This window comes from endosymbiont of Lamellibrachia barhami (assembly GCF_011947365.2).
In the GTDB taxonomy this organism is placed as follows: Bacteria; Pseudomonadota; Gammaproteobacteria; order Chromatiales; family Chromatiaceae; genus QGON01.
Window position 1 is genome coordinate 534,907 of the sequence record NZ_JAAVSH020000001.1, and the last position, 57,671, is coordinate 592,577.

The 57,671-nt window shown below is 54.7% G+C and carries 55 protein-coding genes (1 of these 55 running past the window's edge); 32 read left to right on the top strand and 23 right to left on the bottom strand.

Annotated elements, in window-relative coordinates:
• The 10 genes from G9Q73_RS02270 to G9Q73_RS02315 all read right to left on the bottom strand — a co-directional run bounded on the left by G9Q73_RS02270 (position 1) and on the right by G9Q73_RS02315 (position 9,453).
• The gene (locus tag G9Q73_RS02270; protein ID WP_177418308.1) at positions 1-378 is read right to left on the bottom strand and encodes a lipoate--protein ligase family protein; all 378 of its coding nucleotides are present in this window, start codon (positions 376-378) and stop codon (positions 1-3) included.
• A 4-nt stretch (positions 379-382) separates the two neighbouring features.
• A complete protein-coding gene (locus G9Q73_RS02275) occupies positions 383-658 on the bottom strand; it encodes a YbeD family protein (protein WP_177421208.1) in 276 nt (91 codons plus the stop codon).
• Complete coding sequence (locus G9Q73_RS02280) at positions 658-1,812, bottom strand: D-alanyl-D-alanine carboxypeptidase family protein (protein ID WP_177418309.1); 1,155 nt, start codon at positions 1,810-1,812, stop codon at positions 658-660. The genes G9Q73_RS02275 and G9Q73_RS02280 overlap by 1 nt, the downstream gene beginning before the upstream one ends.
• Positions 1,813-1,993: 181 nt before the next feature.
• Positions 1,994-2,824 carry a septal ring lytic transglycosylase RlpA family protein gene (locus tag G9Q73_RS02285; protein ID WP_177418310.1) on the bottom strand — a complete coding sequence of 277 codons (831 nt, stop codon included), beginning with the start codon at positions 2,822-2,824 and terminating at the stop codon, positions 1,994-1,996.
• Between the two features lie 22 nt (positions 2,825-2,846).
• Entirely contained in the window at positions 2,847-3,863 is a 1,017-nt protein-coding gene (mltB, locus tag G9Q73_RS02290) for a lytic murein transglycosylase B (RefSeq protein ID WP_177418311.1), read from the bottom strand.
• 3 nt (positions 3,864-3,866) lie between these two features.
• Complete coding sequence (gene rodA / locus G9Q73_RS02295; protein WP_177418312.1) at positions 3,867-4,994, bottom strand: rod shape-determining protein RodA; 1,128 nt, start codon at positions 4,992-4,994, stop codon at positions 3,867-3,869.
• A gap of 13 nt (positions 4,995-5,007) precedes the next feature.
• Positions 5,008-6,816, bottom strand: coding sequence for a penicillin-binding protein 2 (mrdA, locus tag G9Q73_RS02300; protein WP_177418313.1), 1,809 nt, complete (start codon positions 6,814-6,816; stop codon positions 5,008-5,010).
• 56 nt (positions 6,817-6,872) lie between these two features.
• Positions 6,873-7,361, bottom strand: coding sequence for a rod shape-determining protein MreD (gene mreD, locus G9Q73_RS02305; protein WP_177418314.1), 489 nt, complete (start codon positions 7,359-7,361; stop codon positions 6,873-6,875).
• Positions 7,358-8,281, bottom strand: coding sequence for a rod shape-determining protein MreC (gene mreC, locus G9Q73_RS02310; RefSeq protein ID WP_369408932.1), 924 nt, complete (start codon positions 8,279-8,281; stop codon positions 7,358-7,360). The genes mreD and mreC overlap by 4 nt, the downstream gene beginning before the upstream one ends.
• A gap of 122 nt (positions 8,282-8,403) precedes the next feature.
• A complete protein-coding gene (locus tag G9Q73_RS02315) occupies positions 8,404-9,453 on the bottom strand; it encodes a rod shape-determining protein (RefSeq protein WP_281397541.1) in 1,050 nt (349 codons plus the stop codon).
• Positions 9,454-9,735: 282 nt separating this feature from the next.
• On the opposite strand from G9Q73_RS02315, the gene G9Q73_RS02320 reads away from it, so the two are divergent.
• The 16 genes from G9Q73_RS02320 (at position 9,736) to G9Q73_RS02395 (ending at position 32,038) form a co-directional block, all read left to right on the top strand.
• Positions 9,736-9,903, top strand: coding sequence for a DUF3330 domain-containing protein (locus tag G9Q73_RS02320; RefSeq protein ID WP_246344926.1), 168 nt, complete (start codon positions 9,736-9,738; stop codon positions 9,901-9,903).
• A gap of 467 nt (positions 9,904-10,370) precedes the next feature.
• Entirely contained in the window at positions 10,371-15,044 is a 4,674-nt protein-coding gene (locus G9Q73_RS02325) for a PAS domain S-box protein (RefSeq protein ID WP_177418316.1), read from the top strand.
• A 41-nt stretch (positions 15,045-15,085) separates the two neighbouring features.
• Positions 15,086-15,550, top strand: a complete 465-nt coding sequence (locus tag G9Q73_RS02330; protein ID WP_177418317.1) for a phosphate ABC transporter substrate-binding protein — start codon at positions 15,086-15,088, stop codon at positions 15,548-15,550.
• Positions 15,547-16,872 carry a hypothetical protein gene (locus G9Q73_RS02335; RefSeq protein WP_177418318.1) on the top strand — a complete coding sequence of 442 codons (1,326 nt, stop codon included), beginning with the start codon at positions 15,547-15,549 and terminating at the stop codon, positions 16,870-16,872. The genes G9Q73_RS02330 and G9Q73_RS02335 overlap by 4 nt, the downstream gene beginning before the upstream one ends.
• Positions 16,873-16,883: 11 nt before the next feature.
• Positions 16,884-20,321, top strand: coding sequence for a PAS domain S-box protein (locus G9Q73_RS02340; RefSeq protein WP_177418319.1), 3,438 nt, complete (start codon positions 16,884-16,886; stop codon positions 20,319-20,321).
• Between the two features lie 190 nt (positions 20,322-20,511).
• The gene (locus G9Q73_RS02345) at positions 20,512-21,873 is read left to right on the top strand and encodes a multiheme c-type cytochrome (protein ID WP_177418320.1); all 1,362 of its coding nucleotides are present in this window, start codon (positions 20,512-20,514) and stop codon (positions 21,871-21,873) included.
• Positions 21,874-21,888: 15 nt separating this feature from the next.
• Positions 21,889-25,053 carry a hybrid sensor histidine kinase/response regulator gene (locus G9Q73_RS02350; RefSeq protein ID WP_177418321.1) on the top strand — a complete coding sequence of 1,055 codons (3,165 nt, stop codon included), beginning with the start codon at positions 21,889-21,891 and terminating at the stop codon, positions 25,051-25,053.
• Positions 25,054-25,353: 300 nt separating this feature from the next.
• Positions 25,354-26,208, top strand: a complete 855-nt coding sequence (locus G9Q73_RS02355; protein ID WP_177418322.1) for an HDOD domain-containing protein — start codon at positions 25,354-25,356, stop codon at positions 26,206-26,208.
• Positions 26,209-26,442: 234 nt separating this feature from the next.
• Complete coding sequence (locus G9Q73_RS02360; RefSeq protein ID WP_177418323.1) at positions 26,443-27,111, top strand: DUF2202 domain-containing protein; 669 nt, start codon at positions 26,443-26,445, stop codon at positions 27,109-27,111.
• A 234-nt stretch (positions 27,112-27,345) separates the two neighbouring features.
• Positions 27,346-27,975, top strand: coding sequence for a cytochrome b/b6 domain-containing protein (locus G9Q73_RS02365; RefSeq protein WP_177418324.1), 630 nt, complete (start codon positions 27,346-27,348; stop codon positions 27,973-27,975).
• Positions 27,972-28,376 carry a DUF1924 domain-containing protein gene (locus G9Q73_RS02370; RefSeq protein ID WP_177418325.1) on the top strand — a complete coding sequence of 135 codons (405 nt, stop codon included), beginning with the start codon at positions 27,972-27,974 and terminating at the stop codon, positions 28,374-28,376. The genes G9Q73_RS02365 and G9Q73_RS02370 overlap by 4 nt, the downstream gene beginning before the upstream one ends.
• 90 nt (positions 28,377-28,466) lie before the next feature.
• Positions 28,467-29,030, top strand: a complete 564-nt coding sequence (locus G9Q73_RS02375) for a diheme cytochrome c (RefSeq protein ID WP_246344928.1) — start codon at positions 28,467-28,469, stop codon at positions 29,028-29,030.
• A gap of 11 nt (positions 29,031-29,041) precedes the next feature.
• Positions 29,042-29,344 (top strand): PepSY domain-containing protein, encoded by a 303-nt coding sequence (locus tag G9Q73_RS02380; protein WP_177418326.1) that lies wholly within the window; start codon positions 29,042-29,044, stop codon positions 29,342-29,344.
• 3 nt (positions 29,345-29,347) lie between these two features.
• Positions 29,348-30,016: a response regulator transcription factor gene (locus tag G9Q73_RS02385; RefSeq protein ID WP_177418327.1), complete on the top strand. Its 669-nt coding sequence runs from the start codon at positions 29,348-29,350 to the stop codon at positions 30,014-30,016.
• Positions 30,013-31,344, top strand: coding sequence for a sensor histidine kinase (locus G9Q73_RS02390; protein WP_177418328.1), 1,332 nt, complete (start codon positions 30,013-30,015; stop codon positions 31,342-31,344). The genes G9Q73_RS02385 and G9Q73_RS02390 overlap by 4 nt, the downstream gene beginning before the upstream one ends.
• Positions 31,345-31,627: 283 nt before the next feature.
• Complete coding sequence (locus tag G9Q73_RS02395) at positions 31,628-32,038, top strand: hypothetical protein (RefSeq protein ID WP_177418329.1); 411 nt, start codon at positions 31,628-31,630, stop codon at positions 32,036-32,038.
• A 54-nt stretch (positions 32,039-32,092) separates the two neighbouring features.
• Here G9Q73_RS02395 and G9Q73_RS02400 read toward each other — a convergent pair whose 3' ends face one another.
• The gene (locus G9Q73_RS02400) at positions 32,093-34,582 is read right to left on the bottom strand and encodes a hybrid sensor histidine kinase/response regulator (protein WP_177418330.1); all 2,490 of its coding nucleotides are present in this window, start codon (positions 34,580-34,582) and stop codon (positions 32,093-32,095) included.
• A gap of 6 nt (positions 34,583-34,588) precedes the next feature.
• Positions 34,589-34,738 carry a hypothetical protein gene (locus tag G9Q73_RS19320; protein ID WP_246344930.1) on the bottom strand — a complete coding sequence of 50 codons (150 nt, stop codon included), beginning with the start codon at positions 34,736-34,738 and terminating at the stop codon, positions 34,589-34,591.
• Positions 34,739-34,834: 96 nt separating this feature from the next.
• On the opposite strand from G9Q73_RS19320, the gene G9Q73_RS20650 reads away from it, so the two are divergent.
• The 8 genes from G9Q73_RS20650 to G9Q73_RS02430 all read left to right on the top strand — a co-directional run bounded on the left by G9Q73_RS20650 (position 34,835) and on the right by G9Q73_RS02430 (position 39,599).
• Positions 34,835-35,047, top strand: coding sequence for a D-alanyl-D-alanine carboxypeptidase family protein (locus G9Q73_RS20650; protein WP_281397542.1), 213 nt, complete (start codon positions 34,835-34,837; stop codon positions 35,045-35,047).
• Positions 34,986-35,252: a D-alanyl-D-alanine carboxypeptidase family protein gene (locus G9Q73_RS19930; protein ID WP_281397543.1), complete on the top strand. Its 267-nt coding sequence runs from the start codon at positions 34,986-34,988 to the stop codon at positions 35,250-35,252. The genes G9Q73_RS20650 and G9Q73_RS19930 overlap by 62 nt, the downstream gene beginning before the upstream one ends.
• Positions 35,253-35,373: 121 nt before the next feature.
• Positions 35,374-35,766 (top strand): hypothetical protein, encoded by a 393-nt coding sequence (locus tag G9Q73_RS19330; protein WP_246345463.1) that lies wholly within the window; start codon positions 35,374-35,376, stop codon positions 35,764-35,766.
• A 105-nt stretch (positions 35,767-35,871) separates the two neighbouring features.
• Complete coding sequence (locus tag G9Q73_RS02410; RefSeq protein ID WP_177418331.1) at positions 35,872-36,147, top strand: YbeD family protein; 276 nt, start codon at positions 35,872-35,874, stop codon at positions 36,145-36,147.
• Positions 36,148-36,150: 3 nt separating this feature from the next.
• Positions 36,151-36,795 carry a lipoyl(octanoyl) transferase LipB gene (lipB, locus tag G9Q73_RS02415; protein ID WP_177418332.1) on the top strand — a complete coding sequence of 215 codons (645 nt, stop codon included), beginning with the start codon at positions 36,151-36,153 and terminating at the stop codon, positions 36,793-36,795.
• Positions 36,795-37,772: a lipoyl synthase gene (gene lipA / locus G9Q73_RS02420; protein WP_177418333.1), complete on the top strand. Its 978-nt coding sequence runs from the start codon at positions 36,795-36,797 to the stop codon at positions 37,770-37,772. Before lipB ends, lipA begins: the two co-directional genes overlap by 1 nt.
• A gap of 10 nt (positions 37,773-37,782) precedes the next feature.
• The gene (locus tag G9Q73_RS02425) at positions 37,783-38,535 is read left to right on the top strand and encodes a YdcF family protein (RefSeq protein ID WP_177418334.1); all 753 of its coding nucleotides are present in this window, start codon (positions 37,783-37,785) and stop codon (positions 38,533-38,535) included.
• A 524-nt stretch (positions 38,536-39,059) separates the two neighbouring features.
• Positions 39,060-39,599 carry a PEP-CTERM sorting domain-containing protein gene (locus G9Q73_RS02430; RefSeq protein ID WP_177418335.1) on the top strand — a complete coding sequence of 180 codons (540 nt, stop codon included), beginning with the start codon at positions 39,060-39,062 and terminating at the stop codon, positions 39,597-39,599.
• A 504-nt stretch (positions 39,600-40,103) separates the two neighbouring features.
• Here the strand turns inward: G9Q73_RS02430 and G9Q73_RS02435 are convergent.
• The 9 genes from G9Q73_RS02435 to trxA all read right to left on the bottom strand — a co-directional run bounded on the left by G9Q73_RS02435 (position 40,104) and on the right by trxA (position 49,181).
• Positions 40,104-41,066 (bottom strand): CHAD domain-containing protein, encoded by a 963-nt coding sequence (locus tag G9Q73_RS02435; RefSeq protein WP_177418336.1) that lies wholly within the window; start codon positions 41,064-41,066, stop codon positions 40,104-40,106.
• 234 nt (positions 41,067-41,300) lie between these two features.
• Complete coding sequence (locus G9Q73_RS02440) at positions 41,301-42,374, bottom strand: CNNM domain-containing protein (RefSeq protein ID WP_177418337.1); 1,074 nt, start codon at positions 42,372-42,374, stop codon at positions 41,301-41,303.
• A 72-nt stretch (positions 42,375-42,446) separates the two neighbouring features.
• A complete protein-coding gene (locus tag G9Q73_RS02445; RefSeq protein ID WP_177418338.1) occupies positions 42,447-43,472 on the bottom strand; it encodes a M14 family metallopeptidase in 1,026 nt (341 codons plus the stop codon).
• Between the two features lie 117 nt (positions 43,473-43,589).
• Complete coding sequence (locus G9Q73_RS02450) at positions 43,590-43,919, bottom strand: glutamate--cysteine ligase family protein (RefSeq protein ID WP_177418339.1); 330 nt, start codon at positions 43,917-43,919, stop codon at positions 43,590-43,592.
• A 798-nt stretch (positions 43,920-44,717) separates the two neighbouring features.
• The gene (locus G9Q73_RS19935; RefSeq protein ID WP_281397545.1) at positions 44,718-44,843 is read right to left on the bottom strand and encodes a hypothetical protein; all 126 of its coding nucleotides are present in this window, start codon (positions 44,841-44,843) and stop codon (positions 44,718-44,720) included.
• A gap of 117 nt (positions 44,844-44,960) precedes the next feature.
• On the bottom strand, positions 44,961-46,379 hold the full coding sequence (locus G9Q73_RS02455) for a glutamate-cysteine ligase family protein (protein WP_177418340.1): 1,419 nt from the start codon (positions 46,377-46,379) through the stop codon (positions 44,961-44,963).
• Between the two features lie 8 nt (positions 46,380-46,387).
• Positions 46,388-47,047 carry an N-acetylmuramate alpha-1-phosphate uridylyltransferase MurU gene (gene murU / locus G9Q73_RS02460; RefSeq protein WP_177418341.1) on the bottom strand — a complete coding sequence of 220 codons (660 nt, stop codon included), beginning with the start codon at positions 47,045-47,047 and terminating at the stop codon, positions 46,388-46,390.
• Positions 47,048-47,421: 374 nt separating this feature from the next.
• Positions 47,422-48,681: a transcription termination factor Rho gene (gene rho / locus G9Q73_RS02465; RefSeq protein ID WP_177418342.1), complete on the bottom strand. Its 1,260-nt coding sequence runs from the start codon at positions 48,679-48,681 to the stop codon at positions 47,422-47,424.
• A 173-nt stretch (positions 48,682-48,854) separates the two neighbouring features.
• Positions 48,855-49,181, bottom strand: coding sequence for a thioredoxin TrxA (gene trxA, locus G9Q73_RS02470; RefSeq protein WP_177418343.1), 327 nt, complete (start codon positions 49,179-49,181; stop codon positions 48,855-48,857).
• A 207-nt stretch (positions 49,182-49,388) separates the two neighbouring features.
• On the opposite strand from trxA, the gene rhlB reads away from it, so the two are divergent.
• The 3 genes from rhlB to G9Q73_RS02485 are packed head-to-tail and all read left to right on the top strand — an operon-like array spanning position 49,389 to position 51,706.
• Positions 49,389-50,738, top strand: a complete 1,350-nt coding sequence (rhlB, locus tag G9Q73_RS02475; protein ID WP_177418344.1) for an ATP-dependent RNA helicase RhlB — start codon at positions 49,389-49,391, stop codon at positions 50,736-50,738.
• A gap of 5 nt (positions 50,739-50,743) precedes the next feature.
• Positions 50,744-51,106, top strand: coding sequence for a YkgJ family cysteine cluster protein (locus tag G9Q73_RS02480; protein WP_177418345.1), 363 nt, complete (start codon positions 50,744-50,746; stop codon positions 51,104-51,106).
• Entirely contained in the window at positions 51,107-51,706 is a 600-nt protein-coding gene (locus G9Q73_RS02485; protein WP_177418346.1) for a DUF938 domain-containing protein, read from the top strand.
• On the opposite strand, the gene yrfG is transcribed toward G9Q73_RS02485, so the two are convergent.
• Positions 51,703-52,368: a GMP/IMP nucleotidase gene (gene yrfG, locus G9Q73_RS02490; RefSeq protein ID WP_177418347.1), complete on the bottom strand. Its 666-nt coding sequence runs from the start codon at positions 52,366-52,368 to the stop codon at positions 51,703-51,705. The genes G9Q73_RS02485 and yrfG overlap by 4 nt on opposite strands.
• Positions 52,369-52,504: 136 nt before the next feature.
• Here yrfG and nudE point away from each other — a divergent pair, with 136 nt between their 5' ends.
• The 3 genes from nudE (at position 52,505) to G9Q73_RS02505 (ending at position 55,050) form a co-directional block, all read left to right on the top strand.
• Complete coding sequence (gene nudE / locus G9Q73_RS02495) at positions 52,505-53,047, top strand: ADP compounds hydrolase NudE (RefSeq protein WP_177421212.1); 543 nt, start codon at positions 52,505-52,507, stop codon at positions 53,045-53,047.
• Positions 53,048-53,845: a 3'(2'),5'-bisphosphate nucleotidase CysQ gene (cysQ, locus tag G9Q73_RS02500; protein WP_177418348.1), complete on the top strand. Its 798-nt coding sequence runs from the start codon at positions 53,048-53,050 to the stop codon at positions 53,843-53,845.
• A 167-nt stretch (positions 53,846-54,012) separates the two neighbouring features.
• A complete protein-coding gene (locus G9Q73_RS02505; RefSeq protein WP_177418349.1) occupies positions 54,013-55,050 on the top strand; it encodes a thioredoxin family protein in 1,038 nt (345 codons plus the stop codon).
• Between the two features lie 180 nt (positions 55,051-55,230).
• Here the strand turns inward: G9Q73_RS02505 and G9Q73_RS02510 are convergent, their stop codons facing one another.
• Entirely contained in the window at positions 55,231-55,617 is a 387-nt protein-coding gene (locus tag G9Q73_RS02510; protein WP_177418350.1) for a thioredoxin, read from the bottom strand.
• A gap of 182 nt (positions 55,618-55,799) precedes the next feature.
• Between G9Q73_RS02510 and G9Q73_RS02515 the strand changes: the two genes are divergently transcribed.
• Positions 55,800-56,927: a GGDEF domain-containing protein gene (locus G9Q73_RS02515; RefSeq protein ID WP_177418351.1), complete on the top strand. Its 1,128-nt coding sequence runs from the start codon at positions 55,800-55,802 to the stop codon at positions 56,925-56,927.
• Positions 56,928-57,101: 174 nt separating this feature from the next.
• Positions 57,102-57,671 carry the 5' portion of a hypothetical protein gene (locus tag G9Q73_RS02520; RefSeq protein WP_177418352.1) on the top strand. The gene runs 150 nt beyond the window's last position, so the window shows 570 of its 720 coding nt (coding positions 1-570); the start codon lies at positions 57,102-57,104; its stop codon lies beyond the right edge, outside the window.

Here is a 57,671-nt window from a genome sequence, read left to right on the forward strand (position 1 = left end):
TTATCGAGTATTGCTGGTCAGATTTACACGTATTGCTCCCAGGGGCGGCCAACAGATCGATAGCACTCTGTTCCAGGAGTGATACCAGGGCGCGTACCCGATCTTTGCGCCCCGCAAGTCAGGCATCAGGCAGACGATCATTTGTGAGGGCTTAGTGATAGGTGACTTAGCCGCCGGTCGCACGATGGCCAGGATGGTACCGGGTCGAAACAGGTGTTCCGGTTTGCCAGCCTGGCCGAGGTGAATACCGGCGTTGTTGCAGTAGCCAGGTTCATCACGGCTTTTTGCATCCCGGCGGTCTGTATAGTCCTGCATTGCCTGCCAGGTGGTTGCGTAGGGCTGCAGGCCAAGCTGGCGGATCAGGAGGGATTTGCTCACAGTTCTATAGCGCCATCACGACCTTTTCATGGGCGGTGAGGTCGAGGTAGATCGCATCCAGTTGAGCCTTGCTGCTGGCCTGTATGGTGACGGTGACTGAAACCCACTTGCCTCCCTTGCTGGAGCGTGATTTGACCGCGCCCTCATGCAGGTTGGGGACGTGGCTCCTGATCATCTCCACCACCAGCAGATCGAAGCCGGGTTCCGCCCTACCCATAGCCTTGATGGAAAAGTCACAGGGGAACTCCAGCAGCGTCTCTGACTCATGTGCGTCTTTCATCATTCCAGCCATAACAGGGCGCTGTCTTTGGCGCGTTGCCAGAGGCTGCCCTCCGGGATCTCGTCAAGTGCAATCAGTGGAACATTGGCAACCTCTTTGTCATCCAACGTGATGCTGACCCGCCCAAGCTCCGCCCCCTTGTGGATCGGCGCCATGATCTTCGGATTCACCTCCATACGGGCACTCAGGTTCTTGTACTGCTTGCGGGGAATAGTGACCTTCAGGTCGCTGCCCAGTCCCAAGGGCAATGATTCGCGATCGCCTTTCCAGATGCGTACCCGGTTGAGAACATCCCCTGTGCCATAAAGTTTGTGTGTCTCATAGAAGCGGAAGCCGTAGTTGAGCAGGGACTGACTTTCACTGGCTCGGATCTTTATACTGTTGGTACCCATTACCACGGAGACCAGACGCATCTCTTCGCGTTTGGCCGATGCAACGAGACAATACCCGGCGGCTTTCGTGTAGCCGGTTTTCATGCCGTCCACGCTCTTATCCCGCCACAGCAGTTTGTTGCGGTTATGCTGCTTGATCTTGTTGAAGAGAAAGGATTTCTCTTGATACCACTCGTAGTACTCCGGAAACTCCCTGATCGTGGCAATGGCAACCTTGGCGATGTCCTCAGGGGTGGTGTAGTGATCCTCGTCCGGCAGGCCCGTGCTATTGGTAAAATGGCTGTCGAGCATGCCCAGGCGTTGGGCGTGATTGTTCATCACTTCGGCGAAGGTGGACTCACTGCCGGCGATGTGTTCCGCCAGCGCCACGCAGGCATCGTTGCCGGACTGGATGATCATGCCCTTGATCAAGTCCTCGAGTCTGACCCGCTTGCCCACTTCAATGAACATCTTTGAACCGCCGGTGCGCCAGGCCTTTTCGCTGATCAATACTTCCTCGTCCAGGCGGATATTGCCCTCCTTGAGTTCGCGGAAAACCGCATAGGCGGTCATGATCTTGGTCAGGCTGGCGGGTTCGAGTCGCTGCCCTGGGTTTTTGTTCGCCAATATCTTGCCGGAGTCGAAGTCGATCAGCAGATAGCCGCTGGCAGTGAGTTTCGGCGGGGTTGGGATCGGCTGCTTGGCAAGTGCGGCAGTGGCGGGGAGGAACCAGCAGAGGATCAGGATATAGAGCAGGGAGAGTCTTGAAAACTTCGCAGACATGGGATTACCGGGTTTGTGAATTGGGAGGGGTCGGAGTCAAATTTGATGGGTATCGCGGTGGTGAAACCTTGTTGCTTCAATCAAATTTGACTTCGACCCCTATGGAAAATTCTGGCCAATAAATTGATCCGCTATTTTATAGACTGCGGAACAGGACGCAAACCACTGTGGGTGGATGCATCTACTGGATCACGACATGGGTATTGCTGATGCCCAGCCCATCGAGACGCCTGCTCAGGCTGTCGGTGCCATCCACACCGGAAATCGGGCCGACCTGAACCCGGTAGACCAGTTGATCGGCGCTTCTGCCCTCCAGTACCCGCACATTGGTGTTGAGATCGCTTTGCAGACGGGACTGCAGCCGGTCTGCGTTATCCCGGCTGCCAAAGGCGCCGACCTGGAGATAGAGACGGGTTGCCTCTGTTGCCACGGATTCGACCGATGACGCCGGTGAAGGTTCCGGTTCGCCTGGAGTGAGTGCACGCACCTCCACCAGACCGGTGCCACTGCCAATGATGCCGAGCTTGTGGGCTACGGTGTAGGAGAGATCGATCAGCCGGTTGTCGTGAAAAGGACCCCGGTCGTTGATTTTAAGCACGACACTGCGGTTGTTACGCAGATTGGTGACACGGGCATAGGTTGGTAGCGGCAGGGTTTTGTGGGCGGCGGTCATGCCGTACATATTGTAGGTTTCGCCGCTGCTGGTGCGTCGGCCGTGGAATTTTTTGCCGTACCAGGAGGCGATGCCCCGTTCCTGGTAGCCCTTGCTGCTCTGCTTCGTGTAGTAACGCTTGCCGCGTACGACATAGGAGCTGGGGTTGCCGTAGCGGCTGCGGCTTTCGAATTTCGGTATCGCGTCGGGGATGCTGTCGATGTCCACCGGCGGGGCAGCCGACGGGCCGCTGTCGACGATATCCTGCTCGATGATGGAGGGGCCGATGGAACAGCCGGCCAGCGCTGTGAGCAGGCTGAGGGCAGCGAGGTTGATGGTCGTGTGCTTAGCGCTCCTCATGATTCAATACCCATCCTGTCGTCTAAGTTGCTGGCGGGGGTGCGCCCATGGCAGCCTGACGGGCCGCCTTGATCTCCTGACTGAGCTGGTAGACTGCCATCGCATAGAGATTGCTGTGATTGTAGCGGGTAATGATGTAAAAGTTATGCAGCCCGAACCAATATTCGTCCCCGTGTTTGCCTTTTAGCAGGATCAGGCTCGACAGCGCCTCCGGTTCCGGCAGGATCAGACCGTCCGGCCGCAGGCCGGATGCCATCAGTTCAGAGACCGGTATGCTGGGTTTCATCCCCGCCTGAACATATTTCTCATGGCGCTCTTCGCTCCTGGCCTGCTGGGTGATCATCTCACCCCGTCGCCAGCCGTGGCGTTTGAAATAGTTGGCCACGCTGCCGATCACGTCGGCATCGCTGTTGTGCAGATCGCGCTTGCCGTCTCCGTCGAAGTCCACTGCGTAATGCCGGTAGCTGCTGGAGATGAACTGGGGTTTGCCCATTGCGCCTGCGTAAGAGCCTTTGGCGGTTGCCGGGTTGATATCCTCCTCCCGGCTGAGCAGAAGAAACTCCACCAGTTCACTGCGAAAAAACTTGGCGCGTTTGGGATAACCGAATGCGAGGGTGGTGAGGGAGTCAAGCACCCGGTAGCGGCCGGTGTGCGCGCCGTAACGGGTCTCCACACCGATGATGGCAACCATGATCTCCGGCGGTACCCCATAGGTCTTTTCTGCCCGTTCAAGTAGCGCCTCGTGTTCTTTCCAGAATTTCACCCCGCCATCGATGCGGCCTTTTTTCAGGAAGATGGGACGATATTCGCGCCACTCCTTCGATTCCGCTGGACGGGTGATCGCCTTGATGATGTCTTCCCGAAAGTGGGTTCCGGCGAGCAGGTTCTCCAGTTTCTCAGCGGAAAAGCCGTGTTTCTGTGCCATCTCGGCAGCAAACGCCTTAAACGTTTCGCGAGGGATGCGGTCGGCGCCTTGGGCGCTGGAGACAGCGAGAGTAAGCAGCAGGCTGGTACAGAGTATTCTGAATGTCTGTTTCATGTGTCAGGTCGGCAAAAGTTTGCGATGAGTGTGGATGGACATGAGGATACCGAACCCGGCGAGAATGGTCACCAGTGAAGTCCCTCCATAGCTGATCAGTGGCAGCGGCACACCCACCACAGGAAGCACGCCGGATACCATGCCGATGTTGACGAAGAGATAGACGAAAAAGACCAGGGTCAATGCGCCGCTCAGCAATCGGCTGAAGGTGTCCTGTGCCTGGGTGGCGATATAGAGTCCCCGCAGGATAATGAAAAAATAGAGGGCCAGCAAGGCGGCTACACCGATCAGTCCGAACTCCTCGGAGATGACGGCGAAGACGAAATCTGTGTGGCGTTCCGGCAGGAACTCCAGGTGGGACTGGGTGCCGTTGAGCCAGCCCTTACCTGTCAGTCCGCCGGAACCTATGGCGATCTTCGACTGGATAATATGGTAACCCGCGCCCAGTGGGTCGTTCTCCGGGTTGATGAAGGTAAGCACCCGCCGTTTCTGATAGTCGTGCATGAAAAACCAGATCACCGGTCCAAGCGCCGCCATGGAGGCAGCAAAGAGGCTGATCAACTGCCAGCCGATGCCGGCGAGGAAGAGAATGCAGATGCCGGCGCTCGCTACCAGCAGGGCGGTGCCCAGGTCGGGCTGCTTGGCGATCAGCAGGACAGGGATCAGGGTCATGATAGCGGCGGCCAGCAGGCGTCGCCGTTTCGGCGGCAGGCGTTTCTCCGCCAGATACCAGGCGATCATCATGGGCAGGGCCAGCTTCATCATCTCAGAGGGTTGAAAGCGGAAGAAGCCGAGATCGAGCCAGCGTTGCGCCCCCTTGCCGGTCTGACCGAAGAGGATGACCGCTACCAGCATCAGTACGCCGGCGATATAGAGCCAGGGCGACCAGCGGCGCAGATGGGTGATGTGTAACTGGGCCAAAATAATCATGACACCGAAAGCTATGCCCAGACGGATTAGCTGGCGTTGGATCAGTGCCCACTCCTGATCCCCCGCGCTGTAGAGGATCAGCAGCCCCACGCCACTGAGCAGCATCAGTCCGGTAAGCAGCGGCAGGTCAAGGTGAAGCCAGGCCAGCAGGCCGGTAGGCCGGGCGGGTTGTGACTCATGGGTAAAGGATATGCCGGTCATGGTATGTACTCCATCAATACAACCTTGTTGGAGTGCTAGCCTCCTTGAGCAGGTAGCGATCCAGTACCTTGCGGGCGATGGGGGCGGCCACAGAGCCGCCGTGGCCACCGTTTTCGACGATCACCGCTATCGCAATCCTGGGTTCCTCCACCGGCGCGAAGGCGATGAACAGGGCATGGTCGCGTTTGCGTTTCTCCACCGTCTTTTCATCGTACTCTTCATCCTGCTTGACGGTGAAGACCTGTGCGGTACCGGTCTTGCCTGCGATGCTGTAGTGGTCTGAGCGAATGCGCCGGGCGGTGCCGCGCATGCCTTCGACCACCTGCTGCATTGCGTGGATGACCTGCTCCCAGTGCTCTGGGTCCACCTGTGTGAGTTGGGTGCTCTCCATTTGGGTTACTTGCCTGGTGCCATCCGGCAGATCGATGCTTTCGACCATCCGCGGGCGGATGCGTTGGCCGCGGTTGGCCAGGGTTGCGGTGGCGCTGGCGAGCTGCAGCGGTGTGGTGAGGAAGTAACCTTGCCCGATGCCGGTGATCAGCGTCTCGCCGGGGTACCAGGGTTCCCGCCGGGCTTTGCGTTTCCATTCGCGGCTGGGCAACAGCCCGGATCGTTCGCCTGTCAGGTCGATGCCGCTTCTGCTGCCAAAGCCGATTGTGGTGAGAAAATCGTGCAGGCGGTCGATGCCGAGAGTTCTGGCAAGTTCATAGTAGTAGACGTCGCAGGACTGGATAATGGCATCCTCCATCGCCATCTGGCCATGGCCGGTTTTTTTCCAGTCCCGGTACTTATGCTCGTGCCCGGGCAGCTGGTAGAAACCGGGGCAATAGGTCTGCTGATTGAAACTGACGACGCCGGTCTCCAGCCCCGCCAGACCGATGAAGGGTTTGATGGTTGACCCAGGCGGATATTGGCCGCGGATGGCCCGGTTGAAAAGGGGTTTGTCCAGTGAATCACGTAACGCCGTATAGGCCTTGCTGCTGATGCCCTCGACAAAAAGATTGGGGTCGTAGCCGGGTTTGCTGACCAGCGCCAGTACCCCGCCGGTACGGGTGTCGATAGCGGCCACGGCGCCGCTGTAGTCTTTCAGTGCCTCCAGGGCGGTCGCCTGTAGATCCATGTCGAGAAACAGGTGCAGGTTCTCACCGGGCTGCGGCGGCTGGGTTTCCAGTACCCGCAGTACCCGCCCCTTGGCATTGACCTCCACCTGCTGCAGGCCGACGCTGCCGTGTAACTGGGTTTCATAGGTCCTCTCCACACCGTTTTTTCCGATGTGGGTGGTGCCGCTGTAGTTCGAAGTGTCGATCTGCTGCAGTTCCTGCTTATTGATGCGGCCCACATAACCCAATACGTGCGCGGTCTGCTCTTGCAGCGGGTAATCCCGTAACAGTTTGGCCTGAACATCGACCCCCGGAAATCTATGCTGATTCACCGCAAATCGTGCTACCTCCTCATCACTCAGTCGAACACGGATGGGGATGCTGTCGAAACGCCGCCGTTGCTGACGCAGTCGCTTGAAGCGTTTTCGGTCATCCTCGTTGATGGGAATGATCTCCGACAGTGCCTGGATCGTGGTCTCGATGTCCGGTGTCTTCTCCGGGGTGATATCGAGACTGTAGGCCGGCAGATTCTGCGCCAGGATGGTGCCATGACTGTCGTAGATCAGTCCGCGGGTGGGTGGACGGGGTTCCAGTTTGACCCGGTTATCCTGGGAGAGTGTGGTGAAATGCTCATGGTTCAATACCTGCAGGTAGAGCAACCTGGTGAGCAGCAACAACAGCGTCAGTGTGACGATTATTGCAGCCACAATGATCCGTCCCATGAAGAATTGGCTTTCGAAGAGGTGGTTCTTTATCGATAACTGGTGCACGGGCAGGGTCAGCGGACGCGGAAACGGCGGCGGATATCGCGCAGGATGATGTAGATCCAGGGCCAGAGCAACATGCCCACCACCGGCGTCGCCCAGTACCAGAGAGTGGGCGCCGGATAACCCGCGGCCCCTGTGGCCCAGATTGCCAGCAGGCGCTCCACCAGCAGTAGCACAAAGATTGTGAATATCTGCTGGCGCAGAGGCAGCACCCGCACCCGACGGTGCAGTTTGAGGGTCAGATAGGCGACAAGGGCGAGTCCAAAGGCGTGTTGCCCCAGCAGGGTGCCGGTGAGGACATCGAGGAGAATGCCGGTGAACCAGCCGACACCTACGCCGTAACGTTCCGGCAGTGCCATGCACCAGTAGATCAGGATCAGCGTGACCCACTGTGGACGGTAATTGATCGCCCATTCAGGCAGGGGACTCACCGTAAGGACAAAACCGAGGGCGAGGGTGAGGTAGACGATATAACTCCGTCTCGGCTGCTGGGCGATCATTGCCTTACCTCATCAGGATCAGCAGTGGATTCGGGACTCACTGCGGCTTCCTGCAATAGGTCATCGGGATTCAGTGTCCAGACCAGCAGTACCTCCCGGATACGATCCAGATGGGCGGTTGGGCGGGCGGATACCGTGGCGAAATGTTGTCCAGGTTCGTGACGGACATCGGTGATTTCAGCGACCGGATAACCCGGAGGAAAGCGTCCGCCCAACCCGGAGGTGACCAGCAGGTCTCCCGGCCGGATGTCGGCATTGTTCGGCAGATGGGGCAGTTCGAGTTGGTTGATCAGCCCGGTACCCAAGGCGATGGTGCGCAAGCCATTGCGATTGACCTGTACCGGCAGGGCGTGCCGGGCATCGGTGATCAACAGCACAGTGGAGGTAATGGGATCGGTATGGATGACCTGGCCAACCACAGCATGGGCGTCCACCACCGGCTGGCCGTTGAAAGTGCCGGAGGTGTCGCCTTTGTCGATGATCACCTGCTGGCTGAATGGGTTCTGCTCCACTGCAATCAGTTCGGCAATCAATACCCGTTCGCCGATCTTGAAGGTGGAGTCTAGCAGCCCACGCAGCCGCATGTTTTCCGCCTCCAGGGCCTCGAATTTCAATAGTCTGCCACGCAGCTCCAGATTCTCCCGGGAGAGGCGCTCCCGATCCGTCTGGATCTGCACCCGGGTCGAGAAGGCATTACCCATCTCCTCCACCAGGGAGGCAGGAAGGGTGGCGAGATACTGTATCGGATAGAGGGCGACCGCGAGCGCCGAGCGCAGGGTCTCCAAATGGTTCTGCCGATGGTCCAGTACCATCAGGACAATGGAGAGGATCGCCGCGCCGAGCAGGCGGGAGGTGATCGATGGTCCCTGTGTGAAGATCGGTTTGATGGCTGGTAAACCCTTTTCCAGATTTGCCCCAATACTCGGTCAGAGCATAGGAGATGCGCCCCGCCGCGATCATACCGTGGGTTTCGCGGCGGGGCGCATCTCCTGTGGATGACATGGCCTGACTGGCTCCCCGCCGGGGGTGGGCGGGAAACGATTTATTCGAAGGAGAAGAGGTCCCCGCCACGTTCATCGATCAGTTCAAGGGCGCGTCCACCGCCACGGGCAACGCAGGTCAGTGGATCTTCCGCGACTATGACCGGCAGGCCGGTCTCTTCCTGCAGCAACCGGTCGATATCCTTCAACAGTGCCCCGCCGCCGGTGAGCACTATGCCCCGTTCCGCCACATCTGAACCCAGCTCGGGAGGTGTCTGCTCCAGAGCGGTGCGAACGGCGCCGACAATCCCCGCGAGGGGCTCCTGCAGCGCTTCAAGGATCTCGTTGCTGTTGAGGGTGAAGCTGCGAGGGATGCCCTCAGCCAGATTGCGTCCCTTGACCTCAATCTCTCTCACATCGTTGCCGGGATAGGCAGAGCCGATCGCAATCTTGATCCTCTCGGCGGTGGCATCGCCGATGAGGGTGCCGTAGTTGCGCCGTACATAGCTGATGATCGCCTCGTCGAAACGGTCGCCGCCGACCCTCACCGAGTTGGCGTAGACGATGCCGTTGAGAGAGATGACCGCGACCTCTGAGGTGCCGCCGCCGATATCCAGTACCATGGAGCCGCGCGCCTCATCCACCGGCAGGCCTGCCCCGATCGCTGCGGACATGGGTTCTTCGATAAGATAGACCTCACGCGCCCCCGCTCCCGCTGCCGACTCCTTGATCGCCCGCCGTTCCACTTGAGTCGAACCGCAGGGCACACAGACCAGAACCCGCGGGCTGGGCCGGATGATGCGGCTTTCATGCACCTTGTGAATGAAGTACTGCAGCATCTTCTCTGTGACGGTAAAGTCGGCGATCACACCCTCTTTCATGGGGCGAATGGCGGTGATGTTGGACGGAGTGCGCCCCAGCATCTTTTTCGCGTCCTCGCCGACCGCAACTACGGATTTTGCCCCTCCGGGGCCGCGGTCCTGCCGGATGGCCACAACGGAGGGTTCATTGAGCACGATACCCTGGCCGCGAGCGTAGATCAGCGTGTTGGCAGTACCCAGATCGATGGAGAGATCGTTGGAAAACATTCCACGTATGCGTCGGAACAGCATAAATATTCTTCGTATGGCAGTGGGTTATGAGAAATCGGGCTATCGGAGGCGACAGGGTGGCAGGATGCCTGACCCTGATCCGAATAACCAGAAGAAACCGTCAAAACGGGTAATTTAACAATGGCGGGGGTATTGAGCAAGAAAACCGGGTCGCAAAATTCACTTGGGAGGGAAAAGTTACAGTTGCTGGAAACGGTCTATACTTACCATAAATCCCAAGTAAAAAGCTGGGGTATTAGGTGAGTTTATGCCGAAAATCATTTGCAGGAGGTTATTATGACAATGCCGAAACCAACTGAAGTAGAGAAACTGAGCCAGGATGTCTGCATGCGGGAGATCCCTCTGTCGGAGATGGGGGTGTCGGAAGCAGACGATTACATCCTGAACTATTGTGGTACAGAGTTTTATGCAAAACAGGCAGAAAATGAGGCGAAAAAGCAGAAAAAGTAGTGATTCGAACAGATAAGTATTTATCTGTCCGCTTTTTGCTGTGTGAGCGACTTCTATCAGGCCGGGTTTTCCACCCGGCTCCGTTCGTGCCCGGCTTGCAGGTTTTCTTCTCCAAACGATATCCACTCCAAAATGGCATATCTTGAGTAAAAAACCATCGTCCCGGATGGTTTCTCCTCTGGACGGGCATGTCCCTTGTCCTGAACTCATCGAGACAGAAGATCATTGATCGCAACCAAGTTGCGGCTGATCTCTATTGGTCACAACCCCCCCGCTGTGGCCTGCGCAGAATTCCCTGATGGCATTAAAGTTCCACCAGCCAATGCCGATACCCAACCCATGCATATTCGCTTTTTCAGCCTGTTATCGCGCCAATTTCATAGCAGATCATGGGTTTTTCCTTGCAGACTGGGTACCCACGGCGTGTTTGAGAACCCGTAGCAGATCCCCGCACGCAAAGGAACAATATGCAGTTGTCCGAAAAGACCCCGTCCATTCCACCCACCGATCCGCTGCTGGCCGGCAAGCGGCTCAAGCAGTTGCGGCTGCGCGTGGTGCTGGGAATGCTGGTTACCAGCATTCTGATTGGTACGGTCTCCACACTGCTGCTCTATCGGTCTCAGGCCGAACAGCTGGAAACAGCGATACTGTTCGAAGTGGCACTGCAGAAGACCGCTATCAAATCAGAGATCTCCCGGCTAAAAAATCTTGCAGCACAGATCACCAGCCGCAGCCGCATCCGTCAGGAATTGGAAAAATACCGAAATGGCCTGATCGGACTGGATGCACTGAGTGCCTTTACCCGTCCCAAGCTTATGGATGCCCTGCGTATGGCGCCGGACATGGTTGGCATCAGTCGTCTGGGTAACGATGGCAGGTTGTTGATAGAGGTTGGAGAAGCCATTCCGGAATCACTCAGGCCTGTGGGTTTTCGCGCTGACGCCATCCATCTCGGGAAACCTGGGCTAGTCGACGGTCGGCAGCGGCTGGTTGTCAGCGCGCCCATCATCAACCCAAAAGGCGACAAAGTCGGGATCGATCTGGTGGTGTTCGATACACATCATATCAGCGAAACCATTCAGGACTTTACCCGGCGCCAGCAGAGTCGTGGCAGTGTACAGATTGGTATCCCGGGTCCTGCGGGTGTGGAATATTATTTCGCCTCCGGTGATGCTGGGATATCAGACATCAGAGACTTTCTTGATCAGGAAATGCACGAGGCCCTGGGCGGGATCATAGAAGAGCTGCATACCGTTGAGACTGCCGACGGGGAGAGCATCATCGTTCACCAGAAGATCGGCAATTCCGCCTGGGTCTTGCTGTTTTTTGATCAGGCGAATGATTTTTATGCGCCCGCGCAAACACATGCCGCCTATGTCGGCTTCTCTGTGTCGATTCTGGTGTTGATCGGTATCTTCCTGACCCTGCGCCTGGTACGCCCTCTGGTGGACCACGTCTCGCTTGAAAACGATCGAAACAGAAAGCTGTTGGACAAGGTGCAAGTCAGCGAAGAACGTCTGCAATCAATTCTGGATAACACCTCTTCAGTTATCTATCTGAAAGATTGCGATGGCAAATACCTGCTGATCAACCGACGATTTGAAGAGCTGTTCCACTTATCCCGCGAGGAAATCTTCGGCAAGACCGATTATGAAATATTCCCCAAAGAGGCTGCCGATGCCTTCAGGACCGTTGATAATAAGGTACTTGAGACAGAGGAACTTCTGGAACTTGATGAACAGGCGCCGCACGATGATGGTATTCATGATTACCTCTCGATCAAGTTTCCCCTGCATGACGTAACAGGCAAAATCTACGGCCTATGCGGAATCTCCACAGACATTACAGCGCGTAAACGACTTGAGCAGCGTGAACAACTTCGCCTGAAGATCCTGGAAAAGATGGCGCAGGACGAGCCACTGAAACCCGTGCTGGAAACGCTGGTACAACTGGTTGAGTCAGAAATGCAGGGTGCTCTGTGCTCTGTCCTTCTGCTGGACGAATCAGGACAGCACCTGCTCAATGGCGCCGCCCCCAATCTGCCGGATTTCTACAATGAGGCAATTCACGGCACCAAAATCGGCAGTGGTGTCGGCTCCTGCGGGACAGCCGCTTACGAAAACCGCCAGGTGATTGTTGAGGATATCCAGCAGCATCCCTATTGGCAGTCTTATGCCGAACTGGCAGCACGGGCCAATCTGGCGGCCTGTTGGTCAGAGCCCATTCGTGATCGCCAGGGCAAAATATTGGGCACTTTTGCACTCTACTACCATGAGCCGAGGGCGCCACAGGCCTCTGAGATCGAGCTCATCACCCAGCTCGCACACCTGGCGGGTATCGCAATCGAACACCATGCCAACGAGAAGGCGCTACGTGCCAGTGAAGAAGGCCTGCGCGCCGAAAGAGATTTTGTCGATGCGGTGGTGGAAGCGGCCGGCTCGATAATCGTCGTCATGGAGCGGGATGGAAAAATCGTCCGTTTCAATCATGCCGCAGAGGAGATTACCGGGTTTTCATTTGCAGAGTTGCAGGGTCAGCCAATTTGGGAATACCTGATTCCCGAAGAGATCCGTGAGGACGTTGAAGGTGTCTTCAATAATCTTACCACCGGTAATATCGTCGGCAGCTACGAAAATGAATGGCTGATGAAAGATGGTTCACGCCGCCTGTTTCATTGGCGTAATACCGTACTGCAAGACACAGATGGCAAGGTCACTTTTGTAGTCTCACAGGGCTACGACATTACCGATATACGTAAAACCCAGCGGGCACTTGCCCTGCATAAGGACAAACTTGAGCATCTGGTGAAAGAGCGTACCGCCGAGCTGGAAGAGATTACCGCTTATAACCGCACACTATTTGAAACCACGCCCATTGGTCTGGTCCTGTGCGACATGGATGGCAGACTGGTGGATGTCAACCCTGCCTACCTGAGAATCATCGGCTATGACGAAAGCGAGGCCAAAACGCTTTCGTATTGGGATATCACCCCGCATGACTTTGAGCAAGAGGAAGCCTTGCAGCTTCAGGCATTGCAGGAGAGCGGACGCTACGGTCCCTATGAAAAGGAGTACCTGCACAAGAGTGGAAAACGCGTTCCGGTACGCCTCAATGGTCAGCTGATCGAGCAGCATGGCAGGCAATACATCTGGTCTTCAGTGGAAGATATTTCACAACGCAAGCGAATGGAAAATGCCCTGCGCGAGAGTGAGGCAAACCTGGTGCAGGCGCAGACCATCGCGCATCTGGGCAGCTGGCATCTGGATATCCTTAACGACCAGCTGAACTGGTCAAAGGAGACCTACCATATCTTTGGCATGGAAGTGGATTCTCCGGTCAGTCTGGGTAATTTTGTCGCCGCCCTTCATCGTGAGGATACCGACCGGGTACTGGATGCATGGGATGCCGCACAGTTGGGTGCCCCCTACGATATCGAACACCGTATTATTGTGGACGGCAAAGAAAAATGGGTAAGGGAGCGGGCAGAGATCCACTTAAATGACCAGGGAGAGGCGATCTCCGCGCTAGGCACAGTGCAGGACATCAGCAGTCTCAAGCTGGCAGAACACGCCACCCAGACGGCGCTGGCTGAGGCCCAGCGCCTGGCAAGGGTTCGCAGTGATTTCGTGGCAAACATGAGTCACGAGATTCGTACCCCACTGAATGGGGTGCTGGGTCTGGCGAAGATGGGTGAGCGGGGAGTTACCGCTGAGAAAGCACAGGAGATATTTGCACGGATCAATCTCTCTGGCCGGCACCTTTTGCAGGTGGTCAACGACATTCTTGATTTCTCCAAGATAGAGGCGGGCAAGCTGGTGATTGAAAACCGCCCCCTCGACTTGATTGCCTCAGTGGATAGAGCGGCCAGTCTGGTAAAGAGCCAAGTGCAGGATAAGGGATTGTCGTTTCATCTCGATTTTGCCGATGGATTGCCACTATGGGTGAAAAGCGATGCGCTGCGACTGGAGCAGATCCTGCTCAATCTGTTGTCCAATGCCGTCAAGTTTACGCAGCAGGGCGAGATCAGGCTGACTGTCGAGGCACAGAATCAAACCCTGTTGTTTCGGGTAAGCGACACAGGAGTCGGGATGGCCGAAAGCCAGCTGGCCCAGTTGTTCCAGCCTTTTGAGCAGGCTGACAGTTCCACTACCCGCCGTTTTGGTGGAACCGGCCTGGGCCTGTCGATCAGTATCAATTTGGCCAGGATGATGGGGGGCGATATCCAGGTAAAAAGCCGTTTGGGCAGTGGCAGTGAATTTATTCTGCATCTGCCTCTGGAACCTGCCACAGCTGTGCCTGATGCAGCAGCGCAGGCAATTCCAGCAAGTGGCCAACGTCTGCGGGGGATACGCCTGCTGGCCGCAGAGGATATCGAGGTCAACCGGCTGATATTGGCCGATCTGTTCGATCAGGAGGGTGCTCAGGTCGTATTTGCCGAACACGGACAGCAGGCGCTGGATCTGCTGCAGGAACAGGGAGAAAATGCCTTTGATGTCGTGCTGATGGATATTCAGATGCCGGTCATGGGCGGCTATGAGGCAACGCAGCGGATACGCGAACTGTCGGCGAAATTACCCGTAATCGGACTGACCGCACATGCGCTGGCTGAAGAAAAGGCCCGCTGCCTGGCATGCGGGATGGTCGGCCATGTGGCGAAACCCATAGATGCAGATGAATTAGTCAAAACCATTCAACAGCATGTTTCGAGCAGTGTTGCAGATTTGCTTTCTCATACCACAGCGGAGTATCCGTTGTTGAGTGAGAATCTCTCTGACCAACCCACTCACCAGGATGGGGATCCCCCGGTCGATTGGGAGGCGCTACGCAAACGCTATCGCGGGCGTGAAGACTTCATCACGAAACTGGTGAAAACTGCGCTCAACAGCTGTAAGGAAACGCCGGATAAACTGCGTCAGGCGATGCATGCTCACGACAGCACTCAATTGAGTTTTCTCGCCCACGGCCTGAAAGGTATCGCAGGCAACCTGGAAGCAGACAGAATGTATCAGCTGGCTACACAGGTCGAGATCAATGCGAAACAGGGTGGCACTGCAACAGATCCCGTTGCCGGCGAACTGGCGGCAGCTCTGGAAAAGGTGTTGGCTGCACTTGTCGAACAAGTCGACGTGACAGCTATATAAGCCCAGTGTCATGACAATACATCAATGGTTAGAATAGAAAAATGAGCGGAATCCATCTGCCTTTATCTCTCTGCTCGCGACTTGTCGGGATCGCCTTAACCGGCGTGCTGGTTCTCTCCCTGTTTGTTTCCGTTGCTGCAGCCGAGGGGCTTCTGGTTGTGGTGCAGCAGGATTCGCAAGTCACCACCCTGACCCGGGAGGAGGCGGCCAACCTCTTTTTGGGCCTGGGATCGACCAACTCCCGGCTGATCCCCTTTGATCGGAGTGAACAGCCGCTGCGTGAGCGCTTTTATCGTGAAGTCACCGGCTTGTCGGCTGCCAGTGTGCGTGCTCACTGGGCCAAGCAGGTATTCACCGGTCGTGGCCGCCCTCCCGCTCGTATATCGAAAACGGACGTAACACAGGTGCTCAACGATAAACCGGGCGCCGTTACCTATGTTGCAATCGACCAGCTGCCTGCTCACAGTAGGGCATTGCTGTCCACGGAACAGGGAGAGCAGGAATGAACCGACAATTTGCACCCGCTGGGCATAAGTTTCGTTTGAGCAGAGAAGTTGCTCAACTCAGCTTTACACCGCAAGGGCATAAGTTTCGTTTGAGCAGACGAGCTGCTCAACTCAGCTTTACATGGAGCAAGTTATTACTCGCAGCAATCCTGTTGACTTTGAGTCGCTCCGGTTTTGCGATTGAAACCTATGTTGGAGGTTTCGGTACGGCAAGTCTCTCCTGTTTCAGCAGCGATACGGCCGACTACGTCATCAATGATCAGCCTGAGGGACCAGGCCGGACCAGACATTGTGATGCCGGAATCGATTCCACGTTGGGCGTACAACTCGATCTGGGTTTGAGCGAATCGGTTGATTTCGCTCTGCAAATCGTTGCCGACCGCAACGTAGAGCGCAACTTCAAGCCAGATGTTACTTTGGCCCAGTTGCGTTGGCGACCCACCGACGCTTTGACTCTGCGACTCGGACGCATGCCTGCCAGCGCCTTTCTGCATGCCGAAAACCGCCAGGTGCGCTACGCAATGCCTTGGGTGCGACCTCCGCTGGAGGTCTATGGCCTGCTGCCGGCCTTTTCCCAGGATGGGTTGGAGATCATAAACGAGGGCAGTTTCGGCCGCTGGCAGACAGAGTGGCACGGGGGTATCACCCGAATCGCCTTTGATGTGGCGGCATCCAACAGCAGGGAAACTTTTCCTATCGAGGCGGATGGCGCTTTCCTGAACCTGATGCTGCAGGATCGCAATACGCAGCTCAAACTCGGCTATGGCTACAGTAAAACAAGCTTTGCAAGCGCTGATGTCGAGGCGCTTTTCGGTGCGCTGAGCGCTCTGGTATTGCCGGACGGTGCGCAACTGGCCGATGATCTGGCTATCGATCAGGCCGCAACACATCTGTTTGGTCTCGGTATGAGTCATGAGCAGAACGACTGGCTGGTCATGGCTGAATTCGGTTTCCGCTCCATCGAAGGCTTCTTCCGCGATCAGTATGGCGCTTATGTCACCCTGGGCAGACGGTTCGGCCCCTGGATGCCCTATTCAACCCTCGCCCGGCGCTGGACCCGTGGCCCGGACAGCGACAGTCGCGCCGGATTCCTGCAGCCACAGGTAGACGCGGTATTGGCCTCCAGCCGCTATGATACAAGCAGCCTGGCGCTGGGACTGTCACGGGAAATCACCGAACAGACCACACTCAAGTTCCAGGCCGACTGGATTCAGCCGGATAAAAACAGCTGGGGCCTCTATTACAACCACGCACCGGACTACGATTATGCCAATCCTGATAGCGACTGGCTGTTTACCCTGAGTCTGGATTTCATCTTCTGAGGTAATAAACCTTGTTCCATCACCGCTCAACTTCTCTGCGCTTCCAGATGATAGCCGGTATCGTCCTGGTGCTATTGGTCCTGGTCATGGTGGAGACTGTCAGCATGCGGCGCGCAATGGAGTCGGAGGCCGTGGAACATCTGCGTGATGAGCTGTGGAAGACCTCTAAATTGCTGAACCTGGTTGTGGTCCCGCATACCACACCCGAGGGCATGAAGACCCTGCGCGCTTATCTGAAAGAGCTGGTTACGGGCGATGGAGAGGGAATCGTCTATCTTGCCCTGCTGGACGAGAATAACAGCGTCCTGCTGCAGACGCGTGATACGCCTGACCCCATGCCCCCCGTCTGGGACCAATCCGGGCCGCTGCCCGACGCGCCCGTTGTGCATGCGGTTCAGCCCATCCTGTTGAGTGGGAATAGGATCGGTGTACTGCATTTTGGTTTGGATATCTCGTCAATCAGAGAAACGCATGCCAAGATTCAGAGGGAACAGTTGCTGTTGCAGGCGGGAGGGCTGGGGATTGCCCTGATCCTGCTGATTTTCTTCGAGAGGCGTATCAATACCCGGCTTAGGCGGTTGATGCTGGCCAGTCAGGCCCTTGCAGTAGGAAACTACTCGGAGAGAGCGCCCGAGTCCGGCCCGAAAGAGCTGGCCCAGCTCGCGCGCGATTTCAACAGCATGGCGGATGCCGTGGCCGAACGCACTGCGGCGTTACAGGAGAATGAGAGTAAATATCGTGGGATATTTACCGAATCAGTAGCTGCAATATATGTTTTCGACAGGGACAAAAACTTCATCGACACAAACGAGGCAGGCATTGAATTATTGGGGTACTCCAGAAACGAACTGCTTAACATGAGTATTCCAGAAGTTGACGCAGATTCTGGTGCTGTTCAGCCCGCCCAGGAACACCTCCTTGCCGGGGGAAGGATTGTCAATTTCGAGCACAGACTGGTGCGTAAAGATGGGCGCATCATTACTGTACTAAACAACTCCAGGCCAGTGATTGATTCAGACGGTGAGGTTACTGGCATGCAAAGCACGCTGATTGACGTTACCGAGCGCAATAAAATTGAGCACTCGCTTCAGGATCGTGAGCGGGAACTCGACACAATCATTGAAAACATTCCCAACATGCTTTTTGTCAAGGATGCGAAAGAACTTCGGTTTGTCCGTTTCAATCAGGCAGGTGAAACACTGCTTGGGATGCCTCGCAAGGATCTTATCGGCAAGAATGACTATGATTTTTTTCCGCAGGAACAAGCCGATTTCTTCACCGAAAAGGACCGGGAGGTGTTGGAATCGGGAAAGCAGTTGGATATATCCGAAGAGCCTATTGAAACACCCAAAGGAACACGGATTCTGCACACCCGCAAGACTGTCATTCGAGGTAAAAATGGCGAAGCCAAATTCTTACTCGGAATCTCGGAAGACATCACAGAGCGTAAGCGAACGGAACAGGAGTTGGAGAACCACCGTCTGCATCTGGAAGAGCTGGTGGCCGAACGCTCAGACAGTCTGGCACGCGCCGAGGCAATTGCCCATGTGGGCAGCTGGCATGTGGATATGGCCAGTAGTCAACTGACCTGGTCCAGCGAGACCTATCACATCTTCGGGGTTCCCGTCGGCGCACAGGTGAGCCTGGCGGACTTTGTCGGTTTTGTTCATCCGGATGATAGTGATCGCACCATGGCCGCGTGGCGTGATGCTTTGAAAGGCGCCCCCTACGACATCGAGCATCGCATTCTCGTGGAAGGCAAAGCCAAGTGGGTGCGAGAACGTGCCGAAATGGTCTTTGATGCTCAAGGTCAGGCCATAACCGCCCACGGCGCCGTGCAGGACATCACCGAGCACAAGGCTGCCGAACAGGCGATGACTGATGCGAAAGAGAGGGCTGAAGCGGCTGCAGGGGCGAAATCGGAGTTTCTCGCCAACATGAGTCACGAGATCCGCACGCCACTGAATGCCGTACTGGGGTTGGCCAGAATGGGGCAGCGCGATAGTAAGGAGTCAGAGAACAGGGATAGATTCCATCATATCCTCAACTCCGGGCAGCACCTGCTGGGCATCCTCAACGACATCCTCGATCTCTCCAAACTGGAGTCCGGCAAGGTCAAAGTGGAGAACCAACCCTTCAAGCTGGTCGCAACCGTGAAGGATGCTGTCAGTCTGGTGGCGAGCCAAGCCGGAGAGAAGGGGTTGGCATTCTCCCTCCATCTTGACCCTGCGCTTCCAGCCTGGGTGGCGGGCGATTCACTGCGATTGCGCCAGATACTGCTGAACCTGTTGAGCAATGCGCTCAAATTCACCAAGGAGGGCAGGGTGCAGTTGCAGGTTGCCTGCCAGGGTGAACTGACCGGTTTCAGTGTGATTGACACAGGTATCGGCATGAACAGTGAGCAGATCTCGCGCCTGTTTACACCTTTCGATCAGGGCGACACATCCACCACGCGACGTTTTGGCGGCACTGGTCTGGGACTCGCCATCAGCAATAATCTGGCTAACCTGATGGACGGGCATATCAGCGTAAAAAGTGAGCCGAACAGGGGCAGTACCTTCACCCTCTGCCTTCCATTGGAGGAGACGGCTCCCGATACTGAGCGTGAGATCCAGAATCCGGGGATAACAGGTTCCCGTCTCAAGGGTGTTCATGTGCTGGCGGCGGAAGATGTGGAGATGAACAGGCTCATCCTCAAGGATACGCTTGAACACGAAGGTGCCCATGTGGTTTTCGCCGAAAACGGCTATCAGGCGTTGGAACGCTTGAAGGAGCTGGGAGTCACCGCGTTTGATATCGTGTTGATGGACGTGCAAATGCCTGTGATGGACGGTTACGAGGCGACTCGACGTATCCATAAGCTCACCTCTGCGCTACCGGTGATCGGGCTTACCGCCCACGCGCTGGGAGAGGAGCGGCAGCACTGTCTTGCCACCGGCATGGTGGAGCATGTGACCAAACCCTTCGATGCCGATGAACTGATTGCCGCGATACTGCGACAGTTGAAGCAGCCGAGACCAGCTATGGTATCGGAGGCGCCTTCAACACCTGCACAAGAGGCTGGGCCTAAACCGGTAACCAAGTCTGCGGCGGAAACACCGCCAGATTCCCTGCCTGGCATCGACTTGGTCGACGGCTTGCAGAGATTGCGCGGCAGATGGTCCTCCTATAAAAAGGTACTCCTGATGTTTCGACAGCAGCACAGTGCCAGCGCGGACAAGATGGCGTCGTTGCTGGAGCAGGGGGATATTGAAGAGGCCAGGCTGCTGGCTCACCGGCTCAAGGGTACTTGCGGCAATGTTGGCGCCAAACGGCTCTCTGAGCAGGCTGCGGCCATAGAAGCGGCTTGCAATGCGAATGACCCGGAGAAGACGGCGGCGGCTCAAATGGCTGCATTTAATGCCGGTTTGAAAGAAATCATGGATGGTCTGGCGATGTTGGATGAGTGATAGGAGAAGCCCCAGCTGGCCAGATACCCTGCCAACAGCTTCGGCGGCAGTTCTATCGGTGCAGACGTCCGCTCGCAAAAAGGGAAATATGGAAACGGATCGGTTTGAATGCTCCAGTTTCAGGTACATGTAGGGTGCGGCAGGGATAAGTCTGCTGCACATTGAGAAATCGAATTACTATACTTTAATTATGTTTCAAGGTAACAAAAAAACAGTTCTCCAAATAGTGCTACTGGTGCTGTTGGTTTTAATTTCTGCCTTTGCTTATATGCACTACGATGTTTCAGAAGAGATGCGTTATGTCACTTCTGAAAAATGTCAGGAGTGCCACAGTAATGAATACAATTCATGGCGTGAAAATACGCTTCACCCCTACATGTTTCTTCCAGTCAGTTCTCCTGATGCCAAAATTTTAGGTGACTTTGACAGCGGAGACCCTGCTGTCACCTTTAAAAAAGAGGATATTGAGTTTGTACTCGGCAGCAAATGGGAGCAGGTTTACGCCCGTATGATTGACGGTGAATATTACCCGTTTCCAGCCAAGTGGTATGTCATGCAGAATCGCTGGGTTCCTTATAAAGTCAATGACTGGCATGAGACACCTATGTCATATAAATGCAATGGCTGTCACACTACGGGTTTTGACCCGAACACCCTTGAGTTTGCAGAATTCGGCATTGGTTGCGAGGCCTGCCATGGCCCCGGAAGCCGCCATGTCCAGCATGAAACCACTGAGCATACAAAACCCTGCAATATCTGTCATGAGGGTGAGAGTTCTGAAAATGAGAGCGAGGAGGCTGGAGATATCATTCGCTCTGTATCTCCTTCAGTCTGCGGTCAATGCCATAACCGCGGCACGACTGCGAGCGGAGATGTTATCAAGGGAACTCAGTTCAATTTCCCTACAGGATTTAAACCCGGTGATGACCTGAGCAAAACCACTTTTGATCCATCTACCCCTGACAACGATATAAAGGGAAAAAACTGGTGGGGCAACGGACTCTCTAAAAATCGTCATCAGGAATTCAGCGATTGGAATAAATCCAAACATTCCAAAGCCCTGACTAAACTACTGGAAAGCCACCAGGGTCAAGAGAGTAAACGTGGCCCACTAACCAAAGAGTGCTTGCAATGCCACTCCACTGATTATCGTCATGCCAGTGAGGGTGATAAACCTGATCTGAACAGTGCCCGCTTTGGTATTACCTGTGTTTCCTGTCATGAGCCGCATGGTCATGACAAAAAACAGCCCGGCTTCGGAGATGGAGCAACAGTGTGTGGAAGTTGTCATGTAATGCAAATGGCACAAAATGAAGAACGCCATTTTCCCTGTCCTTCTGAACAGGTTGGCTGCCCCAGTTGTCATATGCCCCGTATCGTAAAAACCGGTGGTTTCTTCAGTTTGCGCAGCCACGCTTTTAAAGTCGTCAAACCCAAATCATCAAAAGGAAACAAGATGCCCAACTCCTGCCAGAATGCAGGATGTCATTCAGACAGAACCCTGGACTGGGCAATTAATGCCTATGATGATTTTTATGGCAAAGAAAAATAAACAACCCATGAACACATGATAAACGTCCCATTTTACCGACGACTCGAATTTCGTATTGTCGCGCTGTTCTCAACAGTACTCTTCTTCGGTTTACTGATAGGTCTTTTCGGCGCCCGCTATGTTGCAGAGCAGGACTTTCGTGAGTTGTTAATCCGTCAGTTCCAGACTGCCGGCAACATGGCTGAAAATTCATTTACTCAAATTGGTCAAATGGGTCTGAATGGCGCCAATCACTTTTTATTGCACCCAGGCCTGCATGCTGCTGTCGATGCGCAGGACTCTGTCTCTATCACAACTGAGATGGATGCGCTGGAAAAAGAAACCAGTGCCGATATCGCCGTATTACTGGATCCTCGCGGGCGGGTGATCTACCACTCGGAAGATCCGCAACAGATTGGTAAATCCCGCATGTCTCATCTCATAGTGCGTGAGGCGATTCTTGATGGGGAAGCCAGTACCTCCATCCTGCAGGAGCTGGATAACTTTATCATCTATTCCTCGGGTCGATTATTATCGGATATCGATAAAGGTCATCTCAAGGCTGTTATTCTGATTGGTTATGCGATCAATGACCCACTTATAAAAAATCTTAGTAAAGATGCGGGTGTGGGTCTGACCATGGTCAGGCGTAGGGCTATCATGGCCTCAACCTTTAATCGTGAAGACCGACGCTTAAAGACCATTCCCATGCAGTGGACCGATTATCAGTCCATGCTCCAGCGTCCTGATTCTATCGGTAAATTGTTGTTTAATGATGTTTCTTATTTCACCTATGCGCGCAGACTGAATTTGATGGACCCGATTCAGGAGGGTTCAATCCTGTTTACCATTCCTGCACAACAGTTGGATGAGATCAAGGATGGACTTTTACGCGATTTCGAGCTGCTGTTTGCACTACTGTTTTTTCTTATTGCCCTTTTTGGCTGGCGATTTTCTCAACAACTACTAGAACCTCTGCATCGACTGTTTCTGTTTACCAATGAGACTCCAGAACAGAAAAATAAAGAACCGCTAAAGATAAAAACCAAAGATGAGGTGGGCGCATTGGCGTACCACTTTAATGACTTGATCAACGATATTAAAAAGAAAAACCGGGAACTGGAAAATCGCGTGGAAGAACGCACGCGCGAGTTGCAAGAGGCTAAAGAGAGAGCTGAGAAGGCCAATCGTTCACTGCAAAATGCCCACGCACAGCTGGAACAGCGGGTGGAACAGCGAACCAGTGAACTACAACAGAGTGAAGAACGTACACGAGCCATTATCGACAGTGCCGCTGACGGCATCATTGTGATCGATGGAAAAGGTATTGTAGAGACTTTCAGCCCCTCTGCGGAGACTATATTTGGTTATGGTGCATCTGAGGTTACCGGCAACAACATCAATATGCTGATGCCCGAATCTATGCGCTCAGAACATGACAGCTACCTGGCCAGTTATCTCCCAGGAAGGGAATCAAAGGTTATAAGCAACAGAGTCGAGGTAACAGGTCTGCGTAAGAACGGTGATACCTTCCCAATGGAGCTGTCGGTCAGCGAACTGCTGGTGGGTGACAAGAAAATGTTTGTTGGCATCACACGCGACACCACTGAGCGAAAACAGGCCGAACAGGCGATGGCAGAAGCGAAAGAGGCCGCCGAAGCATCTGCACAGGCTAGAAGCGACTTCCTTGCCAATATGAGTCATGAAATTCGCACTCCGATGAATGCGATCATTGGAATGTCAAAACTGGCATTGGGAACTGATCTTAATCCAAAGCAGCATAACTTTATTGAAAAGGTACACTACTCAGCCGAATTGCTGCTTGGCATCATCAACGATATTCTCAATATTTCCAAGATAGAAGCCGGGAAGCTGGAAATAGAAAAAGTCAATTTTCAATTACAATCTGTACTGGGAAATGTTTCAAATCTTATCGGGATAGAGGAAGCTGAACAGAATCTGGAGTTAATCATAGAAGTCGCAGATGATGTCCCGGATGAACTCATTGGTGATCCGTTACGTCTTGGGCAAGTTTTGATTAATTTGGGTAACAACGCTGTTAAATTTACTCAACAGGGACGTATATCCATTAATGTCAAACTGGAGAACCATGAGGACAGGCAACTTACACTGCATTTTTGTGTCAGTGACACCGGTATCGGTATTTCAACAGAACAGCAGAAAAAATTGTTTCAATCTTTTAGCCAGGCAGACAGTTCAACCAGTCGCCGATACGGAGGTACAGGGCTTGGATTGACTATCAGTAAAAAGTTGACTGAATTGATGGGAGGTAAGATCTGGGTGGTGAGTAAACCAGACAAAGGTTCAGATTTTCACTTTACAGTGCAACTGGAAGCCGGTGACCCTGAACAATTAAAGGAAATATACCTGGATGCAAAGGACAAACTGATCGGTGACTTTTCCGGTGCCAGGGTTTTACTGGTAGAGGACAATGAGATCAATCAAGAGTTAATAAAAGAGTTGCTCAGTGACAGGGGTTTTATAATCACCTCTGTTTGGAATGGTAAAGAGGCTGTTGAAATTTTACAGAAGGAGCATTTCGATGGTGTCTTGATGGACATACAGATGCCAGTTATGGATGGCTATACTGCTACTCGAATTATACGTGAACAGGATAAATTCAAAGAACTTCCCATCATTGCCATGACTGCCAACATCATGGAGAGTGACAGAATCAAGGCTAAGGCGGTGGGGATGGATGCACACATAGGCAAGCCGCTGAATGTGAATGAGTTATTCACTGTTCTGGCAAAATTGATATCTCCCAATAAACCAACAAAAGTGAAAGTTGCTTCTGCCAAAAAAGAGCCTGAAACAAACTACCCCTTCCACAAACTGACAGGCATTGATACAGACAAAGGTTTGGAAATTGCAAGAAACAGACCTGAGTTCTATATAAAACTATTGACCCTGTTTCGTGATAGCCAGCATAACTTCCACAATGATTTCCTCATGGAACAGCAGAGTGATGATCCGAATGGGGCCATGCGTGCAGCTCATAGCTTAAAAGGTTCCGCTGCAAATATTGGCGCAACCACCCTTGGTGATGCAGCTCTGGCGCTGGAAATGGCTTGTCATGAACATAATTCAGAAGATGAGATCTCTGAGAGATTGAAGAAGGTAACTGCTGAACTTGATCCTCTCATTGCCGGGCTGAATGATCTCCTCAACAATTCCTGAGTGATCATTGAATATCATCTGATACAGTCTTAGGGCCTGAACGCTCGTCTGCTTTATCCAAAGTTTTGGCAGAATTCTAATCCTAATCCCCATCCCATTGCTGTCCTTCTCGGTTCCTGATCTCTGTATTCCAGGACATACAGGCATAGCTTCTGGGTGGTCTCAAATCAAAACGTCGAAGAGTCTAAAGATATCGGTCAGTGGGCCGACAATGATATTGAGCGTACGTCAGAGTGCCGCCAATCCTTCGTATACCACGACATTGTATTGAAAACATGAAAATGTGGAGAAGTTATACACATGCCCCCCATTATCGACACTGAAGAGCTACGCAAAGCTCGCATAATCATAAAAGGACTTTCAATACCCACACCACCCAGCCTGCTGCTGGAGATCAGCGACGAACTGAGCCGTTTATGGCCGGACGACAATAAAGTGGCTGAATTGATCCGCAAAGATATTGGATTGGCATCCAATATACTGAAGACAATCAACTCATCTGCATTCAACCTCAGGGCCGAAATCATGTCGATTGAGCATGCGATCCGACTCATGGGCCTGAAACAACTGAAGGACACGATTATCCGTGTGGCGCTGCACAATGCCCTGGAATCAAGTCTGCCAGAGTTTGAATATCTCTCCGAAGTCTCTCACTCGATTGGAACCAATGCCGGAGTGATCGCTGGCCACTTTGAAACCATAAATCCCGCAGAAGCCTATATGGCAGGGCTTTTCCACGAGGTGGGCAGCATATTCCTGATGCAGCGGTTTCCTGAGTACAAATCGTTCTACGAAGAAAACCGGTTGCAAGCACTCTCTCTGCCGAATCTGGAGAGGGAACGGTTTGGAGCATCTCATCCTGCGATCAGTTTTTTACTCGCCAAACACTGGAAGTTGCCGGGAAATGTATGTTCTGCCATCTATTTTCATCATACCGTAACAGATGGAATCGGCCTGACGACGGAACAAGAGGGATTATGCAGTGCCCTTAAACTCGCATCCTATATCACATTTACCCGGTATTTGGGGCTGGAGACAGAACAATCCGAGGAGAGCAAGATCTGTCGGGATAACTCCATGAAGGAGCTGATGATCGACCAGGAGGCGCTGGATGAAATTATGAGTGAATGCGATGGACTCAATTCAATCCGGTAAACTGGTTTTTTCAAACTTAAGCAATCATGGTGCGCACAGCGCACCCTGTGTTCACCTCATTTCCCGTGCAACTAATCCCCTTTTTCAATGAACTGTTTTTTATGTGATGCAGTACGCATTGTTTAGGCTCATTAGCGACTCCCGTTCAGTTTTAATTCAGCTTATAAGCATAAACTGATTCTGATTTAACATTCAGGGCCTCCTGACCAGAAGGCCCACTTGCAGGAGCCGCTCATGAATACCAAACAGTCCATACTTGCCGCCGCAATTGTTTCCTTGCTCGTTTCAGGACCCATTCAGGCAGGCTGGAAGACGCAGTCTCAGGTTGGAAGTGATGCCCAGATTCAAGTGGTTGAACAACTGAGCGATGCGGAAACAGCCGATCTATTGTTTATGCGGGAGGAGGAGAAGCTCGCCAGGGATGTCTATCGGACGCTCTCGAGGCAGTGGTCGCAACCGGTCTTTTACAATATTTCAACGTCGGAACAGCGGCATATGGATAGTCTGGCAGTTCTGTTGAACCGATATGCGTTACTCGATCCTGTAATAGACGATTCTGTGGGGGCATTTGTCAATCCCGAGCTCGCTGCGCTCTATACAGCTTTGAGCGCCGAAGGGTCTGAGTCACTCATTGCCGCCCTCATTGTTGGAGCCAAGATTGAGGAGATCGATATTCTCGATCTGCAGAGGGCCATTGCCGAATCGACCCACGCGGATCTGATCCAGGTCTATGAAAATCTCATGCGGGGTTCCCGCAACCACCTGCGGGCATTCGTACGGCAGATAGAGGGCCTGGGTGTGGCCTATGAATCCCAAATGATGGAGCAGAGTGACGTGGATATGATCCTCGACTCTCCCATGGAACGGGGAGGTAACTTCCGCAAAGGTCGCCGCGGCCGGTAATGGGTAACAGATTCAGTTGAAGCCTAGCCGCCTGGGCGATGGACCGGGATCCGGACAGGATTATGGCTATGGCGACGGTGGAAGAATGAACTAACCCAGTCTATGTGAAGTTACTGAATAACACGGGCCCAGTGCCCGTGTTTTTTTGCCTGAATTTTGTTGCTCAGATTCAGCTTGATTTCATTTTGCTGCTCTAGGATCACCCTACAAGATGAAAATAGTTGAGGTTTGGAGATGAATGAACAGAAAAAGATAAAAGTTTGGGACCCGCTGATACGGTTGTTTCACTGGAGCCTGGTGGCGGCATTCGTGATCGCTTATGCAACTGAAGACGATTGGATGATGGTCCATTCCTGGGCCGGGTATCTGATTGGTGTGTTGCTGCTGTTTCGTTTGGTCTGGGGATTCATCGGTCCGCGCTTTGCTCGTTTTAGCGACTTCGTCAGGCCAGCCGCAGAGGTCAAGACCTATCTCAAGGATATGTCCGTACTGAAGGCAAAGCGTCATATCGGACACAACCCTGCAGGCGGCGCAATGATCATCGCCCTTTTGTTGAGCCTGATGATAACCGTAATAACCGGTTTGGGCGCCTATGGTGTCGAAGGTGCGGGACCTATGGCCGCCTGGTTTTCAGGGGTGGGTCAGTTTGGTTGGAAGATGCTGGAGGAGGTCCACGAGTTCTTTGCCAATTTCACCCTGCTGTTGGTGGTGGTGCATGTGGCGGGGGTAATGGTTGGCTCTCTTATTCACAATGAAAACCTGGTGCGTGCGATGGTGACCGGCTGGAAACGGGCGGACGATGACAACGTCGAAGCGTGGAAAACCGATGATGCAGGACTGCACGGTGGGAGGCTGGAGAGATGAAGCATTTTTCGATTGCAGTGATCACTTCACTAACCCTCTTGATGACGCCCGTCGTAAAGGCTGATTCGGTGGAGACGTTGAAGGCGCTTTACCAGTCTCAAGGCGCTAAGGATTTCAATCGTGAGGTGGGTGAGGCGTTGTGGAATAAGATTTTGCAACACCAGAAAAGTGGCCAGCAACGCTCCTGTGTGGATTGTCATGGCAAAAATCTGAAACTGCCGGGTAAACATATTCGCACCGGCAAGGTGATCGAGCCGCTGGCGCCGTCAGTCAATCCAAAACGGTTTACCGATCAGCGCAAAGTGGAAAAGTGGTTTATAAGAAACTGCAAGTGGACGCTGGGTCGTGAATGCTCATCGCAAGAGAAGGGCGACCTGCTCGTCTATTTATTGAGCCAATAGTACCCGGAGATTGAGCCTATTCTGGCGCGCAGGTTGCACCCTGCGCTCTATTTATCGAATTAGTATACGAATATTGAGTGAGGAAAAGAGATGAAAAACTTTTACAAGTTGAGTGCCATAGTCTTGGCTGCTGTTGCGGTGGCTGGCTGTGGGCAGGTAATGGGTGATGATGACGGGAGCTACTTTGCCCGCTGGTCCAATGAAGCAAGGTCGGGTGTGCCTTCAAAGGCATCAAAGCGATATGTGGAGGAGTGCGGGGGTTGTCACTTCCCCTATCAACCGGGCCTGTTGCCCGCCCAATCCTGGGAGGGCATTATGTCCGGATTGGCCGACCATTTTGGTGAGAGTGCTGAGCTGCCGGATGAGGATACGATGTTCATTCGGAAATATCTCCTTGATAATGCTGCAGGACGGGTGCATGCCGGGTTGCCTAACAGAATTATGGGTTCGCAAGGCGATAGAGATTTTTCATTGCGGATTACTCAGACACGCTTCTTTCGTCACGAGCATAATGAACTGCCCAAAAAACTGGTACAGGAAAATCAACAGGTTCGCTCGTTCAGTAACTGCAACGCCTGCCATACCCGGGCGATGCAGGGTTCATTCAATGAGCATGAGATAAAAATTCCCGGTTACGGGCACTGGGATGACTGAGAGATTACACCATGTTGAATAGACGGATCCTGGCTGTTGCTGTTGGTCTTACTCTGCTGGCGAGTGGGGTCGGTGCCGATGATGACTACCGGGAGGCCCGCCGCCTTGTCCAGGGGGGCGAGATAGAGCCGCTGGAAACGATTCTGCAAACTGTGCGGAGGCACTATTCCGGACGAGTGCTGGAAGTTGAGTTCGAGCATGAGGGTGACCGCTATATCTACGAGATCGAGATGTTGGATGAGAAGGGCGTCGTCTGGGAACTCAAGGTCGACGCGGTGAGTGGGCAACTCATTCAGTCTGAACAGGAGGATTGAGCCGTGCGTCTGTTGCTGGTCGAGGATGATGGGTTGCTGGTGGAGTCACTGAAACCCGACCTGGAGCGTCGTGGCTTTGCCGTGGATATTGCCGATAATGGTGTGGATGCGGAGTTCATGGGCAACGAAGTGCCCTACGATCTGGTGATATTGGACCTTGGTCTTCCCCAGCGTCCAGGTCTGGAGGTGCTCTCCAACTGGCGGCGCAATGGTAACCGGGTGCCTGTGATCGTTCTCACTGCAAGAGACGCATGGCACGAACGGGTGGATGGTTTCAAAGCCGGTGCGGATGACTATCTGGGCAAGCCATTTCATGTGGAAGAGCTGATCGTGCGAATCCTGGCGCTGCTGAGACGCAGTCATGACATGGCAGGTGAATCGCTGCAGTGTGCCGGGCTGGAACTGGATGAGGAGCGTCAGCGTGTCAGGCTTCCCAGTGGAGAAATATTGGAACTGACGGGTACGGAGTTCAGGTTGCTGCGATATTTCATGCTCAATCCGGGAAAAATCCTTTCCAAGACACGCCTTACCGAACATGTCTATGAGCAGGACTTCGACCGGGACAGCAACCTGATCGAGGTCTATGTGCGGCGCCTGCGCGATAAACTGGGCAGGGAGCGGATAGTCACCCGGCGTGGTCAGGGTTACATCTTCAAGGCGGCTGAAAGTTGAACTCTCTGGAACGCCGGCTGCAGATAGGTCTGGGACTCAGTCTCGTCCTGTTGATCGGGGTTTTGTGGGTCGTGGGTAATCAGTCTGTGCGTGGACTCACGGAAGATTTTGTCGCCTCCCGCCTTGAGCATGATGCAGAGAGTCTATTGTCAGCGCTGGTGCTGGATTCAGACAGGACAAAGCTGCGCTGGCGGCGTTTGAATCAGGTCTATAGCCAACCGCTCTCCGGGCACTACTATATCGTCCGTTTAGGTGAGGGGGATGTCTTTACATCCCGCTCCCTGTGGGACCATTTTCTGGATATCCCCACCCTCTCTCCCGGCGATGCAGCGCGTCTGTACCAAGCGGGGCCCGCGGGGCAGAAACTGCTGATCCTGGTCAAGGGATTCCATAAGTCCGGTATCGAGATCACCCTGGCGGTGGCGGAGGATATGTCTCCGATACAGGAGCGGCGTGACCGATTCAAGCTGGGTTTTGCCCTGTTGGCATTTGTCGGGCTGTTACTGCTGTTACTGGTGCAGCGTCTGGTGGTGCGGCGCTCTTTCCACTCTCTCGAAGCGGTACGTGATGACGTCCGTAGTCTGGAACAGGGCAAGACAGTAAAACTCTGTGAAAATGTGCCGCTGGAGATACTGCCTCTGGTGCAGGAGTTCAATCATCTGCTGTCACTGTTGACTCAGCGCATGGAGCGTTCGCGCAATGCAGTCGGCAATCTTGCCCATGCGCTGAAGGGTCCGCTCAACCTGCTGACACGATATTTCGATACGGGTAAAGGGCATGAACAAACGCCGCAAAACGCCCAGGCCTGGGCGCAGATCGAGCGTATCCGCAGCTTGATGGAACGGGAGTTGAAACGTGCGCGCCTGGCTGGGAAAGGGGTATCGGGACAGCACTTCAATCCCCATCTGGAACTGGCGGATCTGGCGAAGACCCTGCAACTGATTCATCAGGACCGGGCGCTCGATATCCGGCTGCAGGCAGATGATGATATACCCATGTTCGGTGATCGGGAGGATATGCTCGAACTGCTGGGAAACCTGCTGGACAATGCCTGTAAATGGGCCGAGTCCAGAGTGGTCTGCCGCATGACACTGGATGACGGTGTCCGTATGATCATCGAGGATGATGGTCCGGGGTTGACGGAGCAGGAGCTAGCCGCTCTGACCCGTCGTGGCGTACGCCTGGATGAGACGGTGGAGGGTCATGGTCTGGGCGTCTCGATCGCCAGGGATATCGTCAAGCTCTACGAAGGCACTATTCTATTCAGGCGTTCTCCTGAACTGGGGGGGATCAGGGTCGAGGTCGTCCTGCCGCTGGAAACCTCGTGATGAGGAACAGGCCCTAGATAGTGTCCATCCGGAAACCCACATCTAACCACAAAGGACACGAAGAACACGAAGGTAAAAGATTGATTAACAGTGAATTTTCTTCGTGTTCTTCGTGCGCTTCGTGGTGAAAACAGTGTTTCCGGACGGGTCCTAGATCGTCTCTCAAACTCTCCGAGCCGTTTGCGTGGATCTCTCTGGTTCGAAAATAGCCTGACCGCCAGTAGGGCTTGTCTATTCTGCCGGAATGGTGAAGAGTGACAAGAAAATCAACTGGTAATGTTCGATGCCCCGTCTCAAGCAAATGCTATTTCCCGCTCAGTCACGTTATCTTCCAGGACACCGTTGGATCAATATCGGTCTGCGCACACTCCATCTGATCGGTATCGCCGGTGTGGGAGGCGGCTATCTTTACGCGGCGGCGGACGAAACCTGGCGTATCTATCTCGATCTTTGTCTGGCTAGCGGGCTGCTGCTGTCGCTGTTATTTATCTACGCCAACGGTATCTGGCTGCTGCAGTTGCGTGGGCATGTGATCATGCTCAAACTGCTATTGCTCTATGCCATCGCCCTTTGGCCCAGTCTGTCGATGCCGCTACTGCTGATGATTCTTGCGCTCTCCGGCTGGATCTCTCATGCACCGGGCAGTGTGCGCTACTATTCGATCTTTTACCGGCGGCGTATTGAAAGTGTCTAAAACTCGGGTGCCGCTCCACAATTTAATCCCCCGCCTTGCCTGTAGAGGGGTTGCTCAATCGTATTCAGATGTCAGTTCAAGCAGTCGATTGAATGCATATATCGAGACCAGATGGTGCAACTGCTCCGACAGCTCCTTGTGATGGGGGGCTATCTCTTCCAGCAGCGACTCCATTTCCATCATCTGTCCCTGCTCGATGGCGGCGTGAAAACGTCTGCGCCACTCACCGGAAAGCATGACGAGATCCGACGGTTCGAGTTTTCGCGGTACAACCTGTTTTTTCGAAGCCGCCCCCTCATAGAGGTAACGCACCCCTAAATGCTTTGCCAGCAGGGCAAGGATATCGGATTCCCAAAAGGGTTTGCTCAGAAAGTCATCACAGCCGGCGGCGAACAGTCTTTCCTTTCCCTCCCTGAATACGCTTGCGCTGACCGCTATCACTTTACACGCCTGTCCGGCTGGACTCGCCTTGATGCTGCGGGTGGCTTCATAACCGTTCATATTGGGCATGCGGATGTCCATCAGCACCAACTGGGGCAGCCATTCGAAAAACACTTTCAGCCCCTGTTCACCATCGACCGCCTCCCGCACCTGAAAGCCGATACGCTCCAGAATGCTGCGCAGAAGAAGACGATTCGTTTTATTGTCCTCGACGATCAATATTCGAAATTCCGCCTGGCCCGGCTCCAGCCCGATAACATTGCTGTAGTCGGCGCGTTTCGCTACTTCATCGATTTCACCCCGTGAAACAGAAAGCGACAGGGAAAAAACAGACCCTTTACCCAACGCACTTTGCAGACCTATTTCACCACCAAGGAGTTCGGCGTAGCTTTTGGAGATCGACAGCCCCAGTCCAGCACCCTCTTTATGTCCCCTATTACGCTTGATCTGGGTGAATTTTTCGAAGATCCGCGCCTGCTCCTGTTCTGCAATACCCCTGCCTGTATCCTCGATCTCCAGTTCCAGGTGAACTGTATCAGGTCCCGTTTCACGGGAGCGGGCACGAAAGATGACGCCCCCCTTGTCGGTATATTTGGCTGCATTACCCAGCAGGTTGAGCAGGATCTGACGCAGTTTGCCTGGATCGGTTCGAACATAGCGTTCAAATTCCGGATCCTGTTCGAGTTGTAACCAGAGTCCCTTCTCTTCCAGTTTTGGCCGAATCAACATGATCACATCCTCCAGCAACTCATGGAGATTGATGACTTCGTTCTCGACTGTTGCCTTTCCGGCCTCGATCTGAGACATGTCCAGCACGTCGTTGATCAGGGTCAGCAGATGTTCGCTGCTGCGAAGGACAATACCCAGATTTTCCTGCTGTGATGGGCATTGTCGGCACTTCTTTTCCAGCACCTGGGAAAAACCGAGGATGGCATTGAGCGGCGTGCGCAACTCATGGCTCATGTTGGCCAGAAACTCAGTTTTTGCCTGGCTTGCAGCCTCTGCATCCCGCTTTGCCTGCTCCATGGACGTGAGAGCCCCTTTCAGATGCTCCCCTGTCTCGCGCTGTGCCACATAGGCGCTCTCCAGGCGCTCGAGCATTGAATTGAATGTCCTGCTCAGATGTGACACTTCATCGTAGCCGTCTACCGGCAGACGGTTATGTTGGGCGGTGTCGAAGGAGATCCCGCCGGTAGCCATTTCCAGCTGCCGTAGTCGCCGGGTCAGGGAGTTTGCCAGTACACGGCTGGCCGGGATCAGAACGAACATGGAAACCAGTCCGGTTATCAGATAGATCCACAATAAACGGTCGATATGCTCGGGAATATTCTCAGGATTCGAATAGACCGAGATTTCCATCTGATTCGATGCAAATATGCCTGATCTGCCAACTGGTGCAGATGCTGCAACAAAGTTGGGTTTGGCATTCCCAATGGTCTTGGTTATTTGCTGTTTACTGATTGTCTCAATAAATCGAAAGGTGAATACATCCTCAAGATAGCGGGAGTAAGATGATGGCTGGTAAAACGGTGATCCAAACAACTCACGAGCGGCAAACTGTATGACCACTACCCCTTCCGGTCGACCGGTGTTGGCGAAGATCACTGGGGCGGCCAATACAAAATAGCATTTGTCATGATTGACAACGATGGTGGTGCGCCGTTCTCCCGAATCGACAACGGCTGCCAGCCACTCTTCGGCCACAACAAGCGCCCTTTCATTGTTCTGGGAAAACGGTATTCCGCGAAAGTCGGTCACTGCAACGGTGACGGGAACGTCGTTGATCTGGCGAAAATCGGACAGAAAGCTGCGCAGATAGATCTCTCGCCCAATGCTATCCACCAGTGCATTGCCGACCAGGGTGTTTTCCGACAAAGACGACAGGGTGCTGTTCATTACGGCTAATTTATCATCCAGGCGCTGAGCCAGATCCTGGACACTCTCATTGATCTCGGCATGCAGGGTCTCATTCATCTGTTGCCGCATGGCCAGATAGGAGAGTCCACCAAGAACGACAACAGTGATCAATGTCAGCACGCCGGTCCCCACTGCGATCTTCTGTGACAGGTTCCAGCGCAGGGTGTTGAGGAATTCCAACTTCATGGCGGCCTATTTGCGCCCAAGAGAGAGCGGTACTATGACCCCGTCTTCACGGAAACGGGCCATGAATACCTGTTCCTGCTTGAGGGCATCATGGCTTTCAGGCGTGAAAGGGCGTGCGTAGGAACCGAGCCGATCCCAACCCCGCCGAAACTTCACTGCCAGCGGCTATCTGCTGATCGACTTCGACTCCGGCAAGATATTGGCGAACAAAACTCAGGGCAGCGACTCGAACCCGCCAGCCTGACTAAGATCATGACCGCCTATGCGGTTTTCCATGAACCTGCTGAGGGCAATATCCGCCTGGACGAGGAAGTATTGATCAGCCAGTGCTACCTGCGCACCGGCGGTTCAAAGATGTTCATTGAAGTGGGCAAGCGGGTCAGACTCGGTGACTTGATCATACATGATCATCCAGTCCGGCAACGATGCCTGCGTGGCGCTGGCGGAACACATCGCCGGCAGTGAGTCCACCTTCGCCGAAGTGATGAACAATCACGCCCAACGCCTGGGCATGCTCGACAGCCATTTTACCAATAGCACGGGCCTGCCGGACGAGGATCACTACACCACCCCTGAGGACATCGCCAAGGCTGCTACGCTACGATCAGGAGTTTTATACTGCACAGTGGGTATCAAGAGAAATCCTCTTCAACAAGATCAAGCAGCATAACCGCAACAAACTGCTGTGGCGCGGGATAAGAGCGTGATCAGTATGAAAACCGGCTACCGGAAAGCCGCTGGTATTGTCTCGCTGCATCACAAACGCGAAGAGATGCGTTCATTCCGTGGTAATGGGTACCAACAGCGTAAAAATCCGGGCCAGTGAAAGTCAGTCCCTGCTCAACTACGGCTTCCGCTTCTATGAGACACACAAACTTTATGGCACAGGGGATGTGCTCAACCGGGTACGCATCTGGAAAGGCGACCGCGAATCATTGCCCTTGGGACTGGGCAGCGACCTGAAGGTCACTATTCCCCGCAAGCAGTACACGAACCTGAGTGCCCGTATGGAGGTGAATCCGAAGATCATGGCGCCGATCCACAAGGGGGCGGAGCTTGGGCGGGTCAGCATCACGTTGGATGACGAAGAGGTTGCCAATGTTCCACTGATTGCACTTGACGAGATCCCGGAGGGCAGCCTCTGGCAACGCGCCAAAGACAGCGCCCTGTTATGGCTGGAGTAGGTCGGTTCAAGCGCAGCGGAACCGGCAATTCCACGGATTTTTCCAATTTATAAACGCCCGATCCGCTTCGCTTGATCGGGCCTACACCTCGAACCATCACAAACCATGAAAGACGAACAAGAGTCAGAGACGCTGCTGGAGTTCCCCTGTGATTTTTCCATCAAGGCTATGGGTCGGGCGGAACCCGGCTTCGACCTGCTGGTGGTTGAGATGATCAGGAGCCACGTCCCCGACCTGCATGAGGATGCGGTCAAATCACGTTCCAGCAAGGGGGGCAAGTGGATTTCAGTCACCGTCACCATACAGGCCAGCAGCAAGGCTCAACTGGATGCCATCTACCTCGACCTCACCGCCCATGAAAAGGTCGTGATGGCGCTATAAACTGTGAGCAAATCCCTCCTGATCCGCCAGCTTGGCCTGCAGCCCTACGCAACCACCTGGCAGGCAATGCAGGACTATACAGACCGCCGGGATGCAAAAAGCCGTGATGAACTCTGGCTATTGCAACACCCGCCGGTATTCACCCTCGGTCAGGCCGGCAAACCAGAACACCTGCTTCGACCCGGCACCATCCCCGTCATCAAAAGCGACCGTGGCGGCCAGGTCACCTATCACGGCCCTGGCCAGTTGATCGTCTACCTGATGCTCGATCTGCGGGGCGCAAAGACCGGGGTACGCGCCCTGGTATCACTCCTGGAACAGAGTGTTATCGATCTGTTGGCCGCCCAGGGGATAGATGCTGCCGCCCGCTCAGATGCCCCCGGTGTCTACGTCGATGGCAGCAAGATCGCCGCCCTTGGCCTGCGGGTAAGGCACGGCTGCAGCTTTCATGGACTCAGCCTCAACGTGGATATGGATCTGGAGCCGTTCAGCCGCATCAACCCCTGTGGCCACCCCGGTCTGACGGTAACTCAACTTGCAGACCTGAACGGGACCACCGACATCCCCACCCTTGGCCGGGATTTGGCGAAACATCTGGCGTCAGGTTTAGGTTACACTGCGGAATTTTACGAACCAACACAATCCTGATGAGAGACCAGAAAGGGTACCAACCCCCCTCCCGCTCAAAACCCGACAGCCACCAGCGCGGCGAGGCAAAGCTCGCCCGCATTCCCGTCAAGGTGGAATCGCGGGACCAACTGCTGCGCAAACCGAAATGGATCCGCGCCAAAGCGCCGCTGGGCAGACAAGTCAGCCGGATCCGCCGCATCCTGCGGGAACGGGGCCTGAGTTCGGTCTGCGAGGAGGCAGCCTGCCCCAACCTGGGGGAGTGTTTCGAGCACGGCACTGCCACCTTTATGATCATGGGAGACATCTGTACCCGGCGCTGCCCCTTTTGCGATGTGGCCCACGGCAAACCTCAGCCATTGAACCCCGACGAACCCGGCCAACTGGCAGAGGCGATTGAGGCCATGGCCCTGAAGTATGTGGTCATCACCTCAGTAGACCGGGACGACCTGCGCGATGGCGGCGCAGAACACTACCGCGATTGCATAAAAGCGGTACGTACCCGGATGCCTGAAACCCGTATCGAGGTGCTGGTGCCGGACTTCCGTGGGCGCATGGAGATCGCACTGGAGAGACTGACCCAGGTCCCGCCGGACGTCTTCAACCACAACCTGGAGACCGTTCCCCGCCTCTACCGCCAGGCCCGCCCCGGCGCCGATTACGCCGAATCCCTGAAACTGCTGCAGGCCTTCCGGGCCAGTTGTCCAGAAGTACCGACAAAATCCGGCATCATGCTCGGTCTGGGGGAGAATCTCAGCGAAGTTGAGGCCGTCATGCAGGATCTGCGTCACCACGGCTGCGAGATGCTGACCCTTGGACAATACCTGCAGCCCAGCCGGGACCATCTGCCGGTAGAGCGTTATGTCACCCCGGAAGAGTTCGATAAACTCCGCGAGACGGGGGAGGCCATGGGATTCACCAATGTCGCCAGCGGCCCGCTGGTGCGCTCCTCCTACCATGCGGATCTGCAAGCCGCCAACCCATTGCTGAACAGATAGCGGCACGACTATGGACGTAGTCACCACCAAGGCCATCGAACACCTGCTGCTGCCACCGGGAGGGCCAATATTACTCGGCTTTATCGGCCTGCTCTTCTGGCGCCTCGGCTGGGGCCGCAAGCTGTTCGTGCTCGCCCTGCTCCTGTCGTGGATACTCAGTCTGCCGGTCACTGCCAGCCTGCTCACGGCGGGGCTGGAGCGCTATCCGGCACTGACCAACAAAGCGATCGCCAACAGCGGCGCAGAGGCGATCGTGGTGCTCGGTGGCGGGCGCTATCTCGATGCACCGGAGTATGGCGGCGACACCGCCAATCAACGGGTACTCTTCCGCCTGCGCTACGCCGCCCGGCTCGCCCATAAAACCGGCCTGCCGGTGATCCCCAGTGGCGGCAATGCCGTCTACTCCGGCACTGCTGAGGCCAGGATCTCCGCTGAGATCCTGCGCGACGAGTTTGGCGTCACCGTGACGCATATCGAACCCCGCAGCCATACCACTTGGGAGAATGCCCGCTTCACCGCCCAGTTGCTCAAGAAGCTCGGCATCAAACGCATCCTGCTGGTGACCACTGCCTCACACATGCCCCGCTCGATGGATGCCTTTGCACGCAACGGCATCGACGCCGTTGCCGCCCCCACCGGTTTCGTCTACAAACCCGATGGTAAAAGCTCCTGGCTCAATGCACTGCCCAATGGCCGGGCAGTCCGGCAAACTGAAATGGCAATGCATGAGTATGTGGGCATGATCTGGTACCGGTTTAAATAGTCATTTACCGCTATACCCCCCTTTCTGCCACCAAAGGCACCCTATTTTCCCTTCTTCCCAGCCTGTCGGCTTTTCTTACACCCCTGCCAGCAACATAGAAAACTTAACAACAAATTGTTTTTACTGCAGAATATGGGTAATTACCCCCATACCCCATCCATAAACACATTAATAAAGCACGATATAATGAATAACAATCCTAATACATGTCGGACTTTCTTACACACTGATCACCCAGCCAATCCATCCCATATGGGAAGTACCCGTCGATACAAAACTCATGCATTTTATTCCTGGTTCTTCAGATAAAAACAAACACCCTCCCACTAAGAAATTCTTCCCTGAAAAACAGGCATTTGTGACCTAGTTCACATTTTCACGCGATTATTTTTTCCGTGACAAAAGGGCTAAACGCTCCATCAAAAGGACCTTAATTACTGAATCAAAGAGAAAAAATCCACTTTGGCACGAGAATAGCGAAGTAATAAGCAGCGTAATCAAAACAACATACGGAGGACGCGCTTATGAAACGTTTAATAATTGTCTTAGTTGCTTTGGCAGGAATCGGCTTCAGCGGCTTGATCAATGCCACCCCTTGCAGTCTTGGCGGGGTCACCCCAGCTAATGACTGCGCCGATGGCGATGGTGGTGCCGCAAACGCCGACAAACTGAACGACGGCCTGTTTTTTGGCTTCAATGACTGGACGGAGTTGGACAAGGTAGAGCCTGGCGACCCTGTCAATACCACCTACTGGAGTGGGGACTTCACCGGCCTGGACGGCGATTTTTCCCTGGTCGCCAACATCTGGAATGACTTCGAGGATCTGGTCGTTATCCTGAAGGATGGGGCATCTGGCCCAAACAACAACAAGGACATAAAATGGTCTGCCTATCTTCTGCAGGACGGCATACTTAATTATGATTGGAACTACGATGGTTCATACCATGAAATTTCCAACATCATGCTCTTTGGCCGCGGCATGGGAGTACCGGAACCCGCCGCACTCGCATTGATGGGTATTGCGCTGGCTGGACTTTCTTTGACCCGGCGCCGGAGAGTCTGAACAGACAAACTGAAACAACCTGGCCCCACAAAATATGTGGGGCCTTCTCTTCTTTTATCTCAGAGAGAATCTGAGAATTCCTTATTCGCTATCTTCGCAATTCGCCCCCACCGCGCACTTTGTTAACAAGCGGGCATCCCACTCCAGGCCGGCCATCTGGAAAGTGGGGGAGCACAAATTCAAGCAACCTGAATATGCAGTGGTAAATATCCAGACTGAATCTGTAGATGGACTCACAAAGTCCGCGTGTTACTACCAATACGATGCGGTCGGAGATAAAGCCATGGGACTCAGCGCCCCCTTCTCATCTTATGCGACGCTACCCCTATGAGGTGGCCCTGACCGGGAAGACCGTACGCCCATCAGCGCTGAAAAATGCCATCAATGCTGCGTAAACATGCAGTGCGATAAGTTTGTTCACGATGTGAAAAAACACGTTGAAGAGACGGCCACTCATTGGAAAAATAGTCTGAGATAAAGCATTCAGGGATTAAAGTGCAACCGTTATACAGCATCCGTGTTGATGGGATTGTGCTGCGCCAAAGCGGCTTTCTTCCACCAGGGGTGCTTGGCATCCACGAACTCCTCCCAACGCCGATCGAAACCGAAAAGCAGTTCGTGATAGTAGCAGCTCCTCCAACCCATAATACCACCGGCGTATTGCTGCACCTCAGGATCTTTGACCCCTGCCAACAGCTCTTCCAGCAAATCGTACATGACCGCAACATCGTTCATTACACCGAGTAGATCCTGAAGCCCTTTCATGTGACCAATGAACTCGTCCATACCGGCGAATATGGGAAAGAAGAACTCGGTCGCATAACGGAGCTTCTTGCATTCGATACGCAGTCGATGCATATCCTTGGCGGAGTGCTTGTCGACGTAGGCCCCTGCCTCGAGTACTCGACGTTCCTGTCGGTCCAATACCTTGAAGGCAAAGGAGATCAGATTTCCTTCCCTAAGCTTATGCTGCTTTTTCTTCAGATCCGCCTGTTCCCAGCCTCGGTTATCAATCCAGCTACCGAACTCGGTCTTGAAGCGAGCATACTGTTCGCTGTCGAACATGCTGTGAACCTCTTCATGGACCGTTTCCCGCTGCTTATACACCAACGCTTCCAGACCTGCTGCTCCCGGTAAGGGTAACTTGCCACGAATACTGCTCAGCGCCTCATCGATGAAAACGTCCAGGTCCCGTGCTCTGCCAAGCTGTCCAGCCAGATCACGCATCTTATCCGCCCAGGTTTTAGAGACCTCTTTGGGAATTACCATCCGAAAGATGGTCAACGCTGACCGCATGCGCCGGAATGCGACGCGGGTCTGATGCACTCCCTCAATATCATCTAAGCAGCGGGCTGCTTGCTCCCATTCAGCCAGATAATCGAGGTTGTGCCTGAGAATAATCTGGATCGCATCACTGACCGACATGGTCTTCTCGAGATGTGCATGTTTTTTGGATTTTTTATTCATCATCGACTCCAAATCGACTTCGGGGAACGTCAGGTAGGCCTTAACCTAATTTTTCTATCAGCAGTAGCGGCTTTCAGCGCACTCTTAACCGAGAAGCCTCGCGCCACCAGGATCACGGGTCGATTTCAACACATACCAGCGAACCAATAGGGTCACTGCCAATGAGCCGGGACTGGCACCGAGAGCGAACACAGAGTCGCCCACTCAATTGAAGAATAATCTGAAATAAAGCATTCAGGGATTATAGGGAATATCCAGCCCCATTGCTTTTGCACGTCGCTTCCAGAGGCGACGTGCGAGTTCGCGCATATCGACATTCTTGTCCCCTTCGTCGATGATCTCCATTCCAAGCAGGGTTTCGAGAACATCCTCAAGGGTGAGAACACCCTCCATGCCGCCATATTCATCCACGATCAACAGAATATGCGCACGCCGGTCGAGCAGCTTATCGAATGCATGGAGCAGCGATGTGGAATCGGGCAGTACCGGCAGTTCACGGCAGTAGTTGGCCAGCCTGTTTTCGGAATTCCCCCTGGCCCGGGCCAACAACAGATCACTACGCAGGACAAAACCACTAATATGCTCCCGGTCTCTCTCATATAGGGGGATACGGGAAAATCGAACGCTATCATGCTTGAGGAAAAAATCCTCTACGCTCATCGTTTCATCTAAAGCAAACACCACAGAGCGTGGCGTCATCACATCCCTTGCCTGCATATCCCGGAACAGGAACAGATTCTTCAGTATCAGCGACTCCTTCTGTCCCAGCTGTCCCTCTTCGGCCCCGAGGTCGGCCATGGCAGCGAACTCTTCACGACTGAATCCCCGCAGGGTGGGTTCGGTGGCTATTCTTCCCGTCAACCATTTTGCCATCATGACGAACGGGTAGAGTATGAAAATCAGGTATTTGAGCATATGGGCGGTCAGCGGCGCCAGCTGCCGCCAATAATGGGCGCCAAGCGTCTTGGGCACGATCTCGGAGAACACCAGAATCAACAACGTCAATACTGCGGAGGCCACCCCCACATAGGCATTGCCAAACACCACTGCCGCCTGGGCGCCCGCCCCGGCAGCGCCAATGGTATGTGCGGTTGTGTTCAGTGTCAGGATCGCCGCCAAAGGTGTGTTGATATCCTCCTTGAGTCTGCGCAGCAGAATGCCGGTACCTTTTCCCTCCTGCTCCTGCTCCTGCTCCTGCTCCAGCAACGCAATATAGGGCATGGTGACACTGAGAATCACCGCCTCAGCAACCGAACAGAGAAAGGAGAATCCCAAGGCGATACAGATATAGGTAAAAAGCAGCAACATCTCAGTAGTCTCTCCAGAAGGGCGGCTGCCCAGGTCGCAGCCACCTTTAGCCTTTAGCCTTTAACCTTACGATCAATCCCGCTCATGCAGATGAGCATTGTAACGCTCCATGAGATAACAGAGGCAATCCTGACGCACCACCGCTTTGTTTGTAGTCAGCATGGAGGGCATCACCGGGATGCGCAGTCGCAACTCTCCCTCCTCCACGGCAAAGAAGCGTGCAGTCACATCCTCGCCGCGCTCATCCCGCACATCCAGAATCGGCCGGCGATCGACAAGAACCCGTCCCAGGCTGGTGCCCCGGGGCAACTCCCGGAAGTTCATGTGGTCGAGATCCGGTGCAAAAAGGATATCCGCCTCCCAATCGCCAAAACTGAAACTCAGTGTCTCCGGCACCTTTACCTGCGCCACAGTGTGGAAGAGATCGATATCCTGATTGGCAACAGGATTGAGCGGATGCTCAGACAGATGCAGACAGGCGTCGAGATACTCCAGCGCATGGTTCACCCCTCTGGCCTGGCCGACCTTGCCGCACTCCAGCGTAACTGCAGGGCAGATCTCCGCCAGCGCCATCGACTGCACCCCTTTGGGCCGCAGGAAGTAGACCACGGTGCGGCCAAATAGATTGGCGAGATGGAGAAAACTGGCATCCAGCCGGTTGACGCAGGCGTAGTGGGGATTGAGGCCCGTGTTGTTGTGCAGATCGACACTGGCAAACGGCTTGAGTCTGGCGATGGTTTCAGTCACCCGGCGCATCATGGCGTGCTCCGGCGTGCCATCTGTCTCGCTGCCGGGCCAGACCCGGTTGTAGTCCGGCTGTCCCGGTAGCCGACGCAACCCCAGGGCCGCAGCGGAAACATTACCGATAAAGAGGGAGATCGCGCGCGGTAGATCCCTGCCTCCTGCATAGCGTTTGAGCAGTCTGCGAACCGCCTCCCAACCCACCGTCTCGTTGCCGTGCATCAGCACAGAGAGAAAAAGGGGCGCGGGGCGTTTTCCCGGCAGATGAATCAGAACCGGACCGCCAAGCGCCGCTTCAAGCTGATCCGCTGGAAGGCCGTGCAGCCCTTCTGGAAGTGATGTCAGTTCCTGCAGCATCCTGTGATTGTACTCGTTTGTGTCCTTCCAGAAAAAGACAGGCAGGCAGGTTCAAGCTTGTGGAACCGGCGATTTTCCCGATCCGCTACGCTTGATCGGGCCCAGGGTCACGTCCAGTCAAAATCCCCATTCGTGCACCGGCAGACCGCTCTCCTGCCGTTCAAGATAAGCCAGACTCAATGCCGCCATATCGCGACCATGGCGCGCCACCCAGGCGCGTTGCCAGGCTGCCCCATTCATCTTCGTCTTGACCCTGGCCTCGATGATACCCAGCCAGTGATCACTCTCGGTCCGATCCACTCCGAGCAGCGCAAGCCCACGGCGCGCCTTGGGCAGCAACTGCTGCAGAATCAGTTGATCGATACGCAATTGCTTCCAGTCAAGCCAGTGCACCTCCGCCTCCAGTCCCAGCCGGGCCGCCGCATAAAAATTACTCCGCGCCCGCATAAAACCCAGAAGATTCTCCAGCCTCTCATCGCGTCAATTTCCTTATCATACCGAGTAGAAAGCGGCGGTAAGCGATAGTGTCCTGCACGCTGGGTCCTGCCGGCACCACCGGTGCTCGATACGCAGATGGGGACCTGGTTTCATCGAAGGCGATCAATGGGCGGTTTCCAGCCAGATGATTTGCCGACAATGGCCGTAAAAAGATGTGCAAGCTGCTCAACCGGCTCATCATCAATCAGGCAGCAGTATCGGATAGCGTTCGGGTTGGCGCTGATTCTCCATCATCGACTCCACACATAACGGACGCCAACTGACACGCTTTGGTCAGGTCTGAAACCCCGACAAGTTGCCTGTTCAAAGGGAGATATACGGGTTTCATCCAGAGATCATAACCGAGATGGGGAATGGCGGTTACCGCCACCATCGGAGAACAGACTATTTTAGAAAGGTTATAAACAGGCGGCCGTGTGGATCGACCTGCAGATGTATCTGGAGAACGGGTGGTGGCGGACTCAACGTAACATCGTCATGATTCAACTTCAGTCTGTCACGACCTCGATATCACTTCAATCGACCGCCCTTCGTAGCCTGAAGGCCTCATTGAAGTGGATGTCGGGGACATGTTGAACTGAGACAATCATGACATTCTTCATCGCAATTTTCCTACCATTCCAGTATCAAAAGATCGACTCCGTAAAACTGCCCGCTAACACTTTTCAAAAATAATCTCAACGACAACGGCAACTTTCATTCCTGAATGGCTGGGCATCGCTTCCCTGACCAACGTCGCTTTAACATTCAGCGAATGAAAACAACTGCTTTTCCCGGCAGATGAATCAGAACCGGACCGCCAAGCGCCGCTTCAAGCTGATCCGCTGGAAGGCCGAGCAGCCCTTCTGGAAGTGATGTCAGTTCCTGCAGCATCCTGTGATTGTACTCGTTTGTGTCCTTCCAGAAAAAGACAGGCAGGCAGGCTCAAGCTTGTGGAACCGGCGATTTTCCCGATCCGCTACGCTTGATCGGGCCCAGGGTCACGTCCAGTCAAAATCCCCATTCGTGCACCGGCAGACCGCTCTCCTGCCGTTCAAGATAAGCCAGACTCAGTGCCGCCATATCGCGACCATGGCGCACCACCCAGGCGCGCTGCCAGGCTGCTCCATTCATCTTCGTCTTGACCCTGGCCTCGATGATGCCCAGCCAGTGATCGCTCTCGGCCCGATCCACGCTGAGCAGTGCAAGCCCAAGGCGCGCCTTGGACAGCAACTGCTGCAGAATCAGTTGATCGACACGCACTGGCTTCCCATCAAGCCAGTGCACCTCCGCCTCCAGTCCCAGCCGGGCCGCCGCATAAAAATTACTCCGCGCCCGCATAAAACCCAGAAGATTCTCCAGCCTCTCATCGTTTTCAATCAATCCCCTTATCATACCGAAGTAGAAAGCGGCATTGGCGATAGTGTCCTGCACGCTGGGTCCTGCCGGCGCCACCCGGTGCTCGATACGCAGATGGGGGCCATCGGTTTCATCGAAGGCGATCAATGGGCGGTTCCAGCGCCAGATGGTGCCATTGTGCAGCCGTAGATGTGCAAGCTGCTCAACCGGCTCATCCATCAATCGGGGCAGCAGTATCGGATAGCGTTCGAGGTTGGCGCTGAAGTTCTCCATCATCGACTCCCGCACATAACGGACGCCGAAGCTGACACGCTTGGTCAGGTCTGAAGCCCCGACAGAGATCGCCTGTTCAAAAAGGGGTATGCGGGTTTCATCCCAGAGATCATAACCAAAGAGATAGGGGGAATTGGCGGTTACCGCCACCATCGGAGCCGAGACTATTTTTGAAAGGTTATAGGCGCGGGCAGCCTTGGCCGGATCGACCTGCAGATGTATCTGGAACGAGGTGGTGGCGGACTCAAGCATGACATCGTCATGATTCAACTTCAGTCTGTCACGACCCTCGATATCCACTTCAATCGACCGCCCTTCGCGTAGCCTGAAGACCTGCTCATTGAGCGCCCGGTAGCGATTGAGGGGTGACATGTTGGCCAGGGTCAGGTGCGACTGGCGCAGACTGGGTAGAATTCCGATCATCCCGAGCCGCATTTCCAGCGGGGCGGCAGTCTGGTTGCACGCAGTCCAAAGCTGCCCCAACTCCTCTGCCATGCGGGTAAAGACACTGCCTTCCAGATGCAGGGGTGTACTGTTGAGTTCCAGGTTGAAAGTGGCCAGTTCGGAGACCACCAGGGGATTATCCAAGCGCTGCAGGAGCACCTGATTCAATGGCGCCGGTTCCGCATCGGGGCCGATCAGCCAGGCCTCCAGCTCAAAGCCACCGATCGGCGGCTCTTGGACAAAACGTCCCTCTTTGAACCAGTCCGCCAGCAGACTTGTCTCCGCTTCCAGCCGCGCATGAAACTCAGCAAAGTCATCGGGGCCAAAATGGCTTGATGAGATCTCCTGTCCCATATCTCCCACTATCCAGACAAGGATTGCTCCAGCGCCGCCAACCGTTGCGGGGTACCCACATCGGACCAGCGCCCCAAAAATGCCTCACCGCTCACTTTTCCTGCCGCCATTGCACTGCGCAACAACGGTCCCAGAGGAAAGGCGCCGGAATCACATCCGGCAAACAGTGCCGGAGCGTAGAGTCCGATACCGCTAAAGGTCAAACGTCCACTGCCAGCATCCATCAGCGTATCACCCTCCAGCGAGAAGTCCCCCACCGGATGGTGCGATGGGTTCGGCACCATCACCAAGTGGGCCAGCCGGCCAGGGGGCAGAACCAGCCCCGCATAATCGATTTCGCACCAGACATCGCCGTTCACCACCAGAAAAGGGGCCTCTCCCAATAAGGGTAGCGCACGAAAGATACCTCCGCCGGTTTCCAACGCAGGAGATTCGGCCGAGTAGTGGATCGTGACGCCCCAACGGGAGCCGTCACCCAGCGCCACTTCGATCTGTTTCCCCAGGTGTGCATGATTGATGACCAGTTCCCGGACACCTGCTCCCGCAAGCGCTTCGATGTGATATTCGATGAGGGGTTTGCCAGCCACCGGCAGCAGCGGCTTTGGGATGTGGTCAGTCAGGGGGCGCATACGCTCACCCCGACCGGCGGCCAGGATCATGGCTTTCATGGGGCACCGGACTCGGATGGAGGGGTTGTCGGGGAGATGCTAGCGGAATTTTGGGGGAGGGGCTACTGGGTGGAAGGCTAAAGGTTAAAGGAGGTTGTGCCACAGGAGAGTCCGGGCTTTGTCGTTACCGCAGTTGAAAGCACGTAGGCCAGTTCAAGCGCAGCGGAACCGGCAACCTATATGCTCTGCCACAGCTTGGATGCCCGATCCGCTACGCTTGATCGGGCCTACAGAAAAATTTAGTGTATCGAAGTTTTGGCCGGAATCAGATGCCCAGCCAACAGTAGTAATAACGACAGCGTTAGGCCTATCCTGTGGCACAACCTCCTTTAACCTTTAGCCTTTCGCCTTTCGCCTTTCGCCTTTCGCCTTTTTTACCTTTTCATCGAACTAAAAAACTCTTCATTCGTCTTGGTGGCCTTGAGCTTGTCGAAGAGAAACTCCATGGCCGCCAGTTCATCCATGGGATGGAGGATCTTGCGCAGGATCCACATCTTCTGCAACTCGTCGGGTTTCATCAGCAGCTCTTCACGACGGGTGCCCGAGCGGTTGATATTAATCGCCGGGAAGATGCGCTTCTCGGCGATGCGGCGATCCAGATGAACCTCCATGTTGCCGGTACCCTTGAACTCTTCGTAGATCACATCATCCATGCGCGAACCGGTCTCTACTAGCGCGGTGGCGAGAATGGTCAGGGAACCGCCCTCCTCCACGTTACGCGCGGCACCGAAGAAACGTTTCGGACGGTGCAGGGCGTTGGCGTCCACACCACCGGTCAACACCTTACCGGAAGAGGGAATCACAGTATTGTAGGCGCGGGCCAGACGGGTGATGGAGTCTAGCAATATCACCACATCCTTCTTGTGTTCAACCAGGCGCTTGGCCTTGGCAATCACCATCTCGGCCACCTGTACGTGGCGGGTGGCAGGTTCGTCGAAGGTGGAGGAGATCACCTCGGCACGGCTTACCGAGCGGGCCATCTCGGTCACCTCTTCAGGACGCTCATCGATGAGCAGTATGATGAGATGGCACTCTGGATGGTTGTGGGCAATGGACTGGGCGATGTTTTGCAGCATCATCGTCTTGCCCGCCTTGGGCGGGGAGACGATCAGGCCACGCTGTCCCTTACCGATCGGGGCGCAGAGTTCGATGGTGCGGGCAGTGATATCCTCGGTACTGCCGTTACCCTGTTCGAGAGTAAACTTCTTGTTGGCAAACAACGGGGTGAAGTTTTCAAACAGAATCTTGTTCTTTGCATTCTCCGGCTTGTCGAAGTTGATCTCGGCAACCTTGAGCAGGGCGAAGTAGCGCTCACCATCCTTCGGCGGGCGAATCTTACCGGAGATGGTATCACCGGTACGCAGGCTGAAACGACGAATCTGACTGGGGGAGACGTAGATGTCATCGGGTCCGGCCAGATAGGAGCTGTCTGCGGAACGCAGAAATCCAAAACCATCCTGCAGAATCTCCAGCACCCCGTCACCATAGATATCCTCGCCCTTCTTCGCATGGGCCTTGAGGATGGCAAAGATCAGATCCTGTTTACGGGTGCGAGACATACCCTCGATTTTCATTTCTCGCGTCAGGCTGGCCAGTTCTGGAACCGGCATCTTTTTAAGTTCAGTAAGATTCATAATGGTTTTTTGGGGTGTTGTTAATTCAGATAGGATAGGGGGGAAAGGAAAACCGCACCTGTCTGGCAGGTGCATCAAATCATTTGAAAACTGGAATCAGGCTTGAAAGGGCTGCATTCAGAGACGCGCTTTGATTATTTATAGAGTGTAGCAGACGCGCCGGGGACAGCCAGTTACAGATTGTTATCGATGAAGGCAATCAACTGGGATTTGGATACTGCGCCCACCTTGGTTGCCTCTACCTGACCGTCCTTGAACAGCATCAGGGTAGGAATACCCCGGATGCCATAACGAGGCGGGGTATTGGGATTGTCATCGATATTCAGCTTGGCCACGATCAGCCGATCACTGTACTCACCTGCGATATCATCGAGCACCGGCGCGATCATCTTGCAGGGACCACACCATTCGGCCCAATAGTCGATCAGTACCGGCTTGCCTGCCTGAAGCACGTCTGATTCAAATGAATCATCCGTTACATGGACAATCTGCTCACTCATTCTAGGAGTCTCTCCAATAATATCTGCGGAAAAATACACCGGCTCATGCAGAATTGCATCGGTGTCTCAAGCTATGAATCCAAACGCCGCTTGGTTCTTGTTTCGGCAGCAAATAGAGTGCTGCCCACGGCACAAAGCCCTATTTGATCGAAAAACTGTCTCTATTACAAGTCCCAAAAGCAAAAAAATAATGTATCCTAGCCCGCCATGAGCGAAAAACACCTGACAGACACAAGATTTGACTCTTTCGATCTGGCCCCAGGGATCCAACAGGGCATAGCGGAAGCCGGATTCACCTACTGCACACCGATCCAGGCGGAAGCCCTGCCCATCGCCCTCACCGGGCAGGATCTTGCGGGACAGGCCCAGACCGGCACCGGTAAAACCGCCGCCTTTCTGGTTGCGACCCTGCAGCATCTGACCGTCCACCCGGCCGATGAGTCACGCCGGGCCAATCAGCCCCGGGCATTGATCGTTGCGCCTACCCGCGAACTGGCAGTGCAGATCCACAACGATGCGGTGACCCTGACCAAACACACAAATTTCACCTCGGCGGTGGTCTTCGGCGGCACCGCTTATGAAGAGCAACGCAGGCAACTGCAAGAGGGTGTCGACATTCTCATCGGCACTCCCGGCCGACTCATCGACTATCTCAAACAGGGTGTCTACGATCTGAAAGCGATTCAGGTCATCGTGCTCGACGAGGCGGACCGCATGTTCGACCTCGGCTTCATCAAGGACATCCGCTTCATGCTGCGGCGCTGCCCCAAGCCGGAAAAACGTCTGGGAATGCTCTTCTCCGCCACCCTCTCCTACCGGGTAAAGGAACTGGCTTACGAGCACATGAACAACCCGCAGAACGTGGAGGTGGAACCGCAACAGGTGACTGCCGAGAATGTGCGCGAGGTCTGTTACATGACCGCCAACGAGGAGAAGATCCCGCTGTTGATCGGGTTGCTGCGCAGCCTGGAGAATTCCCGCATCATCGTCTTCATCAATACCAAGCGCACTGCGGACAAGGTCTGGGGCTTTCTTCAGGGCAATGGCATCGAGACCGCAGTACTCTCCGGAGATGTGCCGCAGAAGAAACGTCTCAGCCTGTTGAAAAAGTTTCAGAACGGTGAGGTCTCGGTCCTGGTGGCCACCGACGTGGCCGCCAGGGGACTGCACATCAGCGACGTCTCCCACGTGGTCAACTTCGACCTGCCGGAGGACGCAGAGGACTATGTCCACCGTATCGGCCGTACTGCCCGGGCTGGCGCCAGTGGCGACGCCATCAGCTTCGCCTGCGAGACTCATGCCTTCTCCCTGCCTGACATCGAAACCTTCGTGGGTCACCGCATCCCCTTGGAATCGGTCGATCCAGCGCTGCTGGCGGAGATCGATCCCAAGAGCCGCATCTATCCTGAAAAGGGCAGCCGAAATCAGCGCCATCAGAAAGACGGTCGCAAGAGCCATGGTAAGGGCCACCACCACAGAGGCCACAAAAGACCGGACGGCTCAGGCAAACCGCACCACCGCCGCTCCAAGCCACCTGAGGGTGGTGGAACACAGTAGCAAAAATGGACGATAAATGCGGCCGCTGCACAAACGCCAAGTGCTGCACCTACATCACAGAGGCCTTGGGGGCTGCCCCCCGCGCAAAATCCGATTTTGAACATCTATTGTGGCAGGTCTCCCACCAGGGCGTGGAGGTCTACAAGGATGAGGATGGCTGGTTTCTGATCTTTCAGGGGCGCTGCGAACACATCCAGCCCAATGGCGGCTGCGGCATCTACGACGAACGGCCGCAGATCTGCCGCGATTACGAAAACGACTGGTGTGAATTCGACGCCCCCGCCGAAGAGGGGCTCGAACTCTACTTCCGCAACTATGCTGAACTGTTGAGCTACTGCAAGAAACGATTCAAGACCTGGGGCCGATAGATGAAGCCCTACGCAGAATCCTGCGATCAGAACCGGACCCCTATCCTGACGGTTATAGAACCCCTCTTCGCCCGCTGCGTAAACGTACTGGAGATCGGCAGCGGCAGCGGCCAGCACGCCGTCTTCTTTGCCCGTAAAATGCCCCACCTAACCTGGCACACCAGCGACCAGGCAACCCATCACGAGGGCATCCACCTCTGGCTCGACGAAGCCGATCTGCCCAACGCCCGTCACCCTCTGCAGCTCGATGTGTGCCAGCCCGCCTGGCCCTCACTGCAGGTCGACGCAGTCTTCTCCGCCAACACAGCCCACATCATGCACTGGCACGAGGTCGAAGCTCTGTTCTCCGGGGTTGCGGAGCTACTACCGGAAAATGGCCTGTTTACACTCTACGGCCCCTTCAACTACAACAACCGCTTTACCAGCGACAGCAACGCCCGTTTCGACGACTGGCTCAAGGCGCGCGACCCGCAGAGCGGTATCCGGGATTTCGAGGCCCTCGACGCACTTGCGCACAAAAGGGGTATGGTTTTGCTCAAGGACTATGAAATGCCGGCCAACAACCGGATACTCTGCTGGGTAAAAATCGAGAACGGTTAACTGCAATACAATCCCCGTATCACTTCCGAAAAGTCATGTATCGCCGGAAAGTGGCCCGCCTCCCGCAAGGGCCCCTTTGAGTCCGCCGCCACCACCGCCAGCAACCACTTGATGCCGTAGTTTTCAGCCGACTGAAGCACCGACAAGCTATCGTCCACGAACAGGGTCCGCTCCCGGTCGAAGGGTTCCACCTTCTGCAGTTTGTCCCAGAACGCGGGATCCTCTTTCGGCAGCCCTAAGTCGTGGGCACAGATGATCCGGTCGAAAAATCCCGCCAGATGGGTGCGGTCCATCTTCAATGCCAGCGCCTTTTGATGGGCATTGGTCACCAGCACCCGGCGCTTGCCGGCGCACATCAGCTGATCCAGGAAGTCGATCACATGGGGGTGGACGGCGATCAGATGGTCCACCTCCGCTTTCAACAGCGCGATGTCCAGCCCCAGCTCCCGACTCCAGTGATCGACGCAGTACCACTCCAGCGTGCCTTCCATGTCTTTGTAACGCCCCAGCAACTCTGCTTTCGACGCGTCCAGAGAGAGCCCCCGCGCTTCGGCATAGCGTTGCGGCACATACTCCAGCCAGAAGTGGTTGTCGAAATGCAGATCCAGCAGGGTACCGTCCATGTCGAGCAAAACGGTATCGATTTGGTTCCAGTCGATCATCGGTGTGATTTGCCCTCAAGGATAAAGTACGGCCAGACGAGTTTTCCGGAGAGTCTAAGTCTAACAGCTGACGTGGATTCGCCCCACGCCCGGTGATTCCGGTAAGATGGCCGCCCAAACAGACAGTCGAAACAAGATGCCGCAAAAACCCAAAATCCTGAAGCAGAAAATTGCAGCCCAATCCCGGATCTTCCGGGTCGAGGCGCTCAACCTGGAGTTTTCCAACGGCGAGTTGCGCAACTATGAGCGGCTGCTCGGCGGTAGCCGCGGCTCGGTGATGATCGTACCCATGCTGGATGACGAAACCGTACTGCTGATTCGCGAATATGCCGCCGGTAGCCACGACTACCAACTCGGCCTGCCCAAGGGACGTATCGAGGTGGGAGAGGATCCGCTGCAGGCCGCCGACCGTGAAATCCGCGAGGAGGTCGGCTACGGCGCCAATCGACTGGAACTGCTGCGTACGGTAAGCATCGCCCCAGCCTATATCCAGCACTTCACCCACATCATTCTGGCCCGGGATCTCTTTCCCGACAAGCAGGAGGGTGACGAACCTGAACCCATCGAAATCGTTCCCTGGAAACTTTCGGCCTGGGATGAACTGCTGGCACAACCCGATTTCACCGAGTCACGCTCCATTGCCGCCATCAGCCTGACACGCAAACAGTTTGGATATTAAATGGCTTCCCTCCTGCCAGTCCCGGTCCAGACCCTGCTCGACCTTGCCAAACAAGCGGGCGATGCCATTCTGGCTATCTACAATTCCGGGTTCAGCGTCACTGAAAAGACCGACCACACGCCACTCACCGAGGCGGATCTCGCCGCGCACCGGGTCATCGTCACGGCCCTCAAAGAACTGACACCGGAGATCCCTGTGCTCTCGGAGGAGTCACAGGCGATCCCATTCGAGACCCGGAAAAAATGGTCGCGCTACTGGCTGGTCGATCCCCTTGACGGCACCAAAGAGTTCATCAAACACAATGGGGAGTTCAGCGTCAACATCGCACTCATCGAAGAGCAGCAACCGATTGCCGGAGTGATCTATGCGCCGATCCTCGACATCGCCTACTACTGCACTGGTGACGGCAAGGCCTGGCGTATCCGACAACAGCTACCCCCTGAAAACATTCATGTGACCCGGCAACGCCGCCACCCACCCATCATCGCCGGCAGCCGCTCTCACGCAGGCCCGCAGTTACAGGCATTTCTGCAACGGATCGGGGGCCACAAACTGATCCCGATGGGCAGTTCCCTGAAATCCTGCCTGGTTGCCGAAGGCAAGGCCGACCTCTATGCCCGTCTCGGCCCCACCTCCGAGTGGGATACCGCTGCGGCCCAGGCAATTGTCGAGGCGGCTGGCGGGCGCATCACCGATACCCAAATGAGACCGCTTTTGTACAACACCAAACCTTCGCTATTGAATCCCCACTTTTTTGTCTTCGGCGATCTTTCGGAAGACTGGTCAGCCTATCTGTAGTGCGGTTAACCGCCATACGGGTTAGACCAGCGCTGTACTTTTCCGCCAATGCCATATAATTCAGTCAACGATAACAACCTTGGGGATCCAGTCCCCTCGCGAATAACAAATACCCGTTGCAGACTCCGGGCTCCATCGTCGTCATAACCCGCGAAGGGCCAACATTTATGAAAATTCTCATCCAGCGATTGCTGAGCAGCATCGTCATCCCGTTGCTCTGCCTGCAATCCACGCTCCTCTGGGCGGGCGGGCAGGAGGACGATGCCTTCGAATTCGACGACTTTCCTCTTGAGGAGCCGATGGATCACCCAAGCTGGTTCAAACACAGCTTTCTCGATCTGCAGGAGGATCTGCAGGAGGCCATCGAGCAGGACAAACAGGGCATCATCGTCTATTTCGGACAACGGCGTTGCGCCTACTGCAAGATGCTGATACAGGTTAACTTTGGCCTCTCTGACATCACCGCCTATACCCGCAGCCACTTCGACATCATACCCATCGATATCTGGGGCATTGACGAGCTCACTGACCTCAAAGGCGAGACACTCACTGAACGGGAATATGCGATCAGGGAGAACACCAACTTCACCCCCTCCCTCATCTTCTACGATCGGGAGGGCCATGAAGCATTGCGTCTGCGAGGCTACTACCCCCCCTACAAATTCCGCGCCGCCCTGGAGTATGTGGCGGATGGCCACTACCGCCAGGAGTCTTTCCCCGACTATCTTGCAAGAGGTGACGAAGGGCAGGTTTTCGAACCAGGGGATCTGAACGAAGAGGATTATTTCATCCCGCCGCCCCACAACCTCGACCGCAGCCGATTCAGAGGCGAACGTCCACTGGTGGTATTTTTTGAACAGGGAGAGTGTCACGCCTGCGACGTCCTGCACGGCCAACCCCTGCGGGATCCCGCCATCAACAAACTGTTCCGTAAATTCGACAACGTTCAGCTGGACATCTATGCCGAATCCCCGGTCATCACTCCGAATGGACGACGGACAACCGCAAAGGCCTGGGCGCAGGAGCTGGGGCTTTTCTACACCCCCTCACTGATCTTCTTCGATGAAGAGGGGAAAGAGATCATGCGGGTCGATTCCGTGGTTCGCTTCTATCGTCTGCGCAATGTCATCAACTACATCACCAGCCGGGGTTATCTCAGCCAACCCAGTTACCAGAATTGGCGTATTGAAAACCTGAGCAATTAGTGTCCATCCGGAAATCAGTTCCCGTAGCCCGGATGGAGCTTGCGTAATCCGGGAACAGAGTATGATTCAGCCACTTATCTTCCTGGATTCCGCTACGCTTCATCCAGGCTACAATTATTCACTTGTTTCCGGACGGGCACTATTTAGACACCGGTGCCTGTAAGGGCCACACCCTGGGTTTTACGTGCGACAAAACTGCTTCAGATAATCCTCATAGTCAGCCTGCTGACGATGCAACTTGTCACTTTGACTCGCCTTATAACCGGTACGCAGGCGCTTTTCGACCTTTTCCAGCTTCTTCCGCTTTGCCCAGCAACGTTTCTCTTCACTGCGCTTGCGGCGGGTTTTCGTGGCTTTTGAGCGGCGTTTGGACACCTTTTTCTGTTTTGTTCTTTGCAGTCTGAGGGCCGGTTTGGCGGGACTCAGACCTGCACTCCGATTCACGATGCGGATCTGTTGCTGCTCACCCGAAACACAAGGGATCTGCTGAAACGTCACATCCCCCTCCGGCAGTTGACATCGATAGACCGTCACACCACCACTGGATGCAGCGCCAGGCTGTCCCACTGAACCTGCAAGAGTGAGCCCCAAGAGGACGCAAAAAACTGTTTTTCTGAATAAGTTCACTATCCAACCTCCCTGTCAGATCCACTTGCCCAATCATAAAGGGAACAATATTCCTATTCAAGTTTTTTCGGGAACTGCCGATAGACTTTTAATCACCTGGGGAGAAAAACAGATACGCCACCATGAGGAGCCTGGAACAGGAAAACCGAATGTTGCGCCAGCGACTGCTGGAACTGGGACGCGAGGCCCTGCATAACGAAAACACCTTCAAACGTTTTCACCAAAGAGAGTTGGAGTTGCTCTCGGCCAGCTCCCTGCCGGAACTGCTGAACAGCATGACCGACGGCCTGCAGGACTCCTTTCAGGTAAAGGCGATCCAGTTGATTATCGAAGATCAGGAGCACGACATCCGCCGCCTGCTCTATAATACCGGCATCCCGGAAGATGCTTTTCCTCTGGTTCGCTTTGTCGATCAAATCGACTCGGTCAACAGAGAGTATGCAACGCTGCGACTACCCCGGCTGGGTCCCTTCCTCAGTCCCGACCATGATTCGCTCTTCTCTTCGAGAAGCGAGTTGCGCAGTATTGCGATATTACCGATATTCTGTCGCACCCGACTGATCGGCAGCCTAAACCTCGGCAGTACCGACAGCAAAAGGTTCACACGCCACCATGGCAGTGATTTTCTCCACCGGCTGGCAGCGATCGGCGGTGTCTGCCTGGAAAATGCGGTAAACCGGGAGCGGTTGATCATCAGCGGACTCACCGATGCACTGACCGGGATGCACAACCGCCGCTATCTCGACCGGCGGCTCAAGGAGGAACTGGCCAGGGCCAACCGCTATCGCCAGCCCATGAGCTGCCTTTTTATCGATGCGGATCACTTCAAACAGGTCAACGACACCCACGGCCACCAGGCGGGCGACACCGTATTACGGGAGTTGGCCAGCCGTATTCGCTCCCAACTGCGCGCCAGCGATGTGGCCACCCGCTACGGCGGTGAAGAGTTCACCCTGCTGCTGCCACAAACCTCCCTCGAAGAGGCCAAACTGCTGGCTGAACGCATTCGCCTGGAGATCTCAAACCATCCCATTACCCTTGATAGCGGTGAGCAGATACCGCTTACCGTTTCCATCGGCATCAGTGAGGCCCTGCCAACGCTGGGCAAGGCCTCGTTGGAACAGGTCGGAGAACATCTGCTTGCCACTGCAGATGAAGCCGTTTATCGAGCCAAACACAACGGCAGAAACCGGGTGGAGCACTGCCGCGAAGATATCCCCCAACAACTGCCGGTTGATGAGGTCAGTTAGGGATCATCAGATTAATTTGGATTTTGTCGTCCCGACCCTGGAGATAGATTTCAAACCACCAAGGCACAAGGATGCAGACCTCTTGTTACACGAAGCGCAGGGTCCGCTTCTCTCCACGCAACAGGGTCTAAACTTACTTAGTAAGAGGTACCCACCACTGAGTAAACGCAACCTGTGAACTTGCCCCTAAAAAACCTGGTCGAGCGTTTTTTTAACGAAATCAAAAGCCGACCGCTGTTGGCCGCCCTGATGGTGCTTGGCTCGCTGCTGATCGGTTTGAGCCAATTCACCACCGCCACGCAAAACCTGGTCAACCAGGCCAAAGCCCTCCTGTTCACTCCCGAATACCGGCTGGTGGCGACGGTGCCGGACGCTAATCTGCTGCTACGCTGGAACTCACTGACTCAAAGCTGGCAGCACCCGAGGAGAGACATCTGGTTCGAGACGGAGATGAGGCTTCCGCTCTCCCTCAGAAACACAGGCGACCGGGTGGCCGGCATCGAGGGACTGAAGCTGTTGTCCCAGGGCGAGGGGCAGTCCATCACTTGGGAGGCGGTCTGGATCGCACAGCATTTCGAGTGGGAACGCTGGGCCTCGATCGAACCCCAGATCCAGAAACAGCGGGAACGGCTGACACCGATCATGCTCGAACCGGGCCAACCGGCACTGCTGGAAGATATCGACTTTGTGCCGCTGGACTTCGCCGATGAACTTGCCGCCGGTCGCTACACCGCCCAATTGCAG

What these genes read in the sequence shown, in the direction of transcription:
- G9Q73_RS02275 (WP_177421208.1), bottom strand. Translation starts at nt 658, where the DNA reads ATGAAAGACGCACATGAGTCAGAGACGCTGCTGGAGTTCCCCTGTGAC.
- G9Q73_RS02280 (WP_177418309.1), bottom strand. Translation starts at nt 1,812, where the DNA reads ATGTCTGCGAAGTTTTCAAGACTCTCCCTGCTCTATATCCTGATCCTC.
- G9Q73_RS02285 (WP_177418310.1), bottom strand. Translation starts at nt 2,824, where the DNA reads ATGAGGAGCGCTAAGCACACGACCATCAACCTCGCTGCCCTCAGCCTG.
- mltB (WP_177418311.1), bottom strand. Translation starts at nt 3,863, where the DNA reads ATGAAACAGACATTCAGAATACTCTGTACCAGCCTGCTGCTTACTCTC.
- rodA (WP_177418312.1), bottom strand. Translation starts at nt 4,994, where the DNA reads ATGACCGGCATATCCTTTACCCATGAGTCACAACCCGCCCGGCCTACC.
- mrdA (WP_177418313.1), bottom strand. Translation starts at nt 6,816, where the DNA reads ATGGGACGGATCATTGTGGCTGCAATAATCGTCACACTGACGCTGTTG.
- mreD (WP_177418314.1), bottom strand. Translation starts at nt 7,361, where the DNA reads ATGATCGCCCAGCAGCCGAGACGGAGTTATATCGTCTACCTCACCCTC.
- G9Q73_RS02315 (WP_281397541.1), bottom strand. Translation starts at nt 9,453, where the DNA reads ATGCTGTTCCGACGCATACGTGGAATGTTTTCCAACGATCTCTCCATC.
- G9Q73_RS02320 (WP_246344926.1), top strand. Translation starts at nt 9,736, where the DNA reads ATGCCGAAACCAACTGAAGTAGAGAAACTGAGCCAGGATGTCTGCATG.
- G9Q73_RS02325 (WP_177418316.1), top strand. Translation starts at nt 10,371, where the DNA reads ATGCAGTTGTCCGAAAAGACCCCGTCCATTCCACCCACCGATCCGCTG.
- G9Q73_RS02330 (WP_177418317.1), top strand. Translation starts at nt 15,086, where the DNA reads ATGAGCGGAATCCATCTGCCTTTATCTCTCTGCTCGCGACTTGTCGGG.
- G9Q73_RS02335 (WP_177418318.1), top strand. Translation starts at nt 15,547, where the DNA reads ATGAACCGACAATTTGCACCCGCTGGGCATAAGTTTCGTTTGAGCAGA.
- G9Q73_RS02345 (WP_177418320.1), top strand. Translation starts at nt 20,512, where the DNA reads ATGTTTCAAGGTAACAAAAAAACAGTTCTCCAAATAGTGCTACTGGTG.
- G9Q73_RS02350 (WP_177418321.1), top strand. Translation starts at nt 21,889, where the DNA reads ATGATAAACGTCCCATTTTACCGACGACTCGAATTTCGTATTGTCGCG.
- G9Q73_RS02355 (WP_177418322.1), top strand. Translation starts at nt 25,354, where the DNA reads ATGCCCCCCATTATCGACACTGAAGAGCTACGCAAAGCTCGCATAATC.
- G9Q73_RS02360 (WP_177418323.1), top strand. Translation starts at nt 26,443, where the DNA reads ATGAATACCAAACAGTCCATACTTGCCGCCGCAATTGTTTCCTTGCTC.
- G9Q73_RS02365 (WP_177418324.1), top strand. Translation starts at nt 27,346, where the DNA reads ATGAATGAACAGAAAAAGATAAAAGTTTGGGACCCGCTGATACGGTTG.
- G9Q73_RS02370 (WP_177418325.1), top strand. Translation starts at nt 27,972, where the DNA reads ATGAAGCATTTTTCGATTGCAGTGATCACTTCACTAACCCTCTTGATG.
- G9Q73_RS02375 (WP_246344928.1), top strand. Translation starts at nt 28,467, where the DNA reads ATGAAAAACTTTTACAAGTTGAGTGCCATAGTCTTGGCTGCTGTTGCG.
- G9Q73_RS02380 (WP_177418326.1), top strand. Translation starts at nt 29,042, where the DNA reads ATGTTGAATAGACGGATCCTGGCTGTTGCTGTTGGTCTTACTCTGCTG.
- G9Q73_RS02395 (WP_177418329.1), top strand. Translation starts at nt 31,628, where the DNA reads ATGCCCCGTCTCAAGCAAATGCTATTTCCCGCTCAGTCACGTTATCTT.
- G9Q73_RS02400 (WP_177418330.1), bottom strand. Translation starts at nt 34,582, where the DNA reads ATGAAGTTGGAATTCCTCAACACCCTGCGCTGGAACCTGTCACAGAAG.
- G9Q73_RS20650 (WP_281397542.1), top strand. Translation starts at nt 34,835, where the DNA reads ATGACCGCCTATGCGGTTTTCCATGAACCTGCTGAGGGCAATATCCGC.
- G9Q73_RS19930 (WP_281397543.1), top strand. Translation starts at nt 34,986, where the DNA reads ATGATCATCCAGTCCGGCAACGATGCCTGCGTGGCGCTGGCGGAACAC.
- G9Q73_RS19330 (WP_246345463.1), top strand. Translation starts at nt 35,374, where the DNA reads ATGGGTACCAACAGCGTAAAAATCCGGGCCAGTGAAAGTCAGTCCCTG.
- G9Q73_RS02410 (WP_177418331.1), top strand. Translation starts at nt 35,872, where the DNA reads ATGAAAGACGAACAAGAGTCAGAGACGCTGCTGGAGTTCCCCTGTGAT.
- lipA (WP_177418333.1), top strand. Translation starts at nt 36,795, where the DNA reads ATGAGAGACCAGAAAGGGTACCAACCCCCCTCCCGCTCAAAACCCGAC.
- G9Q73_RS02425 (WP_177418334.1), top strand. Translation starts at nt 37,783, where the DNA reads ATGGACGTAGTCACCACCAAGGCCATCGAACACCTGCTGCTGCCACCG.
- G9Q73_RS02430 (WP_177418335.1), top strand. Translation starts at nt 39,060, where the DNA reads ATGAAACGTTTAATAATTGTCTTAGTTGCTTTGGCAGGAATCGGCTTC.
- G9Q73_RS02435 (WP_177418336.1), bottom strand. Translation starts at nt 41,066, where the DNA reads ATGAATAAAAAATCCAAAAAACATGCACATCTCGAGAAGACCATGTCG.
- G9Q73_RS02440 (WP_177418337.1), bottom strand. Translation starts at nt 42,374, where the DNA reads ATGTTGCTGCTTTTTACCTATATCTGTATCGCCTTGGGATTCTCCTTT.
- G9Q73_RS02445 (WP_177418338.1), bottom strand. Translation starts at nt 43,472, where the DNA reads ATGCTGCAGGAACTGACATCACTTCCAGAAGGGCTGCACGGCCTTCCA.
- G9Q73_RS02450 (WP_177418339.1), bottom strand. Translation starts at nt 43,919, where the DNA reads ATGCGGGCGCGGAGTAATTTTTATGCGGCGGCCCGGCTGGGACTGGAG.
- G9Q73_RS19935 (WP_281397545.1), bottom strand. Translation starts at nt 44,843, where the DNA reads ATGCTGCAGGAACTGACATCACTTCCAGAAGGGCTGCTCGGCCTTCCA.
- G9Q73_RS02455 (WP_177418340.1), bottom strand. Translation starts at nt 46,379, where the DNA reads ATGGGACAGGAGATCTCATCAAGCCATTTTGGCCCCGATGACTTTGCT.
- murU (WP_177418341.1), bottom strand. Translation starts at nt 47,047, where the DNA reads ATGAAAGCCATGATCCTGGCCGCCGGTCGGGGTGAGCGTATGCGCCCC.
- rho (WP_177418342.1), bottom strand. Translation starts at nt 48,681, where the DNA reads ATGAATCTTACTGAACTTAAAAAGATGCCGGTTCCAGAACTGGCCAGC.
- trxA (WP_177418343.1), bottom strand. Translation starts at nt 49,181, where the DNA reads ATGAGTGAGCAGATTGTCCATGTAACGGATGATTCATTTGAATCAGAC.
- rhlB (WP_177418344.1), top strand. Translation starts at nt 49,389, where the DNA reads ATGAGCGAAAAACACCTGACAGACACAAGATTTGACTCTTTCGATCTG.
- G9Q73_RS02480 (WP_177418345.1), top strand. Translation starts at nt 50,744, where the DNA reads ATGGACGATAAATGCGGCCGCTGCACAAACGCCAAGTGCTGCACCTAC.
- G9Q73_RS02485 (WP_177418346.1), top strand. Translation starts at nt 51,107, where the DNA reads ATGAAGCCCTACGCAGAATCCTGCGATCAGAACCGGACCCCTATCCTG.
- yrfG (WP_177418347.1), bottom strand. Translation starts at nt 52,368, where the DNA reads ATGATCGACTGGAACCAAATCGATACCGTTTTGCTCGACATGGACGGT.
- nudE (WP_177421212.1), top strand. Translation starts at nt 52,505, where the DNA reads ATGCCGCAAAAACCCAAAATCCTGAAGCAGAAAATTGCAGCCCAATCC.
- cysQ (WP_177418348.1), top strand. Translation starts at nt 53,048, where the DNA reads ATGGCTTCCCTCCTGCCAGTCCCGGTCCAGACCCTGCTCGACCTTGCC.
- G9Q73_RS02505 (WP_177418349.1), top strand. Translation starts at nt 54,013, where the DNA reads ATGAAAATTCTCATCCAGCGATTGCTGAGCAGCATCGTCATCCCGTTG.
- G9Q73_RS02515 (WP_177418351.1), top strand. Translation starts at nt 55,800, where the DNA reads ATGAGGAGCCTGGAACAGGAAAACCGAATGTTGCGCCAGCGACTGCTG.